Origin of the sequence: Populibacterium corticicola (genome assembly GCF_042683685.1) — a bacterium.
GTDB classification, from domain to species: Bacteria; Actinomycetota; Actinomycetes; order Actinomycetales; family Cellulomonadaceae; genus Timonella; species Timonella corticicola.
The window spans coordinates 576,717-634,387 of the sequence record NZ_JBHUOP010000002.1; the positions used below are offsets into that span (position 1 = coordinate 576,717).

Genomic DNA, 57,671 nt, shown 5'->3' on the forward strand with positions numbered 1-57,671 from the left:
CAGCGCCGGTAATGACTCGGTGTCCTTCGGAGACTATGTCAACGGTGCCATCTGCGGTGACTCGGTGGAGTTGTCCCGCTCCACGCACGCGCGCAAACGCGAGCACCCCCTCGCCGTCTGTGACGAGGGTGGAGTGCACGTCGCCGTAGTCAACGTGCTCTATATCGGTCAGCAGACGCGGTTCGGTCACGGGCAGGTCTGCCACGGAAGCAGCCCACACGCCGGTGTTTCGTGCAACAAAGTCGTATCCGGTCTCGCCGAGTTCCTGGCCAAGGACATACAACGTGGAGAAGTCGGATGAAAATGCAGGTGCGCGCAGGCCCAGTTTCTTCTCGCCGCCGCCAACGATGAGTTCAGCTCTGGGCGCCTCCACCTCGCGTTCCTCGTTGGCCTTGAACTCGACTCCTGCAGCCAGGGCGACGCGGTAGATCGCGCTCTGCAGATCGTCGTCGGCTCCCTCATGCTGGGCAGAGGAGAAGTAGACATGCTCATCATCCAGGCCCCACACCGGCGTGGATACCGCATAGCGTGGGTCGGAGAGCAGCAACACCTTGGGCACTGAATCGCCAACGGGGTGCTCACCGGGGAGTTTTGGCTCGTCCTGGCCTGCACGTGCAATGAGGTCCTTCACCCGTCCGGTTGGAGCCTGGTATGGCTCCTCCTCAAACGCAGGAACCTCTACAACGTAGAGTGCAGGCCTACGGTCCAGGATCCAGCCAGCACCGTTTGCGCGCACCTTGTGTTCGGTAATCCTGCGCGGGTTCTCTGCGCCTGCCGCAACACCGTCGATCGTGCCGTAGCGTCCATACTCTGGGGTAGCCGAGGTGAACGCAATGCGGCTTGAGTCCCCAGACCACCTAAACGAGTTCACGCCGAGGGCACGGTCCGTTATAACGCGTGCCTCTCCTCCGCGTGCACCAACGATAGCGATCTGTGGACGGTTCTTGGCGTCTGGGCGGAGGAACGCAATCGACTTCCCATCCGGGGAGAACTGAGGCGCGGTATCTCGCTTGCCTGAGGTGATCCTGCGCGGCGCTTCGTCCCCCGCCACCGGCACCTGCCACAACTGGCCGGTGTAGGAGTCGATGGCGAAGTTCGGGCGGCTCGCGGCAAACACGGCAACGCTTCCGGAAGGATCAAGCGCGGGAGTGGACACGGACGTCATCAGATCAAGTTGGTGGCTCTTCATATTCTTCAGCCTACCCCCGCTCTCGCCGCTCAACGCGCAGTTCCGCATGTACGGGACTAACGTGGATAATGCCCTATTCCATGGGAAGGAGCTCACAATGCCCGAGAATTCCAGCAATCGCAGCAACTCCATCAAGAACCCAGAGGTCTACGACGCGCTTCGCGAGGACGGCGCGTCAGAGGAGAAGGCTGCACGTATCTCCAATGCAATCGCACGAGACGGCGCCCAAGCAGTTGGGTCACGCGGAGGGCACGCAGGTTCGTACGAGGACTGGACGGTCCCACAACTTCAGCAGCGGGCCAAGGACCTTGGCCTTGAGGGGTATTCCGGCCTCAACAAGAAGGACCTCATCACTCTGCTCCGCAATCGTTGATTTCCGACGACACCTCACGTTCGCATCTCGCGAGGTGCGGACGCCTATTGGTTCCGCGCCCTCACATCGCGCATGCGTTCACGCGTTGATGTGAGCACCAAAGGCAGCAACAGCAAGGCCATGATGATCGTGGCCAACCGGTTCGTTGCAAAGTCCTCTATCGAGGATCCAACCTCCATCCCGTACCCCAGCACGGTGACGAACACGAGGAAAAGCAACATCCCATAGATGGCCCAGATACGCGTACGACGAAAGAGGATGCCTATCCCACAGGCTATTTCATATGCCGCCAGCGCTAGGGTCATCCAGCCGATATTGGGCATGACCAGGGAGGACCACAGATCTTCTAGAACCGGAAAGAGTGCGGTCGTGCCAAAGCCCGCATAATCCTCGGGAATCGTTCTCCCCAGAACCACGTGCGAGATTCCTCCCAGCACGAAGATCACCGAAAAGATGATCCTGACCGATCTATCGTAGATTTTCATACCGTTTCCCGTCCGTGAATCTGAAGGAAATGGCGTACGTGCCGCTGCAGCAAATCAAGCGCCACAGGCTCCCCACCTTCGCTTTCGGCATAGTCGATCAACATGAAGACAGGACCAAAGAAGGCCACGGCCATCTCGCGGGCATCGAGGCCCTCACGAAACTCACCGGAGTCCAGCAACTGACGGAACAGTTCGGTGTGAAACGACAACGGTTGGACAATGAAGTAGTCGGCGAAATGACTCGCGACAGCAGGATCTCGATATCTTTCGATCTGCATCAAACGCCGAATACGCGAGAAGTCTGGATCATGTAGAACGAACGTAAAGAACGACTGGGCCACTAGTAGCAGTGACTTTTCACTGATGCCACGATACGGCTCGGCGGCCTCTCTCACGGGAGAAAACGATAGCCCTTGAGCGGAGCCGATCCTGGCGAGGGCATCATGCGCCCGTTCAATCAACGCCTCGAACAGCGCCTGCTTGGATGGGAAATGTTTGTACACCGAACTCTCTCGTATACCCACCTCCCGGGCAAGACCACGAATAGAGGTCCCCGCGTACCCTCTGGCAGAGAACAGATTCATCGCGGCTTCGAGCAGAGCTTCGCGCGTGGTGCTTCTTTTAGCTGGAGGTACCCCAGCCTCCCTTGTCGCACCATCGCCTGAATCGGCTAACGAACGTTCGCTTTCCATAGAGTGAAGCTATACCCGCTGATGAAGTAGCGTCAAGTGTTTTAGGGATTGCATATAACTGGATATCGCCGCTTTCCTGGGGTCAAGGGCATGACCTTCGCGGCTGCGCGCCAGTCCGCACGGACTGCGTAACGGCCCGGAGGTTAGATCATTTCACCGGCACTGAGTATGGAACCCCAAAAAAACTGACGAGACTACCCAAGGAGTTTGGGTGGTCTCGTCAGTTTTTAGGTGGGCAGTGAGGAATCATCACTTCTTGCCGAAACGGGTGACCTTCTTGAGCCGCCGCGCACTGATGGCCAACTGGACATCGCGATACTGGTTGGCGCGGTGCAGGGTGCCCTTCCAGTCCTTACCCGACGGGCGGTGCTTGAGGTCGCAGGCCACCTCAACCGCAACATAGCCCTGGGTCAGCAGGTCAATCGTGAGACCGGTCTCCACTCCCCAACCGCGAGCAAGCGGCGTGGCCGCTTCGAAAGCCTCACGGGTGAGGCAGCGCATGCCAGACAGAGGCTGCATGGGGGTCCAGCCGGTCATCTTGGTGATCGCGGAACGTGCCGCACCAACCACAATGCCCCGTCCCCCGGCGCCCGGCTGGGGTGGCAGCAGCGCGATGGACATATCGGCCTCGCCGTTCAAGACAGGATCAATCAAAGGGGCGGTGTTCACGGCGGTTTCAGCAAGATCAGCGTCGATGAACAGCAACAATCGTGGCAGACCGCCCTGCGCATCGCGCATGGCGACAACTGCGGCCCCTGTTTCCATGGCGGCGGCCTTGCCGCGGTTGTGCGAGTGGCGGACCACAACCGCACCTGCCTGGCGGGCGATTTCCTGGGTGTTGTCCTCAGACCCGTCATCGACCACGAGAACCAGATCGACGTGCGGAATGGCCTTCGCGGCCCGGACAGTCTGCGCGATCCTACGAGCCTCATCCTTGGCGGGGATGACCACCGCAACACGTTGCTTCTTCAACTGCTTCTCATTCACCTGCGATGACGCTGACTTAGCCCTGCGAATCCGCGCGACGGGAGTGCCTCCGGTGTGCGGAGTGGAGCGGGGACCCTCGTTCACGGCGAAACACTTCCTCACGAAACCTAGAATTACTCTTGAACAAAATATTACGTTGTGGTTGGCACTCCTGCGAACGAGACAGGGCCAACCACAACGTAAATGTCGCTTAATTTAGCGCAAGGTCACCTGACGCGAGATGATGCCAGCGCGGGCACGACGCTCGTTTGCATCGAGTGGTTCGGTGTTCTCGATTGCTGGCTGAAGTTTCTTCCAGAACTCAGCAACCGCGTCCTGAATGTCTTCCGCCTCAGAACCACGTACGAGCTCCCACACTGGGATGACAATTCCACATGAGCGGAACGCACCGAGGAACTTCGCGCCCTCGATCGAGGACTCGCGCTTGGCGTGCAGGCGGGCGATGCCGTTGATGACGGCATCCTCGTCGTACGGCATGCTCCAGCGCAGGAACTCCTTTGGACCCATGCGGCACCAGTAGGCGGAGTCAACGGTCGTGAGCTTGACGGTGTCGATCATGGAATCGGCTGCCTCGTCGAGAGCGCCACGCAGTTCCGCGTTGATCTCGGCGTTCGGATCGATCCAGTAGTCGAAGTTGTCGTGGACGACGACCTCGAACGGAGCGGTCAGGTCAAGCACGTCCTGGAGACGTGGACCCGGTCCAGGCAGTTCGGAGCGAGTCAGCGGCAGGCCCGGCTCGAGCTCGAACGCATCGAGCAGGTTCGCTGCCAGGTCACGAGACAGGTCGCCCGAGCCTGCAAGGGTCTGCAGCGCGAGAATGACGGTGCCGTCCTCACGGTGCAACGCAGGAAGCTGCTCTGGGAGCGACGTCGAGATGACGAACTCACGGGAGCCGTACTCCGCAGTGGTACGAGCATTGATGGTTGCTGCTGGAACTACCTCGCGCATGGCGACAAGGTCAGCCTCCGCGGGAATTCCCTCGAAGGGGCGCAGCACAAAGTCAGTGGAAATCTTAGCCATGGGTCCAAGCCTACCGGCTTGGGCTGTCCACCAAGCGCAGGAATCCGCTGGAAGTCAGGGAATCGTCGGCAATAAAGAATCCAATTCGTGAAACAAACGTGATTGGGACCACGCGCCACGTCAAGTAATGGCAAAATCGAACCTATGGACCCACGTGCTGGCACTCTCGCCCTCCCAGAAGACCTCATCGACGTTGATGCGCTCATCAGCGCGTACTACGACCTCACCCCGGATATCTCGGATCCGACCCAGAAGGTGACCTTTGGTACGTCCGGTCACCGTGGTTCGTCGCTGGATCGGGCGTTCAACGAGGCGCATATCGTTGCGACGACCGCCGCGATTGTTGAATACCGTCGCGGACAAGGCACCGACGGCCCGCTGTTCATCGGTCGCGACACGCACGCGCTGTCGCTCCCAGCCTGGCAGTCAGCCATCGAGGTTTTGGCCGCCGCTGGCGTGACCGTAATGATCGATGCCCGCGACTCGTTCACCCCAACGCCCGCCGTCTCCCACGCGATTCTGCTGTTCAACGGCGCAGGTACTGCAGAGGGCGTGCGCACCACCGGACCGGGCCTCGCCGACGGAATCGTGGTCACCCCATCCCACAACCCACCCCGTGACGGCGGCTTCAAGTACAACCCGCCGCACGGTGGCCCAGCCGACTCGGATGCAACCACGTGGATCGCCAACCGCGCCAATGACATCCTCAACGAAGGATTCCGCAACATCCCTCGCCTCTCGCTCGCGCAGGCCGAGGCCTCCGATTACGTCAAGCGGCACGACTACCTGAGCGCCTACGTTGACGACCTCGCCAACGTGCTCGACCTCGACGCGATCCGCGATGCTGGCGTGCGTATCGGCGCTGACCCACTCGGCGGTGCGGCCGTCGAGTACTGGGGTGCAATCGGCGAGCGTTATGGACTTGACCTGACTGTGGTGAACCCTCAGGTCGACCCTCGCTGGGCGTTCATGACCCTCGACTGGGACGCGAAGATCCGCATGGACTGTTCCTCCCCCTACTCCATGGCATCGCTCGTGGAGAAGGTGCGCGGCTCCGATGCGTTCGACATCGCAACGGGTAACGACGCCGACTCCGACCGCCACGGCATTGTCACCCCGGACGCTGGCCTGATGAACCCGAACCACTACCTCGCGGTCGCGATCAACTACCTGTACTCCGGCGCGCGCCCCGACTGGAATCCCAACACCACGATCGGCAAGACTCTCGTGTCCTCTGCGCTCATCGACCGGGTCGCCGGTGGGTTGGGCCGCGAGTTCATCGAGGTTCCCGTCGGCTTCAAATGGTTCGTGCCCGGTCTGCTCGATGGCTCGGTTGGGTTTGGTGGCGAGGAGTCCGCTGGCGCGTCCTTCCTGCGGAAGAACGGCACCGTCTGGTCGACCGACAAGGACGGCCTGATTCTCGCTCTGCTCGGCTCCGAGATCATCGCCAAGACCGGCAAGTCGCCGTCGCAGCACCACGCCGAGTTGGTGGAACGGTACGGCGAGTCCTGGTACGCCCGCGTCGACGCCCCGGCCTCGCTTGAGGAGAAGGCAACTCTGTCCAAACTGTCGCCTTCGCAGGTCACCGCGACCTCGCTGGCTGGCGATCCGATCACCGCTCGCCTCACGGAGGCTCCCGGCAACGGCGCGGCGATTGGCGGCCTGAAGGTCACGACCGACAACGCGTGGTTCGCGGCCCGCCCTTCCGGCACCGAGAACGTCTACAAGATTTACGCGGAGTCGTTCGTTTCCGCCTCGCACCTCACGCAAGTGCAGGAATCAGCGAAGCAGGTCGTGTCCGAGGCGCTCGGTTCCTAGCGTTTTGTTGTAGAAAATGGGCCACCGGACTGTCCGGTGGCCCATTTTTTATGCGCGGTTGCGGATGGTCAGGCGGGTTCGTGTGGCCCGTGTGTTGGCGTGGCCTGACTGGCGATGAGTCGGCGCTTCCCGCGCTCGGGTCACCTCCCAGCCACACTACTGGTGGCCAAGCTCAGCGGGCGACACTGGCGCATCTACCTCGCTATCAACCGTTAACGCTTGGACTTGCGATACCCGGCACTCTTGGCCGCGCTTTCAGTTGCAAAGCACTCTTCGGGGTTTGTCCGAGAATAGTAGGCTCCGCCGGGAACGTGATAGATCAGTTCACCAGAAGACGACACGTTGCCCTTGATTGGGTGGCTTGAAGGGCAGTTCCAACCTTTCGGCTTCACCCGGTTGGGTTTCTTGGTGACAGGCTTCTTTCCCTGCGTGATCTTGAGCGTCTGCGTCAGGTTCTTGGTCTTGGTTTTTCCGTAGACCCACTTCGAGGTTTCCGCGCTCTTGGTAGCGACCTTGTACTTCACGGTGGTTGTCACCCTGTAGGTACCTGCACGGAGCTTGGCGCTCTTCTTCTTGTTGACGATTGTCTTCTTGCCCTGCTTGACAGTGATCAACTTCGAAGAAATCTTCACCTTGCCCTTCTTCGTGACATTCGGCTTGATCGTGACCTTCTTGCCGTAAGCGGCCTTCTTGGATTTGATCTTGGCAACCTTAACCGAGCCTGGTTTCTCACTTGCCACCGCTGGGGTGGCGACGAAAGAGGCAGACAGACCTGTAAGCACGAGAGTAGCCACGGCGATACCGCTGAATTTTTTCATGATGACTCGTTTCAACACCAAACTAGGCGACCGATCGACACTGATTTTCTGACCATATCTCACGTGTGGCCTGCATTTCTGCCCACCGTCCAGCCAATAAGACATTATTAGGTCAAAAATACAATGGGTAGAACAGCCCCGGGGAAGGCGCGGGTACGAGCAACCACCCAACGCCTCACCAAACGACCGACCAAAATCGAGTACTCGTGGTCAACCAGCCGACTCGTCGGCGATAAGAAACCTACTGGTCCCGCGCAACGCACAGCGATAGGACTTCGGCCCGCGCATGGTCGAGGGCAGCCTCAACCGCACCAACCGCAACCACATCCGCGCCAAGAGCAGACGCAACCAACTCGGGTTCTGGAAGATGCAGTTCGCCTGGCAGTAGTTCCTGTGCCACGTCAATGACGCCCTGCACCTCTGCCGCGACAGCACCTCCGACAATGATCCGCTCCGGGTCGTAGAAACCACCGAAAAAACCCGCGATACGGGCAAGCCGCTCGCCAGTACGCTGCACCAACTCAAGCGCAATGCCGTCGCCGCCACGAGCAAGTTCAAAGACAAACTTACTGGTCAGTTCATCAGGTGAGGCCTGTGCAAGAGGATGTCCCGCAGGCACATCACCAGAACGGGCAAGCTCACGCGCCCAACGAGCCACGATGCTGCCCAGGCCGTCTGCTTCGCCTATCCCTTCGACATGGATCAGCGCATACATCTCACCAACACCGCCGTGCAGGCCGCGCAGCAGATGACCGTCCACGACCACGCCGGAACCGAACCGTTCGCCCGCGAGGAGAGCAACGAAGTTATCGAGGCCCTGAGCCGCGCCTACGGCACGTTCCGCAATCGCCGCAAGAGCCGCATCGTTCTCGACTTGCACGAGCGGCACCATCGCGTTGAGGAGCGAGCGGAAATCAGGATTCATGGTGGGCCAGAAGTTCTCGGCATGCACTGGAGAGTCACCATGGCGGTTCACTGGCGCAGGCACCCCGACTGCAATGCTGACGATGTCTTCCCAACTGAGAGTGGCATCTGAGAGGGCCACTGCAATCGCTGCGATCAACGCCCCGCGGCGGTCTTCCGCAGTCGTCGCATGGGCAACGTCAACGGACGAGGCATTCTTGACGGCACCGCGCAGATCGGCAACCCGGATTGTGTAGTGACCCTGACCTGCGTCCACACCGACAACGTGTGCGGCTTGAGCGTTCAGTTCGAAGCGCCGGGAGGGTCGCCCCTTCGAATATTGGCCCGCCTCACGAGCATTTGGGAGTTCGGTCAGCAGTCCGCACGCCACTAGTGCGTCAATCGCTTCGATGGTGGTGGACCGCGTTAAATCGACTTCCGGCATTGCGTCGCTTGCGGTGAAGGCCTGGGCCTTCCATGCGTAGTCGAGGATTGCCTGTTGGCTTGCCCTGCGCTGTGGTGTGGGAATGGGAAGCGGAGACCACATCTATTGACCTCCCTGTTAGTCGTGCCGCATTATTGTATCGAAGGCTTTAATTCGATCATCAAATTTAATCACCCGTTACGCCTACATCACCACTCACTCATTCCTGAGGAAATACCATGACTAACGAAACCCTTCATGCCACTAGCCCAAAACAGACACCCGAGTGGTGGCGGCAAGCAGTCGTCTACCAGGTGTATCCACGAAGCTTCGCCGATTCCAACGGGGACGGCCTTGGAGACATCCCCGGAATCACCTCTCGCGCCGACTACCTCAAGCAGCTTGGCATCAATGCCGTATGGCTGAGCCCTTTCTATCCCTCAGCGCTCGCGGATGGCGGCTATGACGTGGCAGACTACCGCAACGTCGATCCGCGTTTGGGAAGGCTTGAGGACTTTGACGAGATGGTGTCCGCACTCCACGCGCGCGACATCAAGGTTGTGGTGGACATTGTCCCGAACCACACCTCGGATCAGCATGAGTGGTTCCAGGCGGCACTCAAGGCGGGCCGTGGGTCCAAGGAGCGCGAGCGTTACATCTTCCGTGACGGGAATGGACCTGACGGCAACGAACCACCCGCAGACTGGGTATCGGTGTTCGGCGGTCCAGCCTGGGAGCAGGTCGAGGATGGGCAGTGGTACTTCCACAACTTCGCGGTTGAGCAGCCTGACCTCAACTGGGACCATCCTGAGGTGCGCGAGGACTTCCTCAAAACTCTGCGTTTCTGGTCGGATCGTGGCGTGGATGGTTTCCGGATCGATGTCGCACACATGCTCACCAAGGATCTGCCTGAGGCCCTACCAAGTCGGGCCGAACTTGAGGCGCTCCCCTATGACGGCAACCACCCCATCATTGACCGCGATGATGTCCACGAGGTGTACGCCGAATGGCGCAAGGTGTTCAACTCCTATGACCCACCGCGCACGGCGGTTGCCGAGGCGTGGGTTGCCCGGGACCGCGTGCCCAAATACGCTCACCCCGAGAGCCTCGGCCAGGCCTTCAACTTCGACCTCTTGCAGGCCGACTTCGATGCCGAGCAGTTCCGCACCATCGTGGCCGACAACCTTGAGCTTGCCTCGCGCTCCGGCTCGTCCAGCACGTGGGTACTGTCCAACCATGACGTGGTGCGGCACGCCACCCGCTATGGTCTTCCCGACTTCGCGGAGGAGGCGCGCAATCCACTGGGTGCCAAGAACGGGCAGGCGTGGCTTTTGACGGGCGGCCGGGAACCGGAGCTCAACTGGGCGAAAGGCTCCCGTCGCGCCCGCGCGGCAACGCTGTTCATGCTCGGGTTGCCAGGTTCGAGTTATCTGTATCAGGGTGAGGAACTGGGCCTGCACGAGGTCGCCGATATCCCGGACGAGGCCCGCCAGGACCCCACTTTCTTCCGCAGCCCTGGCGTGGAGGTTGGCCGCGACGGCTGCCGTGTTCCGCTCCCATGGGAGCAGGAAGGACCCTCGTTCGGGTTTGGTGCTGCCGCCCCGCACCTGCCGCAACCTGCATGGATGGCCGAGTATGCGGCGTCTGTCCAGGACGACGATCCAGCCTCAAGCCTGAACCTGTACCGTCAGGCTCTCGCCGCACGAGTGAAACTCCAGACGCGGGAAACGCTCGACTGGGTCGAAAGCGGTCGTGACGATGTCCTACGTTTCACGCGCCCAGGCGGCTGGGAGGTCATCACGAACTTCGGCACCGATCCGTACGAGTACGACGGCGCGGGGGCGGAGGTTGTCATAGCCTCCAGCCCAACCGAGCCTGGCGTGGTAGTGGGTGAGACGACGGTCTGGCTCAAGTACTAAACCGGTTCCCGCTTCCTCACGTAGTCAATCTAATACTCATTTGAGAGTGCACTATTCCACACTCTCAGTGCGCGAGAGTGAACTTTTGGTAACTCTCAAAGCACGACGCACACACCAAGTGCGCAACGAACGCGAGCCAGGGCTGGCAGGCCCTGGCTCGTCGTCAATCTAATAACTGCTACCAGCGCACTCGCACCGCTTCTTCTCCTTTGAGAGTGCACTTTTGGTAACTCTCAAAGTATGGCGCTAGTTCTTACGGGCCACCACGGTAAACGTACACGGCACAGCCGCCCGCAAAGCGCCTGGCCACGCAAAGCTGCCATCTGGCAGGCGTTCCATCTCCTTCGAGAACTCCCACGGCAGCGTGTCGCCCTCGTAGAACGCCTCGATGGTCAGTCCCGCCGCGATCAGCGAGTTGATGACCTCGGCAGTTGAATGCGGGAACTCGTACGTCCGCGTCGAGGTGATGGTGCCACCGCCCGTGTAGGTCTCGTCCGAGTCCCAACTCTGTGCGTGCCCGTTCTCAAAGTAGCGGTAGCGCACGACCGGCGGGAACGTCTGATCGTCGAGCGCATACAGGCTCGGGTGGCCGTCACGGATATAGAACAACCCGCCATCTCGCAGCAGTGCAGCGACCTGCTGCGCCCATTGTCCGAGGTCTTTCAGCCACCCGATCGCGCCGATTGACGTGTACACGACATCGAATTGCTTTCCGACGAGTCGGGCGCTCTCCAGCACGTCCCCCTGCACCCAGGTGGCTGGGAGATTCAGTTCCTGTGCGAGTGCTTCCGCTGCGTCGAGCGCTGGCTGAGAGAAGTCCACACCCGTGACCTGAGCGCCAAGACGGGCGAAGGACAGCGTGTCGGTTCCGATGTGACACTGCAGATGTGCCAGGTCGAGCCCATCAATCGTGTGGCCCAGGTGCCTTTCGATGTACGGACGATCATGGGCGACCACACCTGAAATATGGTGTGGGTCGTCCCTAAACGCGTTCAGTCCGTAAGCCTCGACATGTATGGCCACACGTTCATTCCAGTTGGCTAGATTTGCATCACGGGCGTCTTCCCACGTGATGTCTACGTTCTCGTTGTCTAGTTGTTCCATGGGTCCAACCTATGGAGGAACGCTCGCGTAAACCACTTATTTTCCACTGGCGGGAAAATCCTGGATCGTTGTTTCCGTGAATCGCTAAAATTACCTCATGCCAGCACTTGAGATATCACCTGAACAGTTAGAACGTCTCGTTGCACCGCTTGGGAAACTGGCTTCCTTCGAGCATCTCACCGGTGGAATGTTTGCCACGACCTTCAAGGTGACCTTGGAGGATGGACGTACCCTTGTGGTCAAGACCGCCCCGGCCGATACCTCAAGCCTGCTGTCCTACGAGCACAACATAGTGGCGACCGAACGCCTCATCTACGAGATGTGCTCGGATAAGCCCGCCCTGCTCATGCCCCAGGTCGTGTACAGCGATTTCACACGTGAAATCGTTGCCGGTGACGCTCTGATGGTCACCGTCCTGGAAGGCACGCCGTGGAATGTTCTCGCGGAGAAGTCACAGGTCCGATGGGATGAACCCGGCATAGAGCGCGAACGCGGCGCCTATTTCGCTCGACTGCACACGGTCACCGGAGAACGCTACGGGTATCCCGGTCTTCCTGATCTCCAAGCCAGCACCTGGCGCGGGGCCTTCGAGCTGATGCTGCGCGCAATCCTCGATGACTCTAAGGGGTGGAACATCGACCTGCCCTGCGATGAGATCTGGGCGGCATACGAACGTAACGCCCATCATCTTGAAACCGTTCGCTTTCCCCATCTAGTGCATATGGATGTCTGGCAAGCCAACGTTTTCCTCGATGGGGAGGAACACATATCGGGGATCATCGACACAGAACGAGCGATCTTCGGCGATCCGATCTTCGACTTCATCGGCGCAGATCAAATGGGATTCGCCCCAGTCAACGCACATCAGTTGCAGGGCTACGAGACAGAGGCTCAAGCAATCTTGTCCTCCGTGGAGAGACACGGGACGCTTTCCGGGTTGGGCCCGGTAGACATCGATGTGGCTCGCACCCTAACTGAGCTCAGTCTGCCTCGTCGTCTTCCCGCTGCCGGAACCCTGAGCAACCAAGAAATCCGATTCCTACTCTATCGACTCTACTTCTGCGCCATCATGATCGTGGAAGTGGGGCCACGTGCCTATACCGGCGATTGGTTGATCGAACACCTCGACAAGCTCCACACGAATCTCCGACTGGCTTTGGCCGCCCTACAGTAACGTTTCGGCACGGCAGGCGCATCTGAGACCGACCACGCAACCACGACGAGCCGGGGCTGTAAGGCCCCGGCTCGTCGTCAATGGACAAGAAAACTAGCCTGCTGCGCGCATCGCCTCGATCGGCTTGATGCGGGTCGCCACGAGACCCGGAATCAGTCCCGCGAGCGCACCGATGATTGTCGCCACAACCAGACCGGTCACCGCAGCGCCGGTCGGGAACGGTGGAGGATTCTCGATGGGCATCCCCATGAGTTTCTCCACGATCGGGAACTGGCCCACCACGATCACCGCGAGCAGGACCCCGATGAACCCGGCCAGGAACGTCGCCACCACGGATTCCATCATGATCGAGAAGAACACTCGCCCCGTTGTCGCACCGAAGGCCCGACGGATACCGATCTCGCGAATACGCTGCTGAACCGTCACAAGCGAGATGTTCACGAGCGACAAGGCGCCAATCGCAAGAATCAGAGTCCCGATTCCCAACACGATCGTTTGGAACGTGTCCATGAAATTGTCCTGCTCGCCCATCATGTCTTGGTTGTTCCACGCCTCGATGCCCCAGTCATCGGAGACATACGGCTTGAAATACGCCTTCGCCGCATTGGTGGCTTCCTCGACGGCGGTTGGTTCGAGCCACATCTCCAGTTGCGGGTACAAACTACTCATCGCGTTCGCGTCGGCTGCAAACATATGGACATACGAGTCCCACAGAATATAGATGCGTGGCATTTCCCCTTCCCACTCATCAGGGACGACTCCGATCACCACAAGGTCATGGTTGCGATCAGTGCCCGAGATAGCGATCTTAGGCTGCACGGACAAATCTCGCGGAGTTCCCGTCTGCTGCAAATAGGCTTCGTTCACCACGATCGCGGGGGCAAGGCGCTGTGTGTCTCCCGGACCGAACCAAGCACCCGACAGAACCTTGAGGTTGTGAATGTCCTTGTAGGCATGATCGATGACCCGGATTTCGCTCTCAAGTTGGCCCGAATCGGTGATAAATGTATTCCATGAGTAACTGAGACGGCTTGAGTAGGCGACCTGGAAACGTTCCGCGAATGCCTTCATGGCCTCAGGGACTTCCTTCATGCCCCGCTCCGTGGAAGCGTTGACGTTCACCGTGAGCATCGCGTCGCGGCCGTTCCACTTCTGCGTGAGTTCTGTGTTCGCTTGGCCCAGCATCTGACCGATTGCGAGAACCGAGGTCATCGCGGCAACGGCCACCGCCACGCCCACGAGCGACAACAGTACGCGGAGCTTGTGGATACGCAGTTCGTCCCACGCCTCGATCAGGGAGCCGACGAGTACGCTCATGCGAGCACCTCCCGAGCACTGTGAACGAGGTGCAGCATGCCGTCTGCGAGCGCGTACTGGGTGTCTGCCTTCTCCGCGATCGACAGATCGTGCGTGATCACGATAAGCGCCGCGTTGTTCTGGTGGGCCACGTCCTGCAGCGTCGCCATGATGTGCGCGCCCGTCTCGACGTCGAGCGCACCGGTCGGCTCGTCGCAGAGGATCACTGCCGGGTTGCGCACGAGTGCGCGGGCGATTGCGACGCGCTGCTGTTCACCACCCGAGAGTTGTCCGGGCATTGACTCGAGTCGCTGTTCAAGTCCGACCCGGGTCAGGCCAGCCTCCGCGATTGAGTTTCGCCGCCAGAACTGGCTTCCTTTTCCGTAGAAGAGTGGAGCCGTGACGTTCTCGAGGGCGTTGCGCTTGGGAAGCAGGTTGAACTGCTGAAACACGAACCCGAAGGTGTTGCCGCGCAGTCTGGTACGGCGTCGTTCGCCCATGCCATACACGTCGGCCCCGTTCAGGTGATAGGTTCCGGTGTTGGCTTTGTCCAGCATCCCGAGGATGTTGAGAAGGGTGGTCTTTCCGGTACCAGATCGCCCAACGATCGACACGTACTCACCCTGCTCGACCTCAAGGTTGATGTCCCGCAGGATGTGCAGCGGTGAGCCGTCGGCGAGGGATACCGTGCGCGTGATGTTGCGCAGCGAGATCAGCGAGGTCACCAGATCATGCCTTCTTCAGGGTTGAGCTCCTCCATGTTTCCCGGAGCGAACTGCCTGATGGAATCGCCCTGTTCGAGTCCCTCAACGACCTCGATCATCTCGCCGTCGGACAGTCCGAGTTTGATGTCGCGTTCGACTTCCTCGCCCGTGGCTGGATCGATGACCCACACGCGTCCGGTCTCCAGAACACCTTGAACGGCTGTGATCGGTACAGCGACAACGCCCTTGGCTTCACCGGCAAGGACCGTCATGGTTCCGGTGAGTCCGGCGAAGAGACGCACCTTCTTCGGCGCTGGGCAACGCATCTTGACCGCTGTCGTGCTGTCGTTCTGTGCTTGACCCTCGTAGCCGTAGAAGTCCTCACCACTGTCGTCTTCCGGGTTGGGTTCAACGGCGATGACGTCATTTCCAATGGCAAGCTTCTTGCATGTGAATGGGGCAGGCCCGCCGTCGAGTTTCACCTCTGCCTTCTTTGGGTCGTCAAGCAGGCGGTAGCGGTCCTGGGGGCTCAGATCGCCCTCGACCGACAGGGTCTCCGGGGCAACGCTGAAGACAACGGTCGTCTTGGTCACCTCATCATCGAGTTCGACGACGTACTTGAGTTTTCCGGCAAGTGGAGCGTGCAGTGTCTGCCGTGTGAACCGCCCGGTATCCGCTGGCTCGATGACGTTTCCGTCCTCGTCCTCACGTGCCTGGCTCATAATCGGCTTGCGGATCTCCGCGATGGGCTGCCCCTCGATGACGTCTGCGCCGTTTGGCACTGCCCAATAGCCGAGGTATCCCTCTGAACCGGCCTTCACCTCAACGCTTGGGTCTGTCACGACAGTTGCGGTCACCTCAACGTTGTTGACGATATCTGCGGTCTCGACTGTATATGTGGGTGCCGAGAAATCACTTGTGGGGATGAGCCCATCGTCAGCGTTCTGAGCCTGCGGTGCGGAAAGGAAAGCTATTTTCACGAGCGCCCCTGCGATGATCGCCCAGATAACGATCCGAATAGCCGGGAAGACGATCTTGGTCCAAACGGTCACGGTATACTCCTTCAGATTCTTCTGAAGGATACTCGTTATCGCAGGTCAACGGCATCAACCCCAGGGTTGATGTGGTGCGGTTCCACGTAGTCCCACAGGGTGACGGGCTAAAGTCCCTGATACACCCCAAAGGACACTTTGGTTGTGCACTTACTGCTTGGACGCGAATAGATCCTGGTAGACCGGGTTACGTTCGATGTACTTGGCGATGAACGGGCAGATCGGGTCAACCGTCGCGCCGATCTTTCGAGCCCATGAGAATGCCTCGGACGCGAGTTCCGAGGCGATGCCTCGGCCACCGAACTCAGGCTTGACAACAGTGTGTGGGATCGCCAGGACCTTGTTGAACAGACCTTGCCCGCGCAACTCGTACTCGAGATAACCCGCCTCAACTCCACCGTCCAAGCGAGCCACGAACCGGTTCGTCTCTTCGACCTGAACGATCTCGTATCCCTCAACCACACCGTCAGCCATGACGCTCCCACCAATCAGTCAACAAAGTTCACCTGAAATTCCATCGTGCCATATTCAGCATAAAACAGCGGTTCCATGCGCCAGAACACCTTGGACGGTGCCGCAAATCACCGTTACAAAACCGCGAATGGTGAGACACTAGAAGGGTGTTTCATGAATCTTCAACTACCGAAGACTCATCTGCTGAAACCGCGACCAAAACTTCGCGCAACCCGTACGCAGTAGTCTATTCAATTCCTGGCGCCAAGAACTTCTCGATCTCTGGCGCATTCGCTCGTTTCCCCATGTCCATGGTGGGCATCGGCATCATCTTGATGATCGAGGTGCTGTACAACTCGTACGCCCTCGGCGGCAAGGTCTCTGCCGCGTATGTCATCGCGCAGGCGATCTGTTCACCGCAGATCGCCAAGCTCGTGGACCGGTATGGGCAGGCGCGCATCATGCGCCCGTTCATCGTCGTGTCGAGCCTGTCATTGTCCGCGCTCATCCTCGCCGCGCTAACGCATCAGGCGCACTGGATGCTGTACCTGTTTGCAATTCTGACCGGTGCCACCATCGGTGCGGTGGGCGCTATGGTCCGCGCCCGTTGGTCGCACGTGGTCAACAACCCTCGCGACCTGCACACGGCCTACTCGCTCGAGTCGGCAATCGACGAGATGATCTTTGTGATCGGTCCGATTGCCGCAACAGTTCTTGCCACATCGGTCTCTCCGTGGGCTGGCCTTGTGGTACCGGTCGTTCTCATGGTGTTCGGTGGTTTCTGGTTCCTGGCTCAAAAGGACACGGAACCGCCGATCATCGCCCCTGTGTTGGGTGAGAAAGTCCCAACGGTTCTGCGCAACCCTGCCGTTCTTGCGGTCATCGCGGTGTTCATCTGCACCGGTGTCATCTTTGGTGCCGCTGACGTTGCAACCATCGCGTTCGCCGAGGAACAGGGCAATAAGGGCTTGTCGGGTCTGGTCCTCGGCGTGTTCGCACTGGGTTCGTGCATCTCCGGTTTGCTCTACGGTGCACGCCAGTGGGGTTCCGCGCTGTGGAAGCGGTTTGTCGTGGGTATCGTCGCCCTCGGTGTCATGGTCTGCCTCTTCTTCGTGGCCACCAACCTGTGGATGCTCGCAGCGACGATGTTCCTCGCTGGTTTCGCGATCTCCCCCACCTTGATCAACGGCAACAACGTCATTCAACTTGTGGTTTCCCCACGCCAGTTGACCGAGGGGCTTACCTGGGTTGGTACGGCGCTCGGTGTTGGCGTCTCGCTCGGTTCGTCCGTTGCGGGGGTCCGCATTGACGAGGCCGGGGCACACTCCGGTTTCTCCGTTGTGGTGATCGCCGGCTTGGTTCAGGTCGTCATCGCATTGGTTGCAATGCGCACGTTCCGCACGCGCACCACCACGCACCAGATTCAGGAGGTCCCCACCGTGGATTTGCTTGACGACGAGTCGGCGGTTCAAGAGGCCACCGCACTTTCCAGCACGATTGCCCCAGCATCGACCATTGCCGCGACAGACGTTGCCACGGATCTGATCAACAAGAAGTACAAGAAATAGGGCAGTTCTCCCTGAGGGGTGTTGTGCGCCCAGCGCACAACACCCCTTTTGCTTTCCAGTAGGTCCACACCGATGGGGCCGGAATCATCCGGGTGCGCACACAAAGTAAGGGCATCCGGATCAAAACCGCCCCATCGACTCAGCCACCCAACGAAGGTGGGTTGCGGCTGGAAACAGCCGGATCGTCGCCAATTGGCATCCACGATTCCCCTCGAACGCAAGCCGTCATCGGCCCTGAACATGCGGTACATGCATATCCGCGTAAGGATGGAATGACGGACTATCTAAGGGAGTGACATGGCTAAGAAGGCTACAGAGACTGTTGCTGACCTCCTCGTAAGCCAGATTATCGCGGCTGGCGCGAAGCACATCTACGGAATCGTCGGGGACAGCCTCAACCCAATCGTTGATGCTGTACGACGCGCCCAGAAGGACGGCCAAGACATCCGCTGGGTACAGGTGCGGCACGAAGAGGTCGCGGCGTTCGCGGCCGCCGCCGAAGCTGAACTGACCGGGCGACTGGCTGTGTGCGCGGGCTCCTGTGGCCCAGGAAACCTCCACCTCATCAACGGCCTCTACGATGCCAACCGGTCCCGGGTTCCCGTGCTTGCCATAGCGAGCCACATCCCAAGCAACCAGATCGGAACCGGATTCTTCCAGGAGACGCACCCCGACCGACTCTTCACCGAATGCTCCATGTACTCGGAGATGATCTCCAGCGCACAGCAGGCTACACGCATCGTTCCTTCAGCGATCCGGCACGCGTTCTCCGGTCCCGGCGTCGCCGTACTCACCATTCCGGGAGACGTGGCGAGCCTTGAAGCACCGGTCAGCGCGCCAAACATCGACTTCAATCCGGCTACGCCACGGATCATCCCATCCCCCGAACAGTTGATGACGCTCGCACAGGCCATCAACGACGCAAAGAAGATCACCATCTTCGCGGGCGCAGGGGTACGCGGCGCGCACGCCGAGGTGATCGAGTTGGCCGACCGCATTGCTGCCCCGGTCGGACACTCGTTGCGTGGAAAGGAATGGATCCAGTACGACAACCCATTCGATGTGGGCATGTCCGGCCTGCTCGGCTACGGCTCGTGCTTTGAAGCGATGCACAGCTGCGACCTCGTGCTGCTCCTCGGCACCGACTTCCCCTACGATCAGTTCCTTCCCGAGGACGTCCCCACCGCCCAGATCGACATCGATCCGCGGCACCTCGGGCGACGCACCCGGCTGGATGTCGCCGTGGTCGGTGACGTCCGCGAGACCATCCGGGAACTGCTGCCACTCCTCGAGCCGGCGGGTTCGCGTCGCTTCCTCGACTCGATGCGCAAGAAGCACCTCAAGGCTATGAAGGGGGTCGTTGGGGCGTACAAGGGGAAGAACGCCGAAGACCTCGTGCCCATCCATCCCGAATACGCGGCCGATGTCCTAGACCAGATCGCCAGCGACGACGCCGTGTTCACGGTGGACACCGGCATGTGCAACGTGTGGGCATCACGCTATATCACTCCCAATGGCAGACGCCGCGTGATCGGGTCGTTCCTGCACGGGTCCATGGCCAACGCGATGCCACATGCGATCGGAGCGGCGCTCGCCGACCCAGAACGCCAGGTCGTCGCGATGTGCGGGGATGGCGGGCTATCCATGCTGCTCGGCGATCTGCTGACCATCAAGCAGTACGATCTCCCAGTCAAGATAGTGGTGTTCAACAATTCCACGCTCGGTATGGTGCGCCTCGAGATGCTGGTGGACGGTCTGCCGTCGTTTGGGACGGACTCCGTTGAGGTCGACTACGCCGCCGTGGCTGCCGCACTGGGGATTCACTCCGTGCGGGTCGAGGAACCGGCAGAACTCGAGGACGCTCTGCGGTCCAGTTTCGCGACCTCCGGCCCAGCACTCATTGACATTGTGACCGACCCCCACGCACTCTCCATGCCACCCACCATCACCGCTGGACAGGTCGCTGGCTTCACCATCGCGATGAGCAAGGAAGTGCTCGGCGGTGGTCTCGGTGAGGTCGTGTCCATGGCTCGGTCGAACCTACGCAACGTACCGCGGCCATAGCCTTATTCCTCAGCGGCAGTGTCTTCCCTTGGTTCCCTAAGCCTCTGTTACCGGTGCTTCCCACCCAAGTCGATGGGGCATTTTTCATCCGAATACATATCCTGAAAGAGTGCATCCGGACGAAAAACACCCCATCGACCGTAGGCGGCTCATGCGCAAGGGCCAGGATAAACGGACATACCTCGCAAACATCAGGAGTTGACGGGGCTGAATTCCATTCTGGTGCAAAGTCCCCATGCATTAACCGTTTCCACGGACCACCCTGCGCCACTAGGCTATGCATATGCTCACCTCCACTGATGCTGCTGCCGCCCGGCAATTCAGCGTTTCCCTGCGCGACGCCGTTGACATCGCACAGGTTGACCTGTTCATGGACCGCCTCGTGGCAACGCTGTCGCACTATGAACGCCAGGGCAAGTTCCTGCAGGGCGGAATCACCGCCGAAGAACTCACCTCGCTGGAGTTCGAACCATCATCAGGCCAGGGATACAGCCGCAGCTCCGTCGAACACATCCGCCAGAGCGCCATCGAGTCACTTCGCTTCTACGAGGTTTCGATCTCGGGCGGTTCCGCGTTCAAGCGTCCGCACACCAAAGTCAACCGCGTCAAGCAGGTTGCACCCCATGTCTCGCTGAGCAGACGCGACAGTTCTCATGCCGCCGTGTCGTCAGCCGCCTCATCCAGGCGCGCTGCGCAACCCTACGACACTCCTGCAAACGACTTCCGTCCTCCGGCTACAGCCACGAGGGCTGCGGGCAGCACCATTGAGGCACTCGGTTTCGAGGTGCCAGTCCTTGAGGACACGATCTCCGCGCCCATCCGCAGGCCAGAGGCTGTCGAGGTACAGGTGTCACGACAGGAGGAACCAGCACTGTTTACCTCTGAGATCGCTCAGGTCCTCTACGAGGGTGCCGCCCCCTCAACCAATGAGGTGTACTCGGCTCCCCTCGCCCCGAACACCTACCACGGGTTCGGAGCGCAAACCACGCCGATGACCTCTCCAGCGCCTGTCCAAGCTCCGACAGTCCAGCGTAGTCAGGCATCGCCGGTGTCCGCCTCATCTGCTCCGTCGCCAGTTCGCACGTCTCAGACTCGACCGGTGAGTGCGCCGGCTACTGACAATGGCCCCGTCCCGCAGGCAGCGCCAACTGGCCAGCCCGTTGGCTACCAGGGCTCCACGACACAGACGGTCTCCTCCTCGACCGCTCCAGCACGCAGCGTGCCCATGCGTGTGGCATCTCAACAGGTACAGCGATCGGCTCCCCAAACGCAGGCCCCACAGGTTCCATCCGCTGGCGCGACACCACCGCAAGTGCGTCCTTCTCAGACTCCAGTTCGTTCTGCGCGCTCGGCACCGGGCTCCGAGTCAGGTGAACCAGCAACACTCGACGTGAACGAGGTGCTTGAGTTGCTTACCAATGCGGTTGCAACCAAGAAGGCTCTTGCGCAGCGCTCACCGTCAACACATTCGGCCGGGGGCACGATTCGAGTCAACACACGCTCCGGACCACTTGAGATCACGGCGGTCCGGTTACACAGCAACGGGCAGGTCTATTTCGAGACCCGCGACGCCTAGGCGCCACCTCCGAACGCCAGGCCCAAAGCGTAGGTCGCTGCCGCGGCACCCAGGCCTATGGCAAGTTGTCGCAGTGCCCGTCTCATCGGGGACGAACCTGAGAGAACACCCACACAGGCGCCAGTCAGCAGGAGTGCCATCCCCACCAGACTCGTGGAGAGCGCCACGGCGACGTACTGTTGCGCCCCGAACAGGAACGGGACAATCGGGATGAACGCACCTGAAGCGAAGAAGAGGAAACTCGACAGCGCCGCGCCCCACGGTGTTCCAATCGCCTCGTGCTCAGCCGCATCGATGTCCTCGGCCAAGATCGTTCCGTGCGTGTAGTCCGCAAGAACGCTCGCGGCATGGTCAAGGGCTTCCTGCTCACTCATGCCCCGAGCCCGGTACACGAGTGCAAGTTCGTTCGCGTTCACGTCAAGGTCACCGATGGCACCGTGTGATTCGGGCGCAGGGTTCTCCGCATCAAGCAGTTCCCGCTGCGAACTGACCGAAACGTACTCGCCCGCTCCCATGGACAGTGCACCGGCAAGGAGCCCCGCAAAACCGGACAGCAGCACGATTCCATGCGTTGCGCCTGATGCTCCGATACCCAGGATGAGGGCTAGGTTCGAGACCAATCCGTCGTTCGCGCCGAAGACCGCAGCCCGGAAGGTTCCGGACATGCGTCGACGGCTACGCGTGGCCAGGCCTCGAACGACCTCGCCGTGAATCCGCTCATCTGCGAGCATATTGGCAGGTGCAGCAGGCTCATCGGCATATTCGGTTCGGGCCTCCGCCTGCTGTGCGAGTGCGAGCACAAACACGCCGCCAAAACGGCGCGCCAAGACCGCGAGCACCCGGGTACGTAACGAACCGCGACCGATACGACCCATATCGTCGCCAAGCAACTGTTCCCAGTGGCGTTCATGACGCTGCTCGGCGGCCGCCAACCCGAGCAGGATCTCGCGTTCCTCACCGCTGCGACGAGCAGCGAGTTCCCGATACACCGCGCCCTCGGCACGTTCATCGGCAAGGTGGCTGCGCCACCGGCGCACATTTCGTGGCGTACGAGCCAAGCCCTGTTCATATACCGACGAATCGTCACTGGAAGAAGTTGAACGGTGAGGCACCATGATGACCTACCCAATGATCGAGGAATTGACCTGACCCTCATTCTCCCAGGTCTTATGGGAAATTGCTGAAGGAATTGTGAAGAATCGCTCTTCGCCGAGCGGTCAGAGAGATGGGTAGGAATGATGGGACATCATGCCTGTTTCACAGAAGATCATCGCCGCTCCTGAAACGCAGACACACAATGCCGATGCCATAGTAAAACCAGTACCGCTCCGAACCGATATCCAGGCGCTACGGGCTCTCGCGGTTTTAGCCGTCGTCATCTACCACTTTTGGCCCGACGTTCTTCCAGCAGGGTTTGTGGGCGTGGATATCTTCTTCGTCATCTCCGGTTTCCTCATCACGGGGCATCTGCTGCGCGAGGCGCAGCAGCGTGGACGCATTGGTTTCGCCAGGTTCTATGCCAAGCGCATCAAACGTATCCTCCCCTCGGCCTATGTCACGGCGCTCATCACGCTGGTTTGTGCTGTGGTGCTGCTTCCGACCAATCTGATTCGTGGTGCGGCACATGACGCCATAGCGTCCGTCATCTACCTACAGAACATCAACCTGGCCCACGCCTCGGTGGACTACCTCAACGACGGTGCCGCTGACAGCCTGTTCAACCATTTTTGGTCGTTGTCTGTCGAGGAGCAGTTCTACATTCTCATTCCGCTGCTCTTGGCAGGTTTTCTGGTTGTCCTACGTAGACGACAGGTTGATGTCTCGCAGCGTATCCGCGTGTGGCTGCTTGTTACCCTCAGCATCCTGATCGTGGTGAGCCTTGCGCATTCCACGGCGCTCGTATCGACTGGCAACGCGGCAGCCTATTTCCTGCCCAGCACCCGGTTCTGGGAGTTGGCGCTTGGTGCGCTCTTGGCTGTGTGGGACCGTTCGGCGCGGACGCCTCAGGCATCCGCTCTCGCCTGGTGTGCTGGCTGGGTGTTGCTCGGATGGTCGTTGTTCTTCACGCCGGTCTCGTTCTTCCCTGGTATCGGCGCGCTTCCGGCGACGCTTGGCTGCGCACTGGTGATCTATTCGCGACGAGCCCTCACTTCGGGTTTTCTTGACCAGTTTGTGGGTGGACGGGTTGTGCAGGGCCTTGGAAACATTTCGTACACCCTGTATCTCACGCATTGGCCAGTTCTATTGTTTGCGGGGTTTCGCATGGTCGAGCGGAACCTGCTGGTGGACGGGCTACTCGTGACGGGGTCAATTCTTGGGGCAGTCGTGCTGTACCGGTGGGTTGACCGGCCACTTTCTCGGGTACCGATGTCATCGCAGAACATTCGTCGTACCCTGTGGGCTGGACTGATCGGATCGCTGGCCGTCATCGCTGTTGCCGTCATCGTGGACCGTGCCGCGGTAGCCCACGAATCATCCTTGGAGCGAGAGACACAGGTTCTCATCGAGACCGCAGGCGACCGAATTGGAGCGCAGTCCCTGCCTGCTACACCTGATCCTTGGGATACCGATCCCTCGGAACCCACCGGACAGCCCGGTTCCAGCGAGCCTGAACCTGGCTCACTCTCCTATCCGGCATTCCTGGCCGATGCTCCCACAGCCCTCGTGCCCGAGCCAGCGCAAGCCCGCGACATCCTGCCGACCGGTGCCGAAGGACGCTGCAAATCGACCATCAGTGCGGACCACACGCCGGTCTGCGAGTTCGGAAACCCTGATGCCTCATCCACGATTGCCCTGGTCGGCGATTCGCACATTGAGCACTACCTGCCCGCATTCGAACAGATCGTGGCACGCAATCATGACGTTCGCATCATCACCTACTTCCATGCGAGTTGCCCATTCAGCACAGCGGTGCGCGTTTCCGATGATCAACGCGGGCGCCCCTGCCAGAAGGCCAACGAACAAACCATGGCGAGCCTGCTGGCAGATCCAGCTATCGATATCGTGGTCACGTCCAATCGCACGGCGCTTCCCTTCATCTCAGACCCTGATGTACCCAAGCCAGCAGAGGGTCTTGCGGAAAGCTGGAGCATCCTCATCGAACACGGAATACCCGTTGTCGTGCTCAAGGACAGTCCGGGAATGCGTCCAGGCGATGAAACCACGTTCTGCGTCATCAACAACCGCATCGCTCCCGAGAAGTGCAGCGTTCCCCTCGTTGAGGCGCTGCCCGTTGATCACCAGATCGAAGCAGCCGATCTAGTCCCCGAGGTCAGGTTTGTCGATACGACTCCGTGGTTCTGTGCCGCAGATGAGTGTCCCGCGGTCATCAACAACGTGCTTGTGTTCCGCGACGATCAGCATGTCTCGGTGCACTACGCGCAGTCTCTACACCAACACCTCTGGGACGCTGTCGAACCGGCCCTCGCGCAAAAGATGGCACGCTAAGGCCTTTGTTTCGTTGCGGTGTGGGGTGGGTTCAACGGGTTCAACCTGGGACTGATGATCAATGTGACCATGGGTGGTCGAATGCGACCATCCCCCGCGTCACATCCAACCGCCCATGGACACATTCATGAACCACACTCGCCATTGTTTTGTACACGAAACGATGCTAGTTTTGTGTACAAAACAAGACAGGGGTCTATGTGTTCCACATCCAAGTTCACGGATCAGCTCTTAAACATGGTCTCGACCCAGAAGAAGTTGTTAACCTGTGGAACCGCGGCATAGATGAAACTCTCGTGGACGACGAGCCGCCTCGGTATGTGCGACTCGCATTTGACGATGCTGGCCGCCCTTGGGAACTCTGCGCTTTACGCTTTGGCGAGGGTAGCCGTTACTTGGTGATTCACGCCACGCCTGCACGGAAGACAATAATTACAAGAATACAAAGGAGGGGACGATGAACGATTACAAAGCAACACCTATCAACGGTTCATACGGCGAAATCAACGGAGTTGAGATTACCGAGGAAGTCATCTCCCGCCTCGTAAAAAACGCTGAAGATGGCTTCCCCGGAGCCACATTCCAGAAAACCGGACGCCCATCACGGACAGGCGAAACATCACATGCAGTGACGGTACGGCTCAGTGATTCGGAGTTGGCTCTCCTCATGGCACGAGCTGAGCGCGAACATCGCACACGGTCAGATGCAATGCGCACCGCACTACTTGAATGGGCGAACGCAACTGCTTAGAACAGGCAATCTCGCTTCGAATACGACGTTAGTGGCAGGCTAGAGTCATGACACGGATCGATGAGTTCACCACAGCGGTACGGGCCTTCTCCCAGGAACGAGATTGGGAGAAGTTCCAAGATCCCAAATCACTCGTGCTCGCGCTCACCGGCGAGGTCGGTGAAGTCGCCGAACTGCTCCAGTGGGTCCGCGAGGCTGACCTCCCGGCTGAGTTCGCATCGCCTGAACGCAAGGAACGTATCGGCGATGAACTCGCTGACGTGTTCATATACCTTGTACGGCTCGCCGATGTCCTCGGCGTAGATCTTGGGGCTGCGGCCGAGGCCAAACTCGCACGCAACCGCGAACGTTTCCCCACCACAGGCCCGAACAACGTCACCGGCAGACTCGTTTCCAAGCAGTAGAGTACCTATTTCGGTGCGAACTCCCGTTCGTTTCGTTCCGGCAGTGGTCTGCTTCGCAAAACAGTTACCCTCCGCTGCGCGCTACCTTGCCCGTAACTAGTCCTTGTCTGAACGGTTGAAACTGTTCAGGTGCACGATCGAGGCGACAAGCCCACCCCACAGTAGGACGGTCGATGCGATCAGCATGATGATGGCGCTGGCGTTCATCGTTCGGTTCCTTCACTGTCGTGCGTGGTATTCCCTGCGTTTCCCGGTGTCACGTGGAGTTGCCCGGCTACGCCCATTGATGTGGCAGCCCCTGCGTGGATCCGCTCACCCGTGATCGCTGGTTCAGGTACGAACTGGTCCGGCGATTCCTTCCACCGAATCGCCGTGAAGACGAGCGTGAGCACGATCATGAGGACGATGGCACCCCAGCCGAACAGTGCGTTGAACCAGGCAGGATAGCCGCCGTAAGGCTCTCGCAGGACATTGACCACCTCGGTCACGAACATGGCCAGCAGCACGAGTGGGATGATGACTCCAACGAACGTCATCCATACGTTGCCCACCTTGAACGATGAGTACGCGTTGAGGTGGTCTCGCAGCACCGGCAGCATCTTCAATCCGAGCAGCACGCCGAGCATGATGACCGCAGAGCCGACGATTCCAACTTCGTTAGCCCATTTATCGACTGTATCCAGAGCGTGCAGGCCCTCAGTACGTGCAAAGATGCCAACGGAGAACAGCGCCGAGACACCGCCAACGATCAGTGCTGCCTTACGCGGGTTCCACCCGAACTTGTCTTGGAAGCTGGCCGACACCACCTGAAGCAACGAGATGAGCGACGTCAACCCGGCCAGCACAAGCGAGGCAAAGAACAGGAATCCAAAGATTTGCCCACCCGGCATCTGCGAGACGATCGCTGGGAAGGTCACGAACGACAACAACACGCCCTTGATTCCCTCGAGGTCCGCTATCTGCACGCCCTGCTGCTGGGCCATGAATCCGAGCGTCGAGAACACACCGATACCGGCCAGAACCTCGAACGAGGAGTTCGCAAACCCCACCACGAGCCCTGGACCGGTCAGGTTGTCCCGCTTCTTGATGTATGAGGAGTAGGTGATCATGATGCCGAACGCGATCGACAGCGAGAAGAAGATGTGCGCATATGCTGCGAGCCAGACCCTCGGCTCAGCGAGCGCTGCCCAGTTTGGGGTGAAGAAGGCGTTGAGACCATCCACGGCCCCTGGCAGGAACAGGCCGCGCACGACGAGCGCGCCAAAGAGAATCACGAGCAGGGGAATGAAGATGACGTTGGCCCTCTCAAGACCTTTTTGCACACCGGAGGCGAGGATGAACAGCGTGACCGCCCATACCGCGAGGAGCACCCACACGATGGGTCCCACAAACTCAACGGTCGTTCCAGGCGTCTCGGTCAGATGCAGGAAGTCTCCCACGAAGAAACCGGCCGGATCGTCTCCCCATCTGAGGTCTAACGAAAAGAACGCGAAACTCGCGGCCCACGCGATAATGACCGCGTAGTACAGGATGATCACAAAACAGATCGCGGTTTGGAACCAGCCAAGCCATTCCAGACGCTTGCGGATGCGTCTGAACACTGTGGGTGGTGCGCCCCGGTACCTGTTCCCAAGCGCGTAGTCCACGAACAGGATCGGTAGCCCTGCGGTCAGCATCGCAATCAGATAGGGGAGCAGGAAGGCCCCTCCACCGTTCTCATAGGCGACTCCCGGGAAACGCCAGATGTTTCCCAGTCCGACCGCCGAACCAATTGCAGCGAAGATAAAGCCTGCCTGCCCACTCCAAGCTTCCCGCTGTCTAGCCGGTGCGCTACTGCCCTCAGTCATTTGTCCTCCATGTCTGCCCACTCATCTAGGGTGCATCACTGCATGGTTTTACGCGACTGCAAGTAGATATACATCTCGGCATGCAGAGGCAAGCACCGTGCTCGGCAATCCGCTACCAGCGCAGTTGGTCACGCACGCACAGTCAACGTTGATGCTCCAGATAGCAACCTTGTGACAGTAATGCCATCTGAGATCGCCTGCTTGAGTGTTTCCACATGTGAAACAACGCCGACGGTTCGCCCTCCGTCACGCAGGTTCCCGAGCACCGCCACGACGCGGTCCAGCGCTTCGGGGTCCAGGGTGCCAAAGCCCTCGTCGATGAACAGGGTTCCCAGCTCAACGCCACCGGCTTCACCGGTCACCACGTCGGCAAGGCCAAGCGCGAGAGACAGGGAGGCGTTGAAGGTTTCCCCTCCGGACAACGTGCGCGGGTCGCGTTCCTTCTCGGTCTCATGGTCGATGACTCGCAGCGCCAGACCTGTGCGACGTGATGCGACGTCCTCCCTCTCATCGGATCGTGCGAGCTCATAGCGGCCTTCAGACAGTTGTCGTAACCGAGTGTTGGCGGCCTCTACCACGTCTTCAAAGCGGCGTTTTAGCACGTAGGTTGCGAGAGTGGTCCGGCTGATGTTGTCGCTTGAGGTTCCCGCCGCGATCTCAGCCATGCGGATGGTGGGGCGTGCTTCGGCGTCGACCTCGTGCAGTCGTTCCATCGCGCGTTTGACCTCGGTGGAACGATATTCGCCGTCCTTGAGAGTTTTTGATGCGGCCTTCGCGAGGTGACCGGCTTGGCGTGCCTTCACCTGCGCATCGGTATGAGCCTTCTTGAGTGCATCGACGTCCATGCTCAGCGTCTCGGGTAGTTCACGTAGTTCGGCAGATTCCAGTTGGGCGGAGACCGCCGCGACTCGTTCTCTGTAGCGCCGCACTTGCTCTGAGAGTTGTTCGCGTTCCGCCGTGCTGAGAGTGCCGGCACGCACCTCTTGCACCGAGTCAAACGCGTGCTCGGCAAGGGCACGATTGAGTTCGACGGTCCGCTCGGACAAGGCCGCCTGCGCACTGTGTAGTTCTTCGAGTGCCGCGAGCACGGAGGAGATAGCCTCGACCTTTCCCTTGAGGAACGCGATGACCTGAGCAAGTGAGATGGCACCTTGCTCTGCGGATCCCGGTCCAGATGTCTTGTGAAACGCGATAACCTCTGCGGCGTACTGGGCGACAGCCTCAGCCACACGAGCGCGGTCCGTTTCAAGCGCGACTGTATGCTCCGTGATCCTTGCGCTCAAGGCGCTGAGTTCCACGGCCGAACTCTTCTCGCTCTCCTCGAGCCGCTTGGTCTCCGTCTCATGATCCGCAAGTGCTCGCACCGTGGCCTTGAGGTCTTGTTCCGCGGCCTGCATGCGGGTCAAGGCTTCCTGCGCGTCAACGAGTTCCCTTTGGGCGGCTTCCCGTGTGGACTGTCCAGCCTGTTCAATCAGCGCGTCAAGGCGTTCCTGTGCCGCGGCCTGGTTGATGCGAAGAGACGCGAGTCGTTGCTCGGCCTCACGCCGTTCGTTCTCCGCCCTATCGACATCCTGCCTGGTCGCAGACTCAGGGTCTACCTGTGCCGGAGCCGGGTGTTCAAGTGATCCGCACACCGCACACGGCTGGCCTGGTTGTAGTTGCTCCGCGACAGTTGCGGCCAATTGCCCGAGCCACGCATTACGCAGGTCGTGTTCGCGCTGATTGACCACAGCGACAAGCTCCGCTTGCTCGGAGACCTGAGCCGTTGCCTCAGCCACCCGCTGCGCAGCCGTGTCCTTCAGCGTATGGGTCTTGAGCAGGTGCTCGGCACGTTCAACAGTGGCTTTACCCTGCGGGATGTGTGCCACCACCGAGTTCAGACTGTCCCGGCGCTCGATCAACTCCACACGTTGCGCAGGGCGCTGGCGAAGACGTTCAAGGGTCTTTCGCTGCTCTTCTTTCAGGGTTTCCAGGCGGGAACGGTCTCTTTCACGTGATGCTTCACGCCGCGGCAGCTCAGCTTCAACCGGAACCAGCGAGGACAATCCACCTATCGCATGCTGAGCGGCATCTCGTTGCTCGTTCAGATGCACCCGATTGCTTGAGAACGACCGTGCGAACACCTCCACCGAACTACGCGAGCCCTGCGAAATATCGCCATTCATTGCGCCAAGTTCAGCATAGTCCTGGGCCACTTCGACAGCGGATATGAAATTGTTGAGAGCCACATTTTGGGCCTTCTCCGCAGCGTCAACAGCGTCAACATAAGGGGTTACGTAAGAGGCGCGCACTGCCAGCGCATGGCGCGTTTCAGCAGTGGTGATTTCCGCAGCCCGTTGCATCAACTGTTCCAGTTCAACGCGCAGTCTCTCGCGCTGGGCAAACCACGCCACCTGGTCTTTTGCGAACTGCAGGGTTTCCGCGGCGATGCGTTCAGCGTCGACCGCAGCCCACTCGTTGTCCGAGGTTTCCTCAGCACGCTCACGCAGTCGCGCGATCTCCTGTTCGAGCATATCCCCCAGCGCGTCCGGTTCTGCCGCAAGTAGGTCCTCAATGTTGAGTTCGGGGTTCTCGACAGCCTGTACGAACGCACGAACAGCCTCGTTTCGGGCAACACGCTGCCCCTCAATCAGTTTCTCCGCGTCACGTTTGAGCGCCGCCAACTGATCCTGTGCGCGCTCATATATTTCGGTGCCGAACACTCGCTGCAAGAGTTGTCGTCGGTCTTCTGGGACTGATCGCAGGAACTTGGAGAACTCTCCTTGAGGGAGCACGATGGTCTGCGAGAACTGTTCCTTGGTCAGTCCGATGTAACGCGTTATCTCAGGGCCGATCTCATCGAACCGGGTGGAGATGACCTGCCCCACTTCGAGTTCCGCAACCTGCGTGGGGGCGGCTCCCTGAGCGTACGCCTGCGTGATCTGATCGAGTTCCGCCACGCTCAAGCGGCTGAGCACGCCTTGTGCATTCTGCCGGGTGAGCCCCTCACCACGCTTCTTGGGGCGCATTCGGGCAGGTTGTCGTAGAACCCGAAAGATTCCGTGGCTGGTCTCAAAGATCAGGTCCACGTAGGTTTCTTGCGTATCGGCGGCGTGGTCCGAGCGGATACGGTCGTCGCTGGCTTCTTTGGAGGCCACGGACCCGTACAGCCCGTAGACGATCGCATCAATGACCGTGGATTTACCCGCTCCGGTGGGACCTTCCAGTAAGAACAGACCAGAGGCGCCGAGTTCCCCGAAATCGATGTGGTGTTCGCCAACGAAAGGTCCAACTGCGCTGAGCGATAGGTGATGTATCTGCATGATCAGGCACTCCGTTCCATTGCCCGAGCCTGGTCAAGGGCACGTTCCAGAACGGCTTGTTCTTGAGCGGTTGGCGGTAGCGAGGTCACGTCCTCTACGAACTGCCGCGCAACCTGCGCCGGGTCGGTGGTTGCGTTCACGGCAATTGCCTGACGTTGTGGCCGCTGTGCACCTGCTGGGCTGTGTTGCATGACCAACGCGTGAGGGAAACGCTGCTTGAGTCGGGCGTTCATCTCTTGCGGGCGTATTGGGTCCGTGATCGTAATGCGTACCCAGTCATCGACGTATGTTGCCCCGCCCTCCCCGAGCACGTCCTCCATCGTGCCCGTGACCTCGCTGAGCTGGCGAGGCACCGGTGCCGTGATGAGTTCTGGCTCGCCAACCACCCCGTTGTCACCGAACGTCACAATCGCAGTTGACTTCCTGTGGTTCATCTCGGAGAAGGAGAAGGCAAGCGGGGACCCGGAGTACCTAGCAACGGCGCCGGGGACCGAAACCCTCTGCGCTCCGTGCAGGTGCCCAAGCGCAACATAGTCAACGCCCTCAAAGACCCCCGCCGGAACCGAATCAACACCACCCACACGGATGTCTCGCTCAGATTCGCTTGCCTGCCCACCGACAACAAAGGCATGAGCCATGACGAGCGAGTTCACACGTCCATCTGCACGGCGCACAGCCAGGTCCGCTCGAACCAGTCCCATCGCTGCCGACATAACGGCCTCGTGACTGCGTGCGATGGTGGGCCGCGAGTCCTGTTGTTCCTCAGCCCCCTCAGCAACGCTCACACTGCCCTCGCCCAAAGGCCCATCAAGACCGCAGCACCGCGCGAGTTCAGGCCGAGCCGCATCCGGGTCGAGATATGGCAGGCCGTATACGAGCAGCGGTGAGCTGCCCCGAACAGCCGGAATGTCCACCGGTTCGGCTACGGAGGCGACCTTGGAGCGGATATGGATGTTGGGGCGCATCAGTTGCGCACCGAACCCCAGACGGATCGCCGAGTCATGGTTACCGGGAGTAAGGATCACGTGCGTGGTGTCGGCCAGCCGTGCAAGAGTGTCCGACAGCAATTCGACCGAGGAGACGGGCGGGATGGCCCGATCGTATACATCACCTGACACGACCACGGCATCGATCTGTTCGGAGCGCACGAGGTCGACCAGGTGATCGAAGTACTGAGCATGGTGCTCATGCAGGTCAACGCCATGCAGGGTTCGGCCAATATGCCAGTCGGAGGTGTGTGCGATCCGCATGAAGTACACCGTATCGTGTGCCTGCGACATTTCCTGTCACGCTGACAGCCGTAACCTGCGCTGGAAAATGCGGGCTCGTCGCCAATCCCCGTTTGCAGGCGGGCGTGAGCCCAGCCGTGAAGCCACGAGCGGGATATTTCCCACTCGCAGAGGAGGACACGGAGAGTTCTCTCCTCGTTCACACAATTCCCACGTGTGCCTCTAGTAATTTGATCTGCGCCGTTACATAATCGTTATATGAAGTCAACGACGACTCGTCTTGCGGCTTCAGTCCTTGCGATAGCCATCCCCTTCGCGCCGACTGCCGCCCACGCCGATTCCAACACGAAGCAGTCCAGTGACGCAGCCATCCACACTGCGGCGCTACAGGACGCCGCGGCAGCGACCACGCACCTCGATATCCGCGCACGCGAGGCCATCGCCCATGCCATCGATTCCGCGGTGCATGCCGCCCGCCAATCACTCGCACTGCATGAAAAACTGCGCTCATCAGACCAGTTGGCTGCATCGTTCCACGAAGAGCTGATCACCCAAACGGCCACCGCCCTCGACGCCACCTACGCCGAGGTAACGTACGCGCGCACGCTCATACCCCGCAATGCACCGGCCCTCGCAGCCACGCTCGATCTGATCATCTCGGATGTCGCGCAGCTCCGCTCGGCCCTGTAAGAATGAAGGCATGAAAACTCGTATCCGCCACCTCGCATGTGCCCTCGCCATCGCCGCGGCAACCGCCAGCCTTGGCGCGTGCTCCCAGGCCTCAGATCTCGCGAGCAACCTGAACTCCACGATCGAGAGCGCGAAGTCGAAGGCCTCTGACCTCAAGGCCGAGGGCGATAGGCTCCTGGACCAGGCCAAGACCCTGAGCGTGGACGCGAAGGACAAGGTATCAACCGCCACGCAGTCAGCGCAGCAGGCCGCTGACAACGCCCGTGCAGCGCTAGATGACCTCCAGGCCAAGAAGGACTCGGCTGAGGCCAGCGCCGACGACGCCCAAAAGAAACTCGAAGATGCCAAGTCCGCGCTCGATGGTTTGACCTCGCAACTCAGTGGGGATGAACTCAAGCAGGTCGAAGCCGAACGCGACAAGATCGTCGCTTCGCTCAATGACCTCATCGGTCAACTCGAAAAAGCCGGCAACTAGCGTTCTTCGCCGACATCGGCCACGGTGGCGCCCAACACCCGGATCAGATCGTCTGCGTCAACGGTTGCGGCCACACCGTGCGCACCCGCACCGATCGACACCCTGCGGCCCATGATCGGCTCATCCACGATGACCTCAAGCGGGGTCAGCGTGCCAAACGGGGTGATCGTGCCACGCACGTACCCGGTCACGTCAAAGGCCTCCTGGGCATCGGGCATGTGCAGCCGCGAAACTCCCAGCACCTTGCGGACCTTCGCCCACGACACCTGCCGGTTCCCGGCGACGAGCACAAAGATGTAGCGGCCCTCGGAGACCCGCACCACGAGCGATTTCACGATGTCTCGCGGCGTCACGCCGCGCACCTGCGCTGCCTCCTCAAGCGAGTTGACCGGCCCGTGTTCGGTGATGGTGAAGTCGATTTCCGACGATTCCAAGGCCGCGAGCGCCCTCTCTCGCGGAGTTGGTGCCTGGGTTGAGTTGTCCTGTGGTTGCGTCGAGTCAGTGTGGTCCGGCCCTGTTGGCGGGGTGGGCATTGGGGCTCCTTTAGTTGCGGGTGTCCCACACGTGGTGGACGAGGTCGTGAGCTGCGTATCGACCAAGGGTGAGCACGGTGAAGTGTGAACCGTTGGAGCGCAGGCCGGTGCGGTCGGCGTGGGTGGGCTCCACCGCATCGTAGGCTGCTGCGAACTCCTCGGCGTTGGCTTCCAGGTCAGCGAGCACCTGCTGCGGGTCTTGCGCAGCGTAGTTTCCTGTCTCTGCCGCTTCATCTTGATCCCAGTTGGGGAAGCCGGGGTTATCTTGCGTGAGCATGAGGTTGAGGCGTCCAAGCATGACCTTGTGGACGTCACGGACGTGGGCCGCGTATTCAAGCGCAGACCACACGCCGGGGTTCGGGCGTTCGCGGACATCCTCACGAGTGAGCACTTCGCGCCAATGCGGCAGTTGTGCCCGCGCGGTGTCTCCGATCTGGTCGAGCGTGAGTAGAGATGCGTTGAATCCGCAGTCCGGACATTCCTGCTCGATGACCCACGTCCAGTCCTTGGTGTCTGGCGTGATGCTCATGTTCCCCTCCTGTGTACGTTTACTTGCTCTTCACCGTACTCCCGTCTTGGCTCGTGTTGCCACACGGTGTTCACGGGGCGAATAAACGTAAACGTCCTCCGAAATGTGGGGTTGGCACGCCTCAGTGGAACTGAATGTGTAGTTTTTACTTGTATGTGAGTATCAACCACCCTCACAGTGAAGTAATTTCTACACACCCAACGTACGGACCCTCAGGAAATGATGCGACCGTCGCGCAACTCGATGACACGGTGTGCAAGTTGGCCCACGACTGCGGCATCGTGGCTGATGAAGATCATCGAGATACCGGTACGTGCTTGAAGCGAAGCCAGCAGGTGCACAACCTGAGCCGCGATAGTCACGTCGAGTGCGGATACGGGTTCATCGCACAGCAGCACCCGAGGTTCACACGCCAAAGCACGCGCGATCGCGACACGTTGCCGTTGACCACCGGAAAGCTGCCCCGGACGGCGCTCCGCTAGGTCGCCAGCCAACCCCACATCGGTCATGAGCGAGGCCACGCGGCGAGCAATCTCTGCGCGTCGCGCACGCCCTCGCAGCCCCTCCAACACGGAGGCGGGGATGCCCTCAGCGATGATCCGGCGTACTGACCAGCGCTTGTTCATGGCTGAATAGGCGTCTTGGGCAACGAGCTGAATGGTGCTTCGCCTTGCCCGGCGCGAACGTTCAGGCACGCGAACCGCACCGCTATTCCACAACCGCCTCGAAACATGAACCTCGCCGGAATCGGGCCGTTGGGTTCCCAGCAGGACCCGCATGAGGGTGGACTTCCCAGATCCTGATTCGCCGACCAGACCGAGAGTTTCCCCAGCGTGAAGAGCCAAGGAAACGTCCGCGAGCGCACTAAACACTCCGCCCGCAACGCGGTAGGACACCGACAGCCCCTCCCCCGAGAGAACCACCTGGGAGGGATCGACCGGACGCTGGTCAAGCATGAGCGGCTGGCCGTCGGGGTGGGCCGCGATCAGCGCCCGCGTGTAATCGTGTGTGGGTGCCTCAAACACCTGTGCAACCGGTCCCTGTTCGACAACGGCCCCGTCCTTCATGACCACAACAACGTCGGCTAGTTTCCGCACGAGCGTGAGGTCGTGGCTGACCAGGATGACACCGGTACCCTGCTGTTTGACCTCACCCAGCAGGTCGATGATGCGTTCTTGAACCGAAGCGTCTAGGGCTGTTGTGGGTTCGTCAGCGATCAGTATCTCGGGTCCAGCCGACAGTCCCGAGGCGATCAGCGCACGTTGCCGCTGCCCGCCCGAAAGTTGGTGCGGGTATTGACCGGCTCTGCGCGAGGCGTCTGGCACGTGAACCCGTTCAAGCAGCGCCACGGCATGCTCCCGCGCTGAACCACCAGAACGTCCACGCCCCGCAAAACCCACAAGCCCATCAGCACGCACGATCCCGTGCACGAGCGCAGGCTCAGCAACCTCAGCCCCAATAGTGCGCAACGGGTCGAGCGACACGAGCGCATCCTGAGTGACCATAGCGATCCGCCGGCCACGCACCTGCCCCCAGCCCCGCTCGGAACGCGAGGTTCCGCTGGAATATAGGGGATCGTCGCCAAGCAGAACCGTGCCTCCGCTGACGCTGACGCCTTCTGGAAGCAGCCCGATCAGGGCGCGACCGGTCATGGTTTTGCCTGCGCCGGATTCGCCGACGATGGCCACGCATTGGCCGGGCAACAGTTCAAAACTGACGCCGTCAACGATGGGCAGCTCGCCCGCCGAAATAGCCAAGGAGGACACGCTTAACAGTGGTTTCATGCCTGTCCCCGTTCGAGGTAGCGTTGCAGCGGCCGGGCCACGGTGGTCACCGCGATCACGGTGAGCGCAAGCGCAATGCCGGGGCATACGGAGATCCACCAGGCGTTCGCGAGCTGGTTTTTACCTTCGGACATCATGAGTCCCCACTCGGCGGTGGGCGGTTGCACGCCGAGCCCGAGGAAGCTCAGGCCTGCGGCGGCCACGACTGCCGAACCGAAGCCGACGATGGCGAGTCCCACGAGGGTTGCGGCTACGTTCGGCACGATGTGCCGCACTGCCGCGCGAGCCGGGCCGATCCCGAGGATGCGGGCGGCCTCGTATGGGCCGCTGATTCGCAGTCTGCGCGCGGAGATTCGGCCAAGGCGCACGTAGGCGGGGATGATCGCAATCGTGACGCCGATGGCCACGGCGCTCGGCCCCTTCCCCATAATTGCGACCACGAGCAGCGCGATCAGGAACTCCGGGAACGCCATGACGACCTCGATGAGCCGCGAGATGATTCCGTCGAGCCAGCGCGGCGCAAGCCCCGCGAGAGTGCCCAGCGTCAGACCTGCAACCAGCGCGATCCCCACGGCGCGCAGCCCCACCAGAATCGAGGTCCCGGTCGCATGCACCACACGAGTGAACACGTCACGCCCAGATTGATCGGTCCCAAACAGGTGGTCGCCGCTCGGCGGCATCAGGACTGCCGACGAGTCGGTTGCGTTTGGGTCGCCAGCGGCGATGACCTGTGGGAACAGTGCCGCTACGGCGATGAACCCGAGTACGGCCAACCCTAAGATCAGGCCGATCATTTCCCACTGGCGGGTACGGTCGCTGTGGGCCGTGCTGCCGCGTGACTCGTTCGGGCCACGCGATCCATCTGGACTACGTAATCCGCCCGGCCTGCGTGAACCACCCAGACCAAAACCCCCACCGCGCGGAGGGACGACAGGCGGCGTTGCCGAAGCACTCACAACGTACCTCCCCTCGACGGCCGCAACCGCGGGTCAAGCACGAGTGCAAGCAGGTCAACAATCAGGTTGATCACAATGAATATGACCCCGGACAGCAGGACCGCACCCATCACCACGGGAATGTCCCGGCCCAGAATCGCGTCGAGGGTGACGCGCCCCAATCCCGGCCGAGCGAACACCGTTTCAATCAGGACGGCACCGCCAAGCAGGGAACCGAACAGGTAACCCGTCAACGTGAGCGTGCCGGTTCCGGCATGACGCAGCGAATGTTTTGCGGTCACCCCAAGCCGAGAGAGCCCTCGCGCGCGGGCGGTCAACGAGAACGGTTCGGCCTCGGCGGTGTCGAGTCCCTGCCGCAGCACCTGGCCCAGCGTTCCCGCAATGGGCAAAGCCATCGCAATGGCAGGCAGCACGAGACGCGAAGCCTGCGACCCACCAATGACCGGGAACCATCCAAGCCCGTAACTAAATACGGCCGCCAGGATCAACGCCGTCCAAAATACTGGCGCAGAGACCGCAAGAAGCTCGACAAAGTCGACGACTCGTCGCAAAGCCCCGCGGCGCGAAATAAACGAGCCCGCAACGGCCAACAGCGCCGCCAATCCAAGCGCGCTCACCGACAACAACAATGTGGGAGTCGCAGCCTGCACCAAGATGTCAGAAACCTGGCGCCCCTGCTGATACGACTGCCCCAAATCGCCCGTCACTACGCGGCCAATATAGGAAAAATACTGTTCAATAACGGGCCGATCCAAGCCCAAACTCGCGCGGATAGCAGCTCTGGCTTCGGGCGTCGCGGAGGACAACGGACCCAACATGACCGACACCGGATCGCCCGGAATCAGCTTCAACACCGCAAAAGCGAGTGTGACCGCGCCCCATAAAACGAGCGCGGCCCCACCCGCAAAGCGGGCAATTGGACGAATCCACCCGCGAGCCTGCATTACTGGATGCTCGCACCCGCGAACAGTGGCCAACCGAACGAATCAAACGCGAGGCCCTGCACGGACGGCAGCGACGCAACGGTGAAGTTCGGCAGGTACAGCGGCACAATCGCTACCTGCTCAACATTCCACTTCTGGATCTGACTGTAGAGTTGCGCGCGCTCCTCGAGGTTGGTGTTCGACGATGCCTGCTCCAGCAGCGCATCCAAACCCGAGTCCTTCACGTTGGAGGCGTTCTGGTAGCCAGCCGAGTGCAGGTGCTGGCGCAGAATGTCGGCGTCGAGGGATGCGAAGCCCCAGTCGGTGATGTCGAAGTCGAGGATCATGTTGCCCTCAGCATCCGCGTAACGTGCCTGATATTCAGGGCCTTCGATTGCGGAGTGCTTGAGCTCGAAGCCGATCTTCTTGAGGTCGTCGACCATGAAGTTCACGAGAGCCTGGCGTTCGTCTGGGAACGGCAGCCACGAAAGCCACTCGGCGCTCAGGCGTTCGCCGTCCTTGACGCGGTAGCCGTCGGCGTCGCGTTCGGTCCAGCCAGCCTCGTCGAGGAGGGTGTTGGCCTTGGCTTCATCGTACGCCCACGAACCTTCAAGTGACGAGTCGTAGGAGTTTGGCGTGGTTGGGCTGAGGATGCTCCAGGCCCGCTCGTATTCGCCAGAGAACGCTGCGCCTACTGCCGCGTCGAGGTTGATTCCGTACTCGAATGCCTGACGAACCTTTGCGTCGCTAAATACGCCGTGTTCCCAGTTGAGCAGCGCCGAGTATGGCAGACCAGGGCTTGGAACCGAGGAAATCTCGGCGCCCTGAAGTTGCGAGGTACCCGTTGGAGTCAGGTCAACCGACACATGTGCTTGGCTGCTCTGCAACGCACCCACGCGAGCAGATTCCTCTGGGACGATGCGGATGGTCAGCGAGTCGAGTTTCGCTGGACCGTCGGCGAGCGAACCGCCGCCTGCAGTCTTGATGTCTGGTCCCCACGCGTAGTCCGCGTTCGGTTCGAGCACGAGCTGCTGCGCTGGGGTGTACTCCTTGAGCACGAACGGTCCGGTACCAACAGATACCTCAGGACCGCCAGCCTTGATCGCGTCCTGGGTTGCCGAGTCGAGAACCGCAGGCGAGTACATGCCGATGAAGGCCGTGGACAGGTTGGTGAGCAGTGGAGCGAATGGCTCCTTGAGGTGCAGCGTCAACTCGAAGTCACCAGTGGCCTCAGCACCGTCAAACAGTGAACCACCCAGCAGGCCGAGCGCCTGCGCTGACGCGGTTTCTTCCGCCGCAATGTGGTTGAAGTTCTTGACGGCGGCTTCCGCGTTGAACGGCGTTCCGTCATGGAACGTCACGTCCTCGCGCAGCGTGAACACGTAGGCCAGACCGTCCTCGGAAATCTCCCAGGACTGTGCGAGCCACGGCTTCACATCGCCGGATTCGTCGAGTGCGACGAGCGAGTCATAGATGTTGCGGTTCACGTACGCCGACACGTCCAGTTGGCTGGAGTGCGGGTCCATGTGACCGTTTTCGAGGTTTCCACCAGCGATAGTGAAAACTAGGTCTCCACCCGCATTCTGCGTTTGGGTGGCGGTTCCTTCTGAAGCATCCGGGCCGTTTGGCTCTTCGGATGAGCAAGCTGCAAGTGACAGCGCAATGGTTGCGGTGACGGCAGCGGTAAAAATGCGACGCGAAAGCGACGAGGTCATGTAATCCCCTTTGTCCGCCGAATTGGCACTTAGTCCGGCGTGTTGACAATGAGCAGCCTGCCTAGACTGCTTGTTTCAGATTAGCGACGATCCGGTTGGCCGTGTTATTCGGCTTGCGACCCAGGTCACTGCGCTAGGCGTGTCGGTGCTGTTTTACCTGCATTCCGGCCATTTTGTGTGGCTGCTTTCACACCCGGGCCGCGGCCCGGGTGCCAACGTGACCGGGATGTGAGATGGGGTGTTCGTGCGGTGCGTACCCCGTTGCGTATCAACTGGATCGGCACGCCGTCTTGCATGCTCATAGCGGTTTACTCCCACTGAGTGAATGTCATGCCAAGTTCATCGGCAAGCCCCAGAGCAATCGCCATCCGACTGTCGCGACCCGAGATACGTAATTCCCACGCATTAAACACGTTGACATCGACCAGACCGTGTTCAAACCCGTAAAACTGCGAATACCGCACCCGCGGCGCGTGCCACAAGCACCAGCCCCGAGCCATATCAGAAACTTCCCTCAGATCAGGCTGCACCAGAATGTCCCGGTACACATGACGCAACTCATCAGGAACAACAAGATCCTCGGTTTCCTCAATCACCTCAACCGCACCATCGTGGATCAACCCATGCTCGACCAGCAACGCCAGATAAGCGGTCACAAGCTCGTACCCGTCTTCTTTATACGCAAACGCATAGCCACTCGTCGGCTCATAATACGCATTGAAGAACGAACGAACACCCGCAATAAACTTACGAATCACAGTTTGCTCCTTCTATTAAGAAGTAGAAGCCACAGCCTGTATTATTAATATAATCATGACTAAAAATCTCTACGAGAAGTTCCTAAGATAAGATCCATACTTAAGGGCGGAATTTTCCTCTTTTAGGAAACCTGCTTCGATCTACTATCATTTTCGCTTACCAAATTTATTTTTGTCGCCATGACTCTCTCAGGTCGCAAAGCCTACCGTATGCTTCTTCGCTCTTTTCCTGCGTAATCCTCCGCAACTCGTCGATGAGATCCGCAATGCCGTACCCCTCATAACCCAAGCAGCCATAAGTTAGTACACCCGTATCGGCAGTCTTGGCGGTGATCGGGTTGCCATACTCGTCGAACAAAGACAACCCAACCCACACCGTCGCCGTACCACCGTCAACTACCTGCTGTCTCGTGGTCGCAACCACAGAGCCTTGTGGATCAACAATCCCCGGCGATAGAAAAGACCTACCGTGTCGTCTCGGTTATCCCATCCTTCACAGTGGCCGCCCACGATGGGCTATCCGAGGTGTCTTCATACACCCGCGTCGTGGTTGAGTTCGTCGAGACGGCAGAACGTGGTCAGGTCAGGGGTAGCGAAGGTAGCGTGGAGCACATCGAGGTCTTCCGGCAGATGGTCAGTGTGAGAACTTCCATCATCGGGGGACCTTGCCCCCTACCCAGTCACCACCACGCTCGCCCCTGATTACACCCTCAAATACGGAGATCCCCCATCATCTGAATCATGAGCACGACTACACCCTAAGTAAAACTTCCTTCCAAAGGCTTCACGCGCCGTCTAGTGAATTTCTTTCACTATCCACATTGCCAATGGTTGATCGAACTTATCTAGGACTCCAGTTAGTTCAATAGATTTCAGTTCCCACGCGTCTAGAGACGCTTCTTCGCAATATTCTGCAGCGGTTTCGAATGAATCAGAAAGACTAGCACCATCCGAAGGAACTATGATCCGGAAAGCCGAGAAGTGGGATGAAGCGTCAATGTCTAGGATCCTCACAACTTGGCTCCAAGTTCACTACCCATGACAGTCAAATGCAACTCTGGATACGGACGGAGCTCATCATCAAACCCGTAGACGTAACGAACACTCTCCACCCGATCAAAATCAAGCGCGTTATCTCTTGTAAACCGTGCCGCGCGCCGCAGCAACTCTGGTAGAGAGTCCTGATTCTCGCCCTCATCGTTTCGAATCACAACTACATGTGCAGTGTAGAGACTAACTCCGGGCATCTCGCTCAATTCACAATCTCGCATCTCATGACCAATCCTTGACACTGGCGAATCCGGACTCCATCCCGCCAACCCTGTAAAAGTTGCCAAGACACATTCCGGAGTTACATAGCCCTCTGGAACCTCGAGCCTTGCAAGCACCAGCGAACTAATCTGGGTTGAACGCCACGTCTCTTCCTCCGCCATAACAGCAAGGAAGAACAAAAAATCACTAACTGAGGGCTCCAACGATACACGAATAGGAAAGCTTATGTTTCTGACCTCAATACATTTCGATGATCTCATGACCCTTTGAACACTTCTCAAAGCACCGCATTCCCTTCTTTTGAAAACTAAATAATAGACACCCCAACGCAAGGAACACAAATCATTGACTCATCGAAAGAGGTTTCTAGTCCCACCACCACCGGGGGAAAATCTTGTACCTATCGGCGTATTGAAGGTTCTAATTCCGCCAGAACCGCCACCTCCACCCTTACCGTTATTTCCCTTGCCCTTCTTCCCGGAATTCTTTTTGGTATTTGCCCGCTTCTGCTTATTTCTTTCTCCAGAATATTTTTCATTTTTCTTGATTTTCTGCATACCACTGTTGTATGCAGAGCGTTCTGCCTTTGAGAGGGGCTGCCCTCGTTGATATTTTGCAATCGCTAAGAGTTCAGCGTCACTCAATTGAGCATGTTGTTTCTTGCCGTTGAGGTCGTACTTGTTGATCGGGTCTTGCGGATACGTATACCGGGTCGTGTTCCCACCCGTCACCGGATCCACCGAGGTGAAGTGCCCCGTCACACTGTTATACAACCGCACACCCATCAACACCAGACCCGTCGCGTCAGTGGCACGTTCTTTACCACCCAACCAGCCATAATCGAGTACACCAGTATCCGTGGTCTTCGCAGTGACCGGGTTGCCATACTCATCAAACAACGACAACCCACTCCACACCACGCTGGTCCCGCCGTTAGGACTCGTCTGCTTCGAGGTCGTGGCAACCACCGAGCCTTGCGGGTCAACAATCCCCGTCGGCAAAAAATCGTCCTCCACCGAGAACGTCAACGACAAGTCCCCCGCGATAGAAGACACATACCGTGTCGTCTCGGTTACCCCATCCTTCACAGTGGTCGCCCACGCAGGATTATCCGAGGTGTCTTCATACACCCGTGTCGTGGTCGAGGTATCACTACCCTCAGTCGTGGTCGAGGTTGAGCGACGATCCATCACGTCAAGATCGTAAGTGGTGGTCACACCGTTTTGGGTCACCGACCGTGCAAGATCCGAATCATAGTAAGAAACCGTCAAGTCACCTGCGCTCTCGCCTTGCGGGGTATCCACACCTGGGAGAGTGGTTTGACGACCCAACGCGTCATATACATACGAGCCAACACCATTAGCGCCTGAAAGGATACGGTCAGCCTTGTCGTATGCCCACACCTTGGTACTAGTCGACGGTGCACCCGCATCGGTGCACGATTGCGTCTTCGTGACCTGCCCAGTGCGGCGCCCCACAGTATCGAACGAGTATTCACGCGTCGTGCACGCCTCGCCAATCTGATCATAGGCTGCGGTCATGCGGGCGGCCTGGTCAAACTCATACCGGGTCACCCGATCCCCATCGCTTCCAGGACCGCTGATCTGGTTGATACGCCCGAGCGCGTCATGATGCATCATCCACGCAAACGACGCACTACCGTCATCGCCGGTCACGGTGTAGGTCAGTGCGGTTTCTTGACCACTACGGTCATAACTCGAAGCCTGCACCACACCCGTAGGTAGCGTCTGGGAGACAATATCGCCAAACGCGCTATAGTGGGCGGTGAACTCGCCCACCCCAGCAATCTGCTTCCCGATCACGCTACCGCTGTACGGATCATAGGTGTAGGTCGTGTTCCCGAACTTCGGTGAGGTCTCCTGCGAGACTCGGCCTGCACTGTCATACGTAATTGTTGTCGCTTGACCATGTTCGTCGGTGTACTTCACCACCCGACCCCACGAATCATGCTGGGTCTTGACCGCAGCTGTGACCGAGTCACCACTGCCCAAGGTTTGTGTTTCAACCTGCAAACCAGTTGCCGGGTCATACACGTTCTTCGCTGTTGGCTGCGGTGTTGAACCCGTCAACCCCGTCACCGCGGTTGTGGCTTTCTCAACACGTCCCGCAGTATCAAACGTTGTTGTGGCAGTGCGCGTGACACCATCAAGAGATTCCGTTGTGATCGCAGCGGCCATGTAGTACGAATACTGCGTCACGGTTTCCACGGGGATAGACGGTGTGGCTTCACCGCTCACAATCTGACAGACGAACCCCGCCCACGCCGGTTTATTTACACACTGGCTCGGCAACCCAGCAGGCGCCCCATTAGCAGTCGTGCGTGCATCGTAGTAGTGGGTGATTGTTGTGCCAGCATCAGAGCCGTTTGAGTCCGCGCCGATCTCTTTGACCGTGCGGCCTTGCTCATCAAACACAGTCTTGACCGTGATGTCCTGGTCACCATTCTCGGTTGTCAAGGTTGTGGGAGCACCGATCATCCACCCCGAGGTCTTACCCGTCACCGATGCACCATCAACCGGGTCATAGCCCATGCGCTGCTCAGTCAATACCGGCTCATCAGTTGGGAGCGCGACACTTGGGTCGCTCGACGCGCTGCCCGGCTGCGCGAGTGTGACTCGCGTTGTGGTCGCTAAACGGAACGGCAGACCTGTTTCTGGGTTAATCCCTTGGTTCGGTGCGCCCTGATCATAGGTTGTCGCAGTGTGTTGACGAGCCAATGTGACCTGCCCATCGCCATCCACAATCTCACGCACCGGCTCCCACACATCCGTGACCAACGTCGCGGCAGGGGTGACCACTGTTCCAGCAGGGATCGTGGTCACTCCATCACCACTACCCCACGTCACAGCAGATGCTGTTATGATCTCAGGGTTATACCGGGTGATAGTCGCGTACTCATCCGAGTTGGCAGTGCCACCAGCACTGCGGATCGCCAAGATCTGGTCGATCCCTCGTTCATCCAACTGGCGGATCACGTTACCGACACTGTCATACCCGGTTGCCGTGAACAGCCACCGCGCGGTATCACCGCCGCCACCTCCACCCGAATATGAGGCAGTGTTGATGACACGCCCCTCATCATCGGTATACGTGATATCCGCTTTCTTCAGCAGATCGGCTGTGACCGATGACCTAGCAGCACCAGCACTGTCTTGCCCAAACGCGGCAAACACCTTCGTCGGCGGCGTCTCTTGACCCCACTTACTGACATCGGCTTTCTCCATGCGTGGCAGCTTGCTATCACTCACGCTCAGGTCATAGGTGAACGCGCCCGTATAGGTGGAGCCCCGCTTAACCGCAGTGACACCATCAGTAAACAAAGCCGTGGGCGCACCGTCTTTGTACTCGATCGTGTACCCCTCCAGCCCAGAAGGCGTCACCGACGTGAGTCGACGGACGTTAGGGATACTTCCGGGAGCGTAAGTATAGGAGGTCGACAGGTTTGAGCGGGGATCTTTCACCTCGATCAAATACCCATCGTTGTTATAGGTGTATTGCGCGACCGTGTGGGTTTCCATCTTGGTCGGTAGCGTGCTGGACTGGTCGTAGGCGGTATACGCTACGGACTGGACTTTCTTCTCACCAGCAGTGGTTCCATACTCTAGCGTCAACACCCGGCATCCCGGCACGAAACTAGGTGGCGCACAGGTCACTCCAACCGGTTGTGGAGCAATGATCTGCTTCAGGCGGCCTTGACCGTCATGCACAAACTGGGTTGTCGATGGGTCACCGGCAACCTGCACGGATTCTGGCTTCCACACACCAGCCCCGGCATGCGTCCACGTCGTGACCGTTCCATCGTCTTCGGTAAAGACCAGTTTCTTCACGTTCGAGACAGTCTTAATCTCGAGACGTGCACCCACCTGAGCAGTCTCGTCATCAACCGCAGTGTAGGTTCCAACCTTTTGTGCAACCTTCGAGGCACCCTGAGAGTAGATCAGAGCGTTTTCTTCCTCATCAACCAGCAAGATCGTTCCGTTATACGTTGTGTCATCGACAATCTCAAACCCAGCAACACCCGCATCCACACCATCAAACGACGGCTTCCAACCCTTCCCAAACGGGCCGTCTTGCTGGTTGTTAAACGTCGAGAACGACCGCGAGACCGTCAACTCACCCAAATAGCCTGGCACGGAAATATCGGTGGTCGAGGTATTAAACTCACCGGTCCACTGCGCAACTTGGCCAGGTCCTGCATCCGCCACAGGGAAGTTCGATCCAAACGCGTGAGGCACATAAGTGAGCGTGGCGTGTGACTTGGGATCGCTTGTCCATGTGCATGAGGTGCTCGTTGATGATCCACTGGCGTATACGAAACACACTCGCACATCAAGTACGGTGTGCTTACGTGAGCGGTCTTCACCATTAACATCTTTGACAGCTGCCGCCGCGTTAAACGATCCGGTCGCGGTGGCAGTGGCTCCTGAGACGACAACGGTTGGAGCACTCCCGTCCGCGTCTTTCCACGTCATTTGTCCGGTACCGTAGGCTCGCCATTGAACCTTTGCCGTAATAGTCGATCCGGTCACTGCAGGAGCACTCGCTTTGACCACATGACTTGCGGTTGTCTTGACTCCCGCGTTAGTTGGGGAGGTAATGCTGGCGGGGCCATTACCAAACGTGAAGATAGTCGCATCCGACTTATTGTTCGCTTTGTCGACAGCGACAACTTTCAAGGTGTGAGAGCCTGCAGGATTCCAGTTCACTGTCGCTGTTGGTGTTGCCCCACTGACCGCGACCGATACGACAGTCCCATTATCTTGCTGGTATTCAAACCTCTGCACCTCCGCATTCGACGCTCGCATCGTGAACGCGTTCGATGCTGGCTTCTGCTCCAACCACAAGCCAGACGCAGCATAAGCAGACGCAGTGATCGTTGGTTTGACCGGCACAGTGCGGTCGTAAATCAGCGTCGTTGTGCCCGAATACCCTGACACATGGCCAAACTCATCAGTGGTCTTTGCCCGCAATTTATAGGTACCATCAGCCAGACCGGTCAAATTGCATGAGGCAGCCGTATTCGAGGCAACCAACGCGGTAGTGCACGATTTACTAACAGTATTACTCGAGTTCACCGCCTCGATCGTGTACTTCACCCGGTCCCCATACGGATCAGTACCACGCGCGGTCACGGCCAGCGATGCAGCATTAGAGTACCCAGCCGCATTCGTTGAACTAAACGTTGGGGCACTTGGAGTGTTCGGTTTGACCGAGTACGTCACACTAAGGACAGGGCTACGCGATGAGGTATTACACGTGGCATGCGTAGACAGTTCATTCCACGAGCAAAACCGTTTGCCAAAGTTCTTGTTATTCGCTTCTGCTGTCGGGACGTTCAAGACAAGACCGTAATTATCGAACTTGTTGTCGTACCACCCTTTATAAATCGCGGTGACATCAGCAGTGACGTACCCATTTGAGACTCCAGTACACCCATCGCCACCAACGTTTTGAGTGAAATACAGACCCGGATTAATTGAAGCCGTGTTGACCCCCGGCCGATCAGCCCACGTCGTGTTCGTTGTAAAGCCCGAGCTTAAAGGATGAATGTTCGTCCGTACGCTGGTGGAACATGACTCTGCATAGTACTGATACAACTTCAATTCGGCTTTGACGACCTCGGTTCCAGCCGCTTTCAGTTCATCTTGCCACTGTAAATAGGCGCGAGCCTCACCAGCAATATCACCGGTACGTCCCACGTTGAGTTTGTAGTCGCTTCCTTGGGCTGCTGTTCCAGAACGCACCCACGTGTCACGCAAACTTGATGCTTTACTAATCGCAGGATCAATCACGACAGGGTAGACCGTGTCTGGATCAGTCAAGAAACCCTGCGGCGCACTTAACTCCACCCGGGTGTGGGTGCCATCAGCAGTCTTTACCCCGTCAGATACCTCAGCATCCAACGCGACAACGTTATTCGGGTCACCACCTGAATCAACGCTAGCGTCCCACGCAATCACAGGAGCAGGAGCCGAAATAGCTTCACCCTTCTTGTCTTCCATGACAAGAGCACCATCATCTTCAACAACCGTCATACCGGTAGTCAATAGATCGAATCCAAAAACAGGATCGTCCTCATCTGGCGCTTCATTGAGCCGCAACACATACGTCGCCCCGACAGGCGTCGCGGTGACCACAAGATCACTTGTTTCTGAGACAGTAAACGTCGCAACCGATCCCTCGACCGTGGGTTCAGGCAGGTCCTGCGGCCACGTCAACGTCGCGGTACGCGATTCTTCCTCATCAAGAACAACCGAGACAACATCCCCGCCACCAATAGTGACGTCTGTCGGCGATACTTTCGGTCCCCACGACCCATCGCCGCGCTTCACAAGCGTTAAGTCAACGTCTTGCCACTGGCCATCTTCACCTTGGACATAGGCCGGTTCACCAAGATCCTCTAACGTCCACGTCCCATCAGGGTTAGCATACGTGCGCGTGGACTCGGTACGCTGCGAAACGTCCTCAACCCGCCTACCGCTCGAGACGGCTGTTAGCCGGGCAGAAAAACTCTCCTCGACTTCAACGGGTTCTTCTAGGCCATCGACGTTTTGGTCACGATCATCAACCTCACCATCACCAAGGCTCACCCCACCTCGAACACCAGAAGTATCGTCACTGTCTGCGGGAGCAGCCACACTAGGAGTCACCACCAACGATGCCAGTAACGCCCCAGACACAACCGAGGCAACACCACGAGCAAAAACCCGACCACGACCAGTCAACACACCACGCATCACAGCGCTCCACTATCACTCAAGAAAGAAGAAGACGAAGAAAACTTCTTGGAGAATATGCCTCCTGAGCTGAACAGAAGACAGTTCCCATAAAGAATCCTGAGAAAACAGTGAAGAAAACCTTGACGCAGCACACATCGCCGCTAAAACACGGGACTAAAGTCCCAATTATTTCCCTCATCTCGACAAGGAGTGGAAATCCATGAGAGGTGCTCACTACGGCGACAGCCTCACCGGAGATGTTGCAGGCGCACCTGCATGCGCCACAAACCAGCGCGCGGAAAACACGTCTAAGCGCCGGGAACGCCCAGAGCACCGACGCAACCAACCACCACGGGCAACCAAGGATGGGAAGTCGCCCAACTCGTCGGAAATCTGGAAGCAGCCGCACCAAAAACCAGCCCAAACAACAAGCACCAGCGCAAGGCCACGTGAACCTTGCACGGCTTGCCAAAGCCGCCGAGAAGCGCGCCAACGTCGAGGTCCCGCCCATCACCTAACACGCGGTCATCACACACGGAATTAGCACAAGACATCACGCTCTGCGGCACCTACCAACTAGCAGATAGCCACCTATTTTCAGGTTAGATAGGTTAACCTGAAAATAGGTAAGACATCGGTACACCTCAATGTGGAGCCCAAGGGGAACGATAATGGCTGAGTATATTGAACGACTGTGGAATCCTGTCGACGAAACTGCAGGTCTAGGTCGCCGCGATAGAAAACCTGGGCGCTACCTCGCATATATCCCGGACGAACTCAAAGCCAATCTTCCTCAACTCAGTACAGAAGCCAACGAGGCTGCCGCCGACGCCTTAGCCGTGCTAGCACGCGCCGACGAACGCATCGGCGCTTCGGGAAAATATCTCAACCACCTGCTGATTCGATCCGAGAGCATCTCATCCTCATGGATCGAGGGAAATCGAATCACACCCAAGAAACTAGCCATTGCTGAAACTCTGGGCCAAGGCGGACGCGTCGCCCTCGACGTTGTCGCAAACGTACGCGCAACAGAAGAAGCAATCTCAAAACTCTCAGATCCCGCACGAGACATAACCACCGCAGACATCGTGGCCCTGCAACACGTCATTGAACCATCGCTCTCCCCCGGCCTACGCACCGAACAGAACTGGGTAGGAGGAGCTGGATGGTCACCCCTACGAGCCGACTTCATACCGCCACCCGAAACGGAAGTCGCCCAACTCGTCGACAATCTGGCACAGTTCTTGACCGCCACTCACGGCAACCCCATCGTGCGGGCAGCCATCGCGCACGCACAGTTCGAGACCATCCACCCATTCATTGATGGAAACGGACGTACTGGCCGTGCACTCATTCACACCGTTCTCAAACGGGCCGACGCGGTACGAAACACACTCATCCCAATCAGCACCGTTTTTGCCGGAAACACCGACGCATACATTGGAGGGCTGACTCAATACCGTGCAATCCCCACACAGCTCGATGACTGGATCATTGCTTTTGCCCAAGCAACCGAACTTGCCGCAGCCAACGCGGTACGCCTATCTGAGAGCATCAGCCGTGTGGATACAGAAGAACGCGAACGGCTAACCGCATATCGAACCAGCCATGGCAAAACTCCTTCAATCCCGCGTGCAAACGCTGTGATTCGGAAGATACTCGATCTGCTACCACAAGAGCCCGTACTGACAACACAGCACATAGTCAAACGTCTCGGCTGCTCCCCAACTGCGGCGCACTTGGCTCTCACCGAGCTTAATGAGGCCGGGATTCTCGGGCGCACGAAGGATCAGAAAGGAAAACTCGTGTGCTGGACGGCTGACCATTATCTATCGCTGGTCGCTCTTACTGAGCGCAGCAACCGGGTAGGTGGTGGAGACACCTTCGGAAACCCGCCCCACCTCGGGCCTCCCCGGCCTGAGTTGTGATCACCCCGACTTCCGCTGAACGATAAATAACTATCGAAGGCCAGCAGAAGGCTGGGAGAATGGAGCACGTGAACGGCCCGCATCACTCCACCCCAAAGACCTCCGACACGGCAGGTGTGTCTGCACGCGCCACAACCCAGCGCACACAAGATCAGCGCGCGGAAAACACGTCTAAGCGCCAGGAGCGCCCAGAGCGCCAGCGCAACCACCAACATGAGGCGACCGAAGGTAGGAAACAGCCGAATCGTCGGAAATCTGGACGGAGCCACACCAAAAACCAGCCGAGCCAGCAGGCACCAGCGCAGGGCCACGTGAACCTTGCGCGGCTTGCCAAAGCCGCCGAGAAGCGCGCCAACGTCGAGGTCCCGCCTATCACTTATCCGGCAACGCTGCCGGTCAGCGCGCGACGCGAGGACATTGCGAACGCCATCCGCGACAATCAGGTCGTGATCGTGGCCGGTGAGACCGGGTCGGGTAAGACCACGCAGTTGCCCAAGATCGCGCTCGAGTTAGGGCGGGGCCGCAAGGGGCAGATCGGGCACACGCAGCCGCGCCGTATCGCGGCGCGCACGGTTGCGGAACGCATCGCGCACGAGATCGGCACCACACTCGGCGACATCGTGGGCTACCAGGTCCGCTTCACGGACCAGTCCTCCGATTCGACGCTGGTCAGGGTCATGACCGACGGTATTCTGCTCGCGCAAATCCAACGTGACCCGCAGTTGCTCGCGTATGACACGCTGATTATCGACGAGGCCCACGAGCGTTCCCTCAACATCGACTTCCTGCTGGGTTACCTCACCCGCCTGCTACCGCAGCGCCCGGATTTGAAGGTCATCATCACGTCGGCGACGATCGACTCGGACCGGTTTGCCCGGCACTTTGCGCCGGGTGGGCCGATCACTGACGACGAGTTGGTTACGGATGCTCCGCTGCGTTCACCTGCGCCTGTGATTGAGGTTTCGGGCCGTACGTTCCCGGTTGAGCTGCGGTATCGTCCGCTGACCGATGATGACGACGGTGACATGCTCACCGCCATCTGCGAAGCCGTGGATGAACTCGTGGTTGAAGGCCCCGGCGACATCCTCGTGTTCCTGTCCGGTGAACGCGAAATCCACGACACCGACGAGGCCCTGCGCGGACATCTGGGGCCACGCGCCAACGACCCCAAAGCCGCCGGACACATCCAGATCCTGCCGCTTTATGCGCGCCTGTCCGCCGCTGAACAGCATCGCGTGTTCCAGCCGCACGAGAACCGACGCATCGTGCTGGCCACGAACGTTGCCGAAACCTCGCTGACCGTTCCCGGCATCCGCTACGTAATCGACCCCGGAACCGCACGCATCTCACGGTACTCCAAAGCCACTCGGGTCCAGCGCCTACCCATCGAGGCAATCTCGCAGGCGAGCGCGAACCAACGTTCAGGGCGTTGTGGACGTGTTGCTGACGGTATCGCGATCCGGTTGTACTCCGAAGAGGACTTCAAGGCCCGCCCCGAGTTCACCGAACCCGAGATTCTGCGCACCTCGCTTGCCTCCGTTCTGTTGCAGATGGTTGCCGTAGGCGTGGCTCGCACCCCCGATGACGTGAATAAGTTCCCGTTCGTTGAGGCTCCTGACACTCGTGCCGTGCGTGACGGCGTGCAGTTGCTGCAAGAGTTGGGTGCGCTGACGTCGAGTTCTGCTGGTTCAAGTTCAGGGCCGGGGTCCATCAAGGCTTCGGCCACAGCCGATGCCTCTGCGCCGCAAAAACGCGGCGGAACCCAACTGACCGCGGTCGGGCGTCAACTGGCCCAACTGCCCATGGACCCACGCCTCGCCCGCATGATCATTGAAGGTGGCAAGCACGGCGTGGCCCGCGAGGTCATGATCATCGCTGCGGTCATGTCCATCCAAGACCCCCGCGAGCGCCCCGCCGAGTCACGCGAGATAGCCGATTCGTTCCATGCAAGATTCGTGGACGGCTACTCGGATTTCATGACCTACCTGAACCTGTGGGAGTACATTCGCCACCAGCAGCGTGAGTTGTCTTCGTCCGCGTTCAGGCGGATGTGCCGCAATGAGTATCTGAACTTCCTGCGGATTCGCGAGTGGCAGGATGTGGTTGCCCAGTTGCGGGAGATGACCCGTTCGATGGGTATTGACTCGCAGGTGAGGCCACCGCAACCGCTGCGCGACGAGTTGGCGCAGGCTCAGGTCAGTGGACGTAAGGGTAAGGGCGGCGCTTCTCAAGGGCGTGGTGCGACCAAGTCGGATCGTACGAACGCCGCGAACATTAAGACGGCCCGCGAGGGCACGTCGGGTGCGGCTACGGCTGCGGGCAAGACCGGCGCTGGCCCTGCGAACACTGGCAAGGCCAACACCGGTAGCGCCAACACCATCCCCGGTGGAACCGATACCCCGACGACCCCGGACACTCGGTTCGTGTGGGACTCGGACACGATTCACCGTTCCCTGCTTGCGGGTCTGCTGAGTCAGATCGGCATGCAGGAGATGAACCAGGTGTCGCTGCACAAGACTGGCCGTGAGACTGCGGCAGACCGTCGGGCGAAGCGTCAGGCACGCAACGAATACCTCGGAGCACGTGGCGCTAAGTTCGCCATCTTCCCGGGCTCGCCCCTGTCCAAGAAGCCACCGGAGTGGATCATGGCGGGCGAAGTTGTGGAGACATCCCGGTTGTGGGCTCGCGATGTGGCGCGCATCCAGCCGGAGTGGGCTGAACATCTGGCATCTGGTATCACCAAGCACACCTATTCTGACCCGCACTGGTCCACTAAGCGTGGTGCGGCTATCGCACACGAGAAGGTGCTGTTGTACGGTGTGCCGATCGTTGCGGACCGGCCCGTGTTGTATGCGAAGGTGAACCCTGAGAATGCTCGGGAGATGTTCATTCGTCATGCGCTGGTGGGCGGTGAATGGTCCACGCACCACAAGTTCGTGCAGCATAACAAGCAGGTTCTCGCTCAGGCGCAGGAGTTGGAGGCCCGCTCGCGGCAGCGCGGTTTGGTGGCTGACGAGGAAACGCTGTTCACGTTCTACGATGAGCGGCTGCCCGCCTCGGTGGTGTCGCAGCGTCACTTTGACCAGTGGTGGAAGAAGGCGCGCACCGAGACTCCCGATCTGCTCGATTTCTCCCTTGAGATGCTTGTCGAGGGTGGCGAGGACGCGGTCGATGATTCGCTGTTCCCGCAGCAGTGGCAGCAGGGCGACGTCACGCTCCCCCTCACCTACCAGTTCTCTCCGGGCACCGAAGCGGACGGCATCACCGTGCACATCCCGATTCAGGTGCTGAACCGGGTCGCGCCCGAGGGGTTCGACTGGCTTGTTCCGGGCCTGCTCGACGAGTTGTGCGTCGCGATGATCCGCGCCCTACCCAAGGTCACGCGCCGCGAGCTTGTGCCCGCGCCGGATTGGGGTGCGAAGATCGCGCAGTGGCTACGCGAGAACACCCCGGCCTGGGAGGATATGGCTCGCGCTGGGGATATGGCGCAGTCGTTTGGTTCCGCTTTCGCGAGCGCCGTGTGGGCGCTGAAGTACTTGGAGATTGACGACGATACGGTCGCGTCAGTCACTCTACCTGCGCACCTGCAGATCACCTTCCGGGTGTTTGCGCAGCGGGGCTCTGGGCGAGATGCGATCGCTGAGGTGTTGGGCGAATCGAAGAGCCTTGAGTCGCTGCAACGTAGTCTCGCGAAGGATGCCGAGGACGCTGTTCGTTCAGCGGTGCGTGGCGCTGTGGGTGCTGCTCTTGCTGAAGCGCAGTCACGTTCAGGTGGCGCTTCCGGAAACAAGGCACAGGGCGCTGGAAGCCAAACGCCTGGCTCAGTAGACGGAACGAAGCAGTCAGACCGTTCCGGTCGGGGAAAGAATGTTCCCGCAGGCTCGGGATCTAACGCACCCGGCAACGTTTCGGCTTCCGGAGGCGCTGGAACAAGTTCGTCATCCGTCCAGCGTGGCCGGAAGGCCGCGCTCCCTCAAGGGTTTACGTCCGGACCCGAAACGATCACGCACGCAATCGCGGAAATCGATTCGCTCAAAACCTGGCCAGAAGGCGACGCCTACGCCACGCTACCCGGTGTGGTCGAAGGCCGGGGACCCGGTGGACTGGAAGTGCGGGGCTATCCGGCCCTGCTCGTCGAAAATAGGGATGCAAAGCAACCAACGGTTGGCTTAAGAATCCTTGCTGACTCTGCCAAACAAGCCGTCGAACATCGCGAAGGCGTGTGGCGGCTCGTCCTCGCCAACGCTGCGTTGCAGCCTGGTCGGATCACGTCGCGGTGGAGCGGAACCCAAGCGTTGACGCTCGCGGCCAGCCCATACCGGAACACTGACGCTCTGGTAGCGGACGTGCAGTTCGCGGCCGTGAAGGCGCTCCTGCCCGAGGCCGGAGCGATCCGCTCCGCCGAGGCGTATGCCGAGGCCGTGCGCACCGTGAAAACGCGGCTTGAGGATGAGGTGTACCGGATCGTCGGCGATGTTGTGGCTGCTCTTGCCGCATACCGGGACCTGGATGTGGCGATTTCGAACTCGAAGTCGCTCGCGCTGCTGGCCACCCTCAACGATTCGCGCGCTGTTGCCGCTGCTCTGATCTATCCCGGATTCGTCTCCGCGACCCCGCCTGACCAGTTGCGACACCTCGCCCGCTACCTGCGCGCGCAAGTCCACCGGATCGACAAGGCCGCGAACAACGTGCACCGGGACAACGAGCTGACCTGGAAGGTTGGCAACGTGACCGAACAGTTCGAGCGGGCGCTCACCAAACGGAACTCCGCTGGGCTCGTGGGGCTCGATAACCCTGAGCTTGCCCAGGTCAAGTGGATGATCGAGGAGTTGCGGGTTTCCCTATACGCCGAACAACTCGGCACGAGCGGTTCGGTGTCGGAGAAGCGCATCCTGAAGGCGATCGCGAACGCTCTCGCTTAGCGCCCCTAGCACCCCAACTCATTTGAGAGTGCACTCAGGAACCAGGCTGCCAACGAAACACAACGGATGCAGTTCTTAGCCACAGGACCCAGTAACGTTGAAGGTACCGAACAACGTTTGGCGCAAGACCTTTGGAGGAACATGGCTAAGAAACATAGCTCTACCAGCGAGACCATCGTGGTGGATGGCGAGCGGTTCCGTATCACCATCACAGGCCAGGAAGCCTCGTACGACTGGTTGAGCGGACCGAACAAGGACTACGGGTTCAGTCTTTCCGTGCAGGGAGCCACCAAGTTCACGTTCCCGCGCGAGTTTCACGTATCGCAGATCAAGCAGTTTCTCGCGGACATCGACCCAGAGACCGGGTACCTCCCCGAGGACTAGGCGAGGCGCAAGACATAGCGCCGCCACAACTGCTGTGAAGCATACAAAAACGGTGTGGGCCAGACGGATTGTCCGTCTGGCCCACACCGTTTCGCTTAACCGCGCGCGGTTGAAATCAATCAGCCGAGGGTGATGACAACCTGAACCTCGCTGCCCTCATCGAGGACTGGAAGTGGCTTCGCCGCATCGTGCGGGGCGCCGTCAATCGTGACGGATTTGATGCCGCGACCTACGTGATCAGGGTTCTTGACCTCGATGTTGTAGGTACCGCCACGCCATTCACGGCGGACCTCGAAGCCATCCCAGTCAGACGGGATGGACGGGTCAACGGTCAGGCCGTCCAGGCCTGGGCGAATACCAAGGATGTACTTGGTGACAGCCGTGTACATCCAGCCAGCGGTTCCGGTCAGCCACGGGTTCTGTGCCTTACCGAACCACTCGTGGTCGCGGCCGTACAGGAACTGCACGTAGGCGTAAGGCTCAGCGCCGCGAACCTCGATGTTGTCGTTCTGGTTGTATGGCAGGATTGCATCGTAAAGTTCGACGGCGCGATCACCACGGCCCAAAACAGCCTCTGCCACGATTGGCCAGGCGTTCGGGTGGGAGAAGATTGCAGCGTTTTCCTTGATGCCCGGGTACACGCGGGTCACGAAGCCAACGGTGTCATCGACGGTGCGGAAAGCAGGCCAGTTCAGGTGCGAACCGTACTCGGAGCCGAGCAGTTCCCTGACCGAGTCCATTGCCTGCTCGCCCTGCTCCTGCGAGGAGATGCCAGCGATGATCGGCCAGGCCTGGTGCTCGAGGAAGATCTTGCCCTCAGCGTTTTCGTTCGAACCGATCTTGACGCCGTCGCGAGTGTATCCACGGATCCACCACCTACCGTCCCACAACTGTCCGTCTGCGACCTGAGCGATGCGCTCACGTTCAGCTTCGAGGCGAGCCACATCCTCAGTCTTGCCGAGTGGGCGCGCCACCTCGAGAAGAGCGCCGATGGCCCACGCGTGGAGGAAGGTGACGAGCGAGGTTTCGCCACCGCCAAGGTTGAGGCAGTCGTTCCAGTCCGCACGCAGACCAAGTGCCACACCGTTCTGTCCAACATGCTTCGAGGAGAAGTCGATCGCCGCGATGAGGTGCTCGTACACGGTTCCCTCTGGGCCGTCCGCGAACGGGATGACCTGGTCGAGGAACGCGTGATCGCCGGTTTCCTTCACGTACTCGAGAACCGAAGGCACGAGCCACAGGTGGTCGTCCGAGCAGGTGTCTTCCAGGCCGTGAATGAGGTCTGCCGTGTTACCACGTGGCACAACCGTTGGCGATGGAACGTCTGGGAGTGGCTCGGCGTCTGGGTCGAACAATTCCGGCTCGAACAGGTGCAGACCGTAGCCCTGCGAGACCTGCGCGCGCAGCAGTTCAAGGATGCGCTGCTTGGTCTTGATCGGGTTGGAGTGGATAACGGACATGAC

42 protein-coding genes (2 of these 42 cut by a window edge) are annotated in these 57,671 nt (G+C 59.5%); 15 read left to right on the plus strand and 27 right to left on the minus strand.

Annotated features, from left to right (window positions below; genetic code table 11):
- Window positions 1-1,189: the 5' portion of a S9 family peptidase gene (locus ACFSYH_RS06285; protein WP_377465867.1), read on the minus strand. Its footprint begins 899 nt before the window's first position; the window shows 1,189 of its 2,088 coding nt (coding positions 1-1,189); its start codon is at window positions 1,187-1,189; the stop codon falls past the left edge of the window.
- Between the two features lie 97 nt (window positions 1,190-1,286).
- Here ACFSYH_RS06285 and ACFSYH_RS06290 point away from each other — a divergent pair, with 97 nt between their 5' ends.
- Window positions 1,287-1,562 carry a DUF7218 family protein gene (locus ACFSYH_RS06290; protein ID WP_377465870.1) on the plus strand — a complete coding sequence of 92 codons (276 nt, stop codon included), beginning with the start codon at window positions 1,287-1,289 and terminating at the stop codon, window positions 1,560-1,562.
- A gap of 44 nt (window positions 1,563-1,606) precedes the next feature.
- On the opposite strand, the gene ACFSYH_RS06295 is transcribed toward ACFSYH_RS06290, so the two are convergent.
- The 4 genes from ACFSYH_RS06295 to ACFSYH_RS06310 form a co-directional block, all read right to left on the minus strand.
- Window positions 1,607-2,047, minus strand: coding sequence for a hypothetical protein (locus tag ACFSYH_RS06295; protein WP_377465873.1), 441 nt, complete (start codon window positions 2,045-2,047; stop codon window positions 1,607-1,609).
- Window positions 2,044-2,739, minus strand: a complete 696-nt coding sequence (locus ACFSYH_RS06300; RefSeq protein ID WP_377465875.1) for a TetR/AcrR family transcriptional regulator — start codon at window positions 2,737-2,739, stop codon at window positions 2,044-2,046. Before ACFSYH_RS06300 ends, ACFSYH_RS06295 begins: the two co-directional genes overlap by 4 nt.
- 249 nt (window positions 2,740-2,988) lie before the next feature.
- Entirely contained in the window at window positions 2,989-3,756 is a 768-nt protein-coding gene (locus ACFSYH_RS06305) for a glycosyltransferase family 2 protein (protein ID WP_377466104.1), read from the minus strand.
- 165 nt (window positions 3,757-3,921) lie between these two features.
- On the minus strand, window positions 3,922-4,746 hold the full coding sequence (locus ACFSYH_RS06310) for a DUF5926 family protein (RefSeq protein ID WP_377465877.1): 825 nt from the start codon (window positions 4,744-4,746) through the stop codon (window positions 3,922-3,924).
- A 144-nt stretch (window positions 4,747-4,890) separates the two neighbouring features.
- On the opposite strand from ACFSYH_RS06310, the gene pgm reads away from it, so the two are divergent.
- Entirely contained in the window at window positions 4,891-6,564 is a 1,674-nt protein-coding gene (pgm, locus tag ACFSYH_RS06315) for a phosphoglucomutase (alpha-D-glucose-1,6-bisphosphate-dependent) (RefSeq protein ID WP_377465878.1), read from the plus strand.
- Window positions 6,565-6,776: 212 nt separating this feature from the next.
- Here pgm and ACFSYH_RS06320 read toward each other — a convergent pair whose 3' ends face one another.
- Both ACFSYH_RS06320 and ACFSYH_RS06325 read right to left on the minus strand, forming a co-directional pair.
- Entirely contained in the window at window positions 6,777-7,382 is a 606-nt protein-coding gene (locus tag ACFSYH_RS06320) for a sunset domain-containing protein (protein WP_377465880.1), read from the minus strand.
- A 241-nt stretch (window positions 7,383-7,623) separates the two neighbouring features.
- Window positions 7,624-8,832, minus strand: a complete 1,209-nt coding sequence (locus tag ACFSYH_RS06325; protein WP_377465881.1) for an ROK family protein — start codon at window positions 8,830-8,832, stop codon at window positions 7,624-7,626.
- Window positions 8,833-8,948: 116 nt separating this feature from the next.
- Here ACFSYH_RS06325 and ACFSYH_RS06330 point away from each other — a divergent pair, with 116 nt between their 5' ends.
- A complete protein-coding gene (locus ACFSYH_RS06330) occupies window positions 8,949-10,628 on the plus strand; it encodes a glycoside hydrolase family 13 protein (protein ID WP_377465883.1) in 1,680 nt (559 codons plus the stop codon).
- Between the two features lie 246 nt (window positions 10,629-10,874).
- Here ACFSYH_RS06330 and ACFSYH_RS06335 read toward each other — a convergent pair whose 3' ends face one another.
- Window positions 10,875-11,732: a class I SAM-dependent methyltransferase gene (locus ACFSYH_RS06335; protein ID WP_377465885.1), complete on the minus strand. Its 858-nt coding sequence runs from the start codon at window positions 11,730-11,732 to the stop codon at window positions 10,875-10,877.
- 97 nt (window positions 11,733-11,829) lie between these two features.
- Here ACFSYH_RS06335 and ACFSYH_RS06340 point away from each other — a divergent pair, with 97 nt between their 5' ends.
- Entirely contained in the window at window positions 11,830-12,906 is a 1,077-nt protein-coding gene (locus ACFSYH_RS06340; protein ID WP_377465887.1) for a phosphotransferase family protein, read from the plus strand.
- 93 nt (window positions 12,907-12,999) lie between these two features.
- Here the strand turns inward: ACFSYH_RS06340 and ACFSYH_RS06345 are convergent, their stop codons facing one another.
- The 4 genes from ACFSYH_RS06345 to ACFSYH_RS06360 form a co-directional block, all read right to left on the minus strand.
- Window positions 13,000-14,223 carry an ABC transporter permease gene (locus ACFSYH_RS06345; RefSeq protein WP_377465889.1) on the minus strand — a complete coding sequence of 408 codons (1,224 nt, stop codon included), beginning with the start codon at window positions 14,221-14,223 and terminating at the stop codon, window positions 13,000-13,002.
- On the minus strand, window positions 14,220-14,927 hold the full coding sequence (locus ACFSYH_RS06350; RefSeq protein WP_377465892.1) for an ABC transporter ATP-binding protein: 708 nt from the start codon (window positions 14,925-14,927) through the stop codon (window positions 14,220-14,222). Before ACFSYH_RS06350 ends, ACFSYH_RS06345 begins: the two co-directional genes overlap by 4 nt.
- Window positions 14,924-15,958: an efflux RND transporter periplasmic adaptor subunit gene (locus ACFSYH_RS06355; RefSeq protein WP_377465894.1), complete on the minus strand. Its 1,035-nt coding sequence runs from the start codon at window positions 15,956-15,958 to the stop codon at window positions 14,924-14,926. Before ACFSYH_RS06355 ends, ACFSYH_RS06350 begins: the two co-directional genes overlap by 4 nt.
- 150 nt (window positions 15,959-16,108) lie before the next feature.
- Complete coding sequence (locus ACFSYH_RS06360) at window positions 16,109-16,432, minus strand: GNAT family N-acetyltransferase (protein ID WP_377465896.1); 324 nt, start codon at window positions 16,430-16,432, stop codon at window positions 16,109-16,111.
- A 146-nt stretch (window positions 16,433-16,578) separates the two neighbouring features.
- Between ACFSYH_RS06360 and ACFSYH_RS06365 the strand changes: the two genes are divergently transcribed.
- The 3 genes from ACFSYH_RS06365 (at window position 16,579) to ACFSYH_RS06375 (ending at window position 21,619) form a co-directional block, all read left to right on the plus strand.
- A complete protein-coding gene (locus ACFSYH_RS06365) occupies window positions 16,579-17,979 on the plus strand; it encodes an MFS transporter (protein ID WP_377465898.1) in 1,401 nt (466 codons plus the stop codon).
- A gap of 297 nt (window positions 17,980-18,276) precedes the next feature.
- Window positions 18,277-20,043: a pyruvate dehydrogenase gene (locus tag ACFSYH_RS06370; protein ID WP_377465899.1), complete on the plus strand. Its 1,767-nt coding sequence runs from the start codon at window positions 18,277-18,279 to the stop codon at window positions 20,041-20,043.
- 283 nt (window positions 20,044-20,326) lie between these two features.
- The gene (locus ACFSYH_RS06375; RefSeq protein WP_377465901.1) at window positions 20,327-21,619 is read left to right on the plus strand and encodes a hypothetical protein; all 1,293 of its coding nucleotides are present in this window, start codon (window positions 20,327-20,329) and stop codon (window positions 21,617-21,619) included.
- Here the strand turns inward: ACFSYH_RS06375 and ACFSYH_RS06380 are convergent.
- A complete protein-coding gene (locus ACFSYH_RS06380; protein ID WP_377465903.1) occupies window positions 21,616-22,734 on the minus strand; it encodes a VIT1/CCC1 transporter family protein in 1,119 nt (372 codons plus the stop codon). The two genes, ACFSYH_RS06375 and ACFSYH_RS06380, sit on opposite strands and share 4 nt — an antisense overlap.
- A gap of 133 nt (window positions 22,735-22,867) precedes the next feature.
- Here ACFSYH_RS06380 and ACFSYH_RS06385 point away from each other — a divergent pair, with 133 nt between their 5' ends.
- The 3 genes from ACFSYH_RS06385 (at window position 22,868) to ACFSYH_RS06395 (ending at window position 26,221) form a co-directional block, all read left to right on the plus strand.
- Window positions 22,868-25,066 carry an acyltransferase family protein gene (locus ACFSYH_RS06385; RefSeq protein ID WP_377465905.1) on the plus strand — a complete coding sequence of 733 codons (2,199 nt, stop codon included), beginning with the start codon at window positions 22,868-22,870 and terminating at the stop codon, window positions 25,064-25,066.
- A gap of 457 nt (window positions 25,067-25,523) precedes the next feature.
- A complete protein-coding gene (locus ACFSYH_RS06390; RefSeq protein ID WP_377465907.1) occupies window positions 25,524-25,817 on the plus strand; it encodes a ribbon-helix-helix protein, CopG family in 294 nt (97 codons plus the stop codon).
- A gap of 47 nt (window positions 25,818-25,864) precedes the next feature.
- The gene (locus ACFSYH_RS06395; RefSeq protein ID WP_377465909.1) at window positions 25,865-26,221 is read left to right on the plus strand and encodes a nucleotide pyrophosphohydrolase; all 357 of its coding nucleotides are present in this window, start codon (window positions 25,865-25,867) and stop codon (window positions 26,219-26,221) included.
- Window positions 26,222-26,317: 96 nt separating this feature from the next.
- Here the strand turns inward: ACFSYH_RS06395 and ACFSYH_RS06400 are convergent, their stop codons facing one another.
- The 4 genes from ACFSYH_RS06400 to ACFSYH_RS06415 all read right to left on the minus strand — a co-directional run bounded on the left by ACFSYH_RS06400 (window position 26,318) and on the right by ACFSYH_RS06415 (window position 32,650).
- Window positions 26,318-26,428, minus strand: coding sequence for a methionine/alanine import family NSS transporter small subunit (locus tag ACFSYH_RS06400; protein WP_377465911.1), 111 nt, complete (start codon window positions 26,426-26,428; stop codon window positions 26,318-26,320).
- Window positions 26,425-28,068, minus strand: a complete 1,644-nt coding sequence (locus ACFSYH_RS06405; RefSeq protein WP_377465913.1) for a sodium-dependent transporter — start codon at window positions 28,066-28,068, stop codon at window positions 26,425-26,427. The genes ACFSYH_RS06400 and ACFSYH_RS06405 overlap by 4 nt, the downstream gene beginning before the upstream one ends.
- 128 nt (window positions 28,069-28,196) lie before the next feature.
- Window positions 28,197-31,370, minus strand: a complete 3,174-nt coding sequence (locus ACFSYH_RS06410) for an AAA family ATPase (protein WP_377465915.1) — start codon at window positions 31,368-31,370, stop codon at window positions 28,197-28,199.
- Between the two features lie 2 nt (window positions 31,371-31,372).
- Entirely contained in the window at window positions 31,373-32,650 is a 1,278-nt protein-coding gene (locus tag ACFSYH_RS06415; protein ID WP_377465918.1) for an exonuclease SbcCD subunit D, read from the minus strand.
- Between the two features lie 207 nt (window positions 32,651-32,857).
- Between ACFSYH_RS06415 and ACFSYH_RS06420 the strand changes: the two genes are divergently transcribed.
- A complete protein-coding gene (locus ACFSYH_RS06420) occupies window positions 32,858-33,289 on the plus strand; it encodes a hypothetical protein (RefSeq protein WP_377465920.1) in 432 nt (143 codons plus the stop codon).
- Window positions 33,290-33,299: 10 nt separating this feature from the next.
- Window positions 33,300-33,764: a hypothetical protein gene (locus tag ACFSYH_RS06425; protein ID WP_377465923.1), complete on the plus strand. Its 465-nt coding sequence runs from the start codon at window positions 33,300-33,302 to the stop codon at window positions 33,762-33,764.
- Here ACFSYH_RS06425 and ACFSYH_RS06430 read toward each other — a convergent pair.
- The 9 genes from ACFSYH_RS06430 to ACFSYH_RS06470 all read right to left on the minus strand — a co-directional run bounded on the left by ACFSYH_RS06430 (window position 33,761) and on the right by ACFSYH_RS06470 (window position 48,893).
- The gene (locus ACFSYH_RS06430; protein WP_377465925.1) at window positions 33,761-34,297 is read right to left on the minus strand and encodes an aminoacyl-tRNA deacylase; all 537 of its coding nucleotides are present in this window, start codon (window positions 34,295-34,297) and stop codon (window positions 33,761-33,763) included. The two genes, ACFSYH_RS06425 and ACFSYH_RS06430, sit on opposite strands and share 4 nt — an antisense overlap.
- 10 nt (window positions 34,298-34,307) lie before the next feature.
- The gene (locus tag ACFSYH_RS06435) at window positions 34,308-34,826 is read right to left on the minus strand and encodes a DinB family protein (protein ID WP_377465927.1); all 519 of its coding nucleotides are present in this window, start codon (window positions 34,824-34,826) and stop codon (window positions 34,308-34,310) included.
- 212 nt (window positions 34,827-35,038) lie between these two features.
- A complete protein-coding gene (locus tag ACFSYH_RS06440; protein ID WP_377465929.1) occupies window positions 35,039-36,583 on the minus strand; it encodes an ATP-binding cassette domain-containing protein in 1,545 nt (514 codons plus the stop codon).
- Between the two features lie 23 nt (window positions 36,584-36,606).
- Window positions 36,607-37,566 (minus strand): ABC transporter permease, encoded by a 960-nt coding sequence (locus tag ACFSYH_RS06445; RefSeq protein ID WP_377465931.1) that lies wholly within the window; start codon window positions 37,564-37,566, stop codon window positions 36,607-36,609.
- On the minus strand, window positions 37,563-38,510 hold the full coding sequence (locus ACFSYH_RS06450; protein WP_377465933.1) for an ABC transporter permease: 948 nt from the start codon (window positions 38,508-38,510) through the stop codon (window positions 37,563-37,565). Before ACFSYH_RS06450 ends, ACFSYH_RS06445 begins: the two co-directional genes overlap by 4 nt.
- Window positions 38,510-40,204 carry an ABC transporter substrate-binding protein gene (locus ACFSYH_RS06455; protein ID WP_377465935.1) on the minus strand — a complete coding sequence of 565 codons (1,695 nt, stop codon included), beginning with the start codon at window positions 40,202-40,204 and terminating at the stop codon, window positions 38,510-38,512. The genes ACFSYH_RS06450 and ACFSYH_RS06455 overlap by 1 nt, the downstream gene beginning before the upstream one ends.
- Window positions 40,205-40,512: 308 nt before the next feature.
- Window positions 40,513-40,962 (minus strand): hypothetical protein, encoded by a 450-nt coding sequence (locus tag ACFSYH_RS06460; RefSeq protein ID WP_377465938.1) that lies wholly within the window; start codon window positions 40,960-40,962, stop codon window positions 40,513-40,515.
- 1,010 nt (window positions 40,963-41,972) lie between these two features.
- Complete coding sequence (locus ACFSYH_RS06465) at window positions 41,973-42,494, minus strand: hypothetical protein (protein WP_377465939.1); 522 nt, start codon at window positions 42,492-42,494, stop codon at window positions 41,973-41,975.
- Between the two features lie 90 nt (window positions 42,495-42,584).
- On the minus strand, window positions 42,585-48,893 hold the full coding sequence (locus ACFSYH_RS06470; RefSeq protein ID WP_377465941.1) for a DNRLRE domain-containing protein: 6,309 nt from the start codon (window positions 48,891-48,893) through the stop codon (window positions 42,585-42,587).
- A 752-nt stretch (window positions 48,894-49,645) separates the two neighbouring features.
- Here ACFSYH_RS06470 and ACFSYH_RS06475 point away from each other — a divergent pair.
- The 3 genes from ACFSYH_RS06475 (at window position 49,646) to ACFSYH_RS06485 (ending at window position 56,208) form a co-directional block, all read left to right on the plus strand.
- Window positions 49,646-50,902, plus strand: a complete 1,257-nt coding sequence (locus ACFSYH_RS06475) for a Fic family protein (RefSeq protein ID WP_377465943.1) — start codon at window positions 49,646-49,648, stop codon at window positions 50,900-50,902.
- A gap of 68 nt (window positions 50,903-50,970) precedes the next feature.
- Window positions 50,971-55,824: an ATP-dependent RNA helicase HrpA gene (hrpA, locus tag ACFSYH_RS06480; RefSeq protein WP_377465945.1), complete on the plus strand. Its 4,854-nt coding sequence runs from the start codon at window positions 50,971-50,973 to the stop codon at window positions 55,822-55,824.
- A 141-nt stretch (window positions 55,825-55,965) separates the two neighbouring features.
- The gene (locus tag ACFSYH_RS06485; protein ID WP_377465946.1) at window positions 55,966-56,208 is read left to right on the plus strand and encodes a hypothetical protein; all 243 of its coding nucleotides are present in this window, start codon (window positions 55,966-55,968) and stop codon (window positions 56,206-56,208) included.
- A 119-nt stretch (window positions 56,209-56,327) separates the two neighbouring features.
- Here the strand turns inward: ACFSYH_RS06485 and ACFSYH_RS06490 are convergent, their stop codons facing one another.
- Window positions 56,328-57,671, minus strand: partial view of a GH36-type glycosyl hydrolase domain-containing protein gene (locus ACFSYH_RS06490; protein ID WP_377465947.1) — the 3' portion only. 1,071 nt of this gene lie beyond the right edge of the window; 1,344 of the gene's 2,415 nt are visible here — the last part of the coding sequence; its start codon lies off the right edge, out of view; its stop codon occupies window positions 56,328-56,330.

Coding starts and splice junctions, on each gene's coding strand:
- ACFSYH_RS06290 (WP_377465870.1), top strand. CDS start 1,287: ATGCCCGAGAATTCCAGCAATCGCAGCAACTCCATCAAGAACCCAGAG.
- ACFSYH_RS06295 (WP_377465873.1), bottom strand. CDS start 2,047: ATGAAAATCTACGATAGATCGGTCAGGATCATCTTTTCGGTGATCTTC.
- ACFSYH_RS06300 (WP_377465875.1), bottom strand. CDS start 2,739: ATGGAAAGCGAACGTTCGTTAGCCGATTCAGGCGATGGTGCGACAAGG.
- ACFSYH_RS06310 (WP_377465877.1), bottom strand. CDS start 4,746: ATGGCTAAGATTTCCACTGACTTTGTGCTGCGCCCCTTCGAGGGAATT.
- pgm (WP_377465878.1), top strand. CDS start 4,891: ATGGACCCACGTGCTGGCACTCTCGCCCTCCCAGAAGACCTCATCGAC.
- ACFSYH_RS06320 (WP_377465880.1), bottom strand. CDS start 7,382: ATGAAAAAATTCAGCGGTATCGCCGTGGCTACTCTCGTGCTTACAGGT.
- ACFSYH_RS06325 (WP_377465881.1), bottom strand. CDS start 8,832: ATGTGGTCTCCGCTTCCCATTCCCACACCACAGCGCAGGGCAAGCCAA.
- ACFSYH_RS06330 (WP_377465883.1), top strand. CDS start 8,949: ATGACTAACGAAACCCTTCATGCCACTAGCCCAAAACAGACACCCGAG.
- ACFSYH_RS06335 (WP_377465885.1), bottom strand. CDS start 11,732: ATGGAACAACTAGACAACGAGAACGTAGACATCACGTGGGAAGACGCC.
- ACFSYH_RS06340 (WP_377465887.1), top strand. CDS start 11,830: ATGCCAGCACTTGAGATATCACCTGAACAGTTAGAACGTCTCGTTGCA.
- ACFSYH_RS06345 (WP_377465889.1), bottom strand. CDS start 14,223: ATGAGCGTACTCGTCGGCTCCCTGATCGAGGCGTGGGACGAACTGCGT.
- ACFSYH_RS06360 (WP_377465896.1), bottom strand. CDS start 16,432: ATGGCTGACGGTGTGGTTGAGGGATACGAGATCGTTCAGGTCGAAGAG.
- ACFSYH_RS06370 (WP_377465899.1), top strand. CDS start 18,277: ATGGCTAAGAAGGCTACAGAGACTGTTGCTGACCTCCTCGTAAGCCAG.
- ACFSYH_RS06375 (WP_377465901.1), top strand. CDS start 20,327: ATGCTCACCTCCACTGATGCTGCTGCCGCCCGGCAATTCAGCGTTTCC.
- ACFSYH_RS06380 (WP_377465903.1), bottom strand. CDS start 22,734: ATGGTGCCTCACCGTTCAACTTCTTCCAGTGACGATTCGTCGGTATAT.
- ACFSYH_RS06385 (WP_377465905.1), top strand. CDS start 22,868: ATGCCTGTTTCACAGAAGATCATCGCCGCTCCTGAAACGCAGACACAC.
- ACFSYH_RS06390 (WP_377465907.1), top strand. CDS start 25,524: ATGAACGATTACAAAGCAACACCTATCAACGGTTCATACGGCGAAATC.
- ACFSYH_RS06395 (WP_377465909.1), top strand. CDS start 25,865: ATGACACGGATCGATGAGTTCACCACAGCGGTACGGGCCTTCTCCCAG.
- ACFSYH_RS06400 (WP_377465911.1), bottom strand. CDS start 26,428: ATGAACGCCAGCGCCATCATCATGCTGATCGCATCGACCGTCCTACTG.
- ACFSYH_RS06405 (WP_377465913.1), bottom strand. CDS start 28,068: ATGACTGAGGGCAGTAGCGCACCGGCTAGACAGCGGGAAGCTTGGAGT.
- ACFSYH_RS06410 (WP_377465915.1), bottom strand. CDS start 31,370: ATGCAGATACATCACCTATCGCTCAGCGCAGTTGGACCTTTCGTTGGC.
- ACFSYH_RS06415 (WP_377465918.1), bottom strand. CDS start 32,650: ATGTCGCAGGCACACGATACGGTGTACTTCATGCGGATCGCACACACC.
- ACFSYH_RS06420 (WP_377465920.1), top strand. CDS start 32,858: ATGAAGTCAACGACGACTCGTCTTGCGGCTTCAGTCCTTGCGATAGCC.
- ACFSYH_RS06425 (WP_377465923.1), top strand. CDS start 33,300: ATGAAAACTCGTATCCGCCACCTCGCATGTGCCCTCGCCATCGCCGCG.
- ACFSYH_RS06430 (WP_377465925.1), bottom strand. CDS start 34,297: ATGCCCACCCCGCCAACAGGGCCGGACCACACTGACTCGACGCAACCA.
- ACFSYH_RS06435 (WP_377465927.1), bottom strand. CDS start 34,826: ATGAGCATCACGCCAGACACCAAGGACTGGACGTGGGTCATCGAGCAG.
- ACFSYH_RS06450 (WP_377465933.1), bottom strand. CDS start 38,510: ATGCAGGCTCGCGGGTGGATTCGTCCAATTGCCCGCTTTGCGGGTGGG.
- ACFSYH_RS06455 (WP_377465935.1), bottom strand. CDS start 40,204: ATGACCTCGTCGCTTTCGCGTCGCATTTTTACCGCTGCCGTCACCGCA.
- ACFSYH_RS06465 (WP_377465939.1), bottom strand. CDS start 42,494: ATGAGATCATCGAAATGTATTGAGGTCAGAAACATAAGCTTTCCTATT.
- ACFSYH_RS06475 (WP_377465943.1), top strand. CDS start 49,646: ATGGCTGAGTATATTGAACGACTGTGGAATCCTGTCGACGAAACTGCA.
- ACFSYH_RS06485 (WP_377465946.1), top strand. CDS start 55,966: ATGGCTAAGAAACATAGCTCTACCAGCGAGACCATCGTGGTGGATGGC.